At 69.2% G+C, this 57,671-nt stretch carries 44 protein-coding genes and 1 pseudogene (1 of these 45 running past the window's edge); 28 read left to right on the forward strand and 17 right to left on the reverse strand.

All coding sequences use genetic code 11. The annotated features are described in order from the left end of the window. The coding region (locus D7V77_RS03560; RefSeq protein WP_304485863.1) for a TonB-dependent receptor at positions 1-2,259 on the forward strand (2,259 nt) is incomplete at its 5' end. Here the strand turns inward: D7V77_RS03560 and D7V77_RS03565 are convergent. Genes D7V77_RS03565 through D7V77_RS03575 form a run of 3 tightly spaced genes read right to left on the reverse strand, consistent with a single transcriptional unit; the run spans position 2,243 to position 7,823 of the window. Continuing rightward, on the reverse strand, positions 2,243-5,320 hold the full coding sequence (locus D7V77_RS03565) for an efflux RND transporter permease subunit (protein WP_120574857.1): 3,078 nt from the start codon (positions 5,318-5,320) through the stop codon (positions 2,243-2,245). The genes D7V77_RS03560 and D7V77_RS03565 overlap by 17 nt on opposite strands. An 18-nt stretch (positions 5,321-5,338) precedes the next feature. After that, a complete protein-coding gene (locus D7V77_RS03570) occupies positions 5,339-6,514 on the reverse strand; it encodes an efflux RND transporter periplasmic adaptor subunit (RefSeq protein WP_158624292.1) in 1,176 nt (391 codons plus the stop codon). Further along, positions 6,507-7,823 (reverse strand): TolC family protein, encoded by a 1,317-nt coding sequence (locus D7V77_RS03575; protein ID WP_158624294.1) that lies wholly within the window; start codon positions 7,821-7,823, stop codon positions 6,507-6,509. Before D7V77_RS03575 ends, D7V77_RS03570 begins: the two co-directional genes overlap by 8 nt. A gap of 145 nt (positions 7,824-7,968) precedes the next feature. On the opposite strand from D7V77_RS03575, the gene D7V77_RS03580 reads away from it, so the two are divergent. Genes D7V77_RS03580 through D7V77_RS03595 form a run of 4 tightly spaced genes read left to right on the forward strand, consistent with a single transcriptional unit; the run spans position 7,969 to position 11,770 of the window. Beyond that, positions 7,969-8,625 (forward strand): response regulator transcription factor, encoded by a 657-nt coding sequence (locus tag D7V77_RS03580; RefSeq protein WP_120574860.1) that lies wholly within the window; start codon positions 7,969-7,971, stop codon positions 8,623-8,625. After that, the gene (locus tag D7V77_RS03585) at positions 8,612-9,955 is read left to right on the forward strand and encodes a HAMP domain-containing sensor histidine kinase (protein WP_147451967.1); all 1,344 of its coding nucleotides are present in this window, start codon (positions 8,612-8,614) and stop codon (positions 9,953-9,955) included. Before D7V77_RS03580 ends, D7V77_RS03585 begins: the two co-directional genes overlap by 14 nt. A gap of 10 nt (positions 9,956-9,965) precedes the next feature. Continuing rightward, the gene (locus D7V77_RS03590; RefSeq protein WP_120574862.1) at positions 9,966-10,640 is read left to right on the forward strand and encodes a response regulator transcription factor; all 675 of its coding nucleotides are present in this window, start codon (positions 9,966-9,968) and stop codon (positions 10,638-10,640) included. Further along, positions 10,637-11,770, forward strand: a complete 1,134-nt coding sequence (locus D7V77_RS03595) for a sensor histidine kinase KdpD (protein ID WP_120574863.1) — start codon at positions 10,637-10,639, stop codon at positions 11,768-11,770. The genes D7V77_RS03590 and D7V77_RS03595 overlap by 4 nt, the downstream gene beginning before the upstream one ends. Here the strand turns inward: D7V77_RS03595 and D7V77_RS03600 are convergent. After that, positions 11,685-13,169 carry a glycosyltransferase family 39 protein gene (locus tag D7V77_RS03600; RefSeq protein WP_158624296.1) on the reverse strand — a complete coding sequence of 495 codons (1,485 nt, stop codon included), beginning with the start codon at positions 13,167-13,169 and terminating at the stop codon, positions 11,685-11,687. The two genes, D7V77_RS03595 and D7V77_RS03600, sit on opposite strands and share 86 nt — an antisense overlap. Positions 13,170-13,465: 296 nt before the next feature. Between D7V77_RS03600 and D7V77_RS03605 the strand changes: the two genes are divergently transcribed. Both D7V77_RS03605 and D7V77_RS43565 read left to right on the forward strand, forming a co-directional pair. Beyond that, entirely contained in the window at positions 13,466-14,083 is a 618-nt protein-coding gene (locus tag D7V77_RS03605) for a hypothetical protein (RefSeq protein WP_147451968.1), read from the forward strand. A 742-nt stretch (positions 14,084-14,825) separates the two neighbouring features. Beyond that, positions 14,826-14,966 (forward strand): hypothetical protein, encoded by a 141-nt coding sequence (locus tag D7V77_RS43565; RefSeq protein ID WP_158624298.1) that lies wholly within the window; start codon positions 14,826-14,828, stop codon positions 14,964-14,966. Between the two features lie 95 nt (positions 14,967-15,061). On the opposite strand, the gene D7V77_RS03610 is transcribed toward D7V77_RS43565, so the two are convergent. Genes D7V77_RS03610 through D7V77_RS03620 form a run of 3 tightly spaced genes read right to left on the reverse strand, consistent with a single transcriptional unit; the run spans position 15,062 to position 17,822 of the window. Further along, complete coding sequence (locus tag D7V77_RS03610) at positions 15,062-16,657, reverse strand: caspase family protein (protein ID WP_120574866.1); 1,596 nt, start codon at positions 16,655-16,657, stop codon at positions 15,062-15,064. Then, on the reverse strand, positions 16,654-17,346 hold the full coding sequence (locus tag D7V77_RS03615; RefSeq protein WP_120574867.1) for a hypothetical protein: 693 nt from the start codon (positions 17,344-17,346) through the stop codon (positions 16,654-16,656). Before D7V77_RS03615 ends, D7V77_RS03610 begins: the two co-directional genes overlap by 4 nt. Beyond that, positions 17,343-17,822, reverse strand: a complete 480-nt coding sequence (locus tag D7V77_RS03620) for an RNA polymerase sigma factor (RefSeq protein ID WP_158624299.1) — start codon at positions 17,820-17,822, stop codon at positions 17,343-17,345. The genes D7V77_RS03615 and D7V77_RS03620 overlap by 4 nt, the downstream gene beginning before the upstream one ends. A gap of 145 nt (positions 17,823-17,967) precedes the next feature. On the opposite strand from D7V77_RS03620, the gene D7V77_RS03625 reads away from it, so the two are divergent. From D7V77_RS03625 to D7V77_RS03635, 3 genes are all read left to right on the forward strand, one after another. Continuing rightward, positions 17,968-20,364: a TonB-dependent receptor gene (locus tag D7V77_RS03625; protein ID WP_158624301.1), complete on the forward strand. Its 2,397-nt coding sequence runs from the start codon at positions 17,968-17,970 to the stop codon at positions 20,362-20,364. Position 20,365: 1 nt separating this feature from the next. Next, the gene (locus tag D7V77_RS03630) at positions 20,366-21,652 is read left to right on the forward strand and encodes a hypothetical protein (RefSeq protein WP_120574870.1); all 1,287 of its coding nucleotides are present in this window, start codon (positions 20,366-20,368) and stop codon (positions 21,650-21,652) included. A 294-nt stretch (positions 21,653-21,946) separates the two neighbouring features. Next, complete coding sequence (locus D7V77_RS03635; RefSeq protein WP_120574871.1) at positions 21,947-23,104, forward strand: IS4 family transposase; 1,158 nt, start codon at positions 21,947-21,949, stop codon at positions 23,102-23,104. A gap of 35 nt (positions 23,105-23,139) precedes the next feature. Here D7V77_RS03635 and D7V77_RS03640 read toward each other — a convergent pair. Further along, positions 23,140-24,246, reverse strand: a pseudogene (locus D7V77_RS03640) (IS4 family transposase); the annotation flags it as partial. Between the two features lie 412 nt (positions 24,247-24,658). Between D7V77_RS03640 and D7V77_RS43170 the strand changes: the two are divergent. From D7V77_RS43170 to D7V77_RS44555, 3 genes are all read left to right on the forward strand, one after another. Next, positions 24,659-25,537 (forward strand): hypothetical protein, encoded by an 879-nt coding sequence (locus D7V77_RS43170; protein ID WP_147451969.1) that lies wholly within the window; start codon positions 24,659-24,661, stop codon positions 25,535-25,537. A gap of 180 nt (positions 25,538-25,717) precedes the next feature. Then, positions 25,718-26,095 (forward strand): transposase, encoded by a 378-nt coding sequence (locus D7V77_RS45895; protein WP_120574873.1) that lies wholly within the window; start codon positions 25,718-25,720, stop codon positions 26,093-26,095. Next, positions 25,992-26,441, forward strand: coding sequence for an IS5 family transposase (locus D7V77_RS44555; protein ID WP_368666169.1), 450 nt, complete (start codon positions 25,992-25,994; stop codon positions 26,439-26,441). Before D7V77_RS45895 ends, D7V77_RS44555 begins: the two co-directional genes overlap by 104 nt. A gap of 662 nt (positions 26,442-27,103) precedes the next feature. Here the strand turns inward: D7V77_RS44555 and D7V77_RS44560 are convergent. Next, positions 27,104-28,906 (reverse strand): hypothetical protein, encoded by a 1,803-nt coding sequence (locus tag D7V77_RS44560; protein ID WP_233596663.1) that lies wholly within the window; start codon positions 28,904-28,906, stop codon positions 27,104-27,106. Between the two features lie 722 nt (positions 28,907-29,628). Between D7V77_RS44560 and D7V77_RS45900 the strand changes: the two genes are divergently transcribed. Beyond that, positions 29,629-30,027, forward strand: coding sequence for a transposase (locus D7V77_RS45900; RefSeq protein ID WP_158624305.1), 399 nt, complete (start codon positions 29,629-29,631; stop codon positions 30,025-30,027). 143 nt (positions 30,028-30,170) lie between these two features. Next, entirely contained in the window at positions 30,171-30,371 is a 201-nt protein-coding gene (locus D7V77_RS03670) for a transposase (RefSeq protein ID WP_158624307.1), read from the forward strand. On the opposite strand, the gene D7V77_RS03675 is transcribed toward D7V77_RS03670, so the two are convergent. Continuing rightward, positions 30,372-30,611, reverse strand: a complete 240-nt coding sequence (locus tag D7V77_RS03675) for a hypothetical protein (protein WP_120574877.1) — start codon at positions 30,609-30,611, stop codon at positions 30,372-30,374. A gap of 345 nt (positions 30,612-30,956) precedes the next feature. On the opposite strand from D7V77_RS03675, the gene D7V77_RS03680 reads away from it, so the two are divergent. From D7V77_RS03680 to D7V77_RS03700, 5 genes are all read left to right on the forward strand, one after another. Further along, complete coding sequence (locus D7V77_RS03680; RefSeq protein ID WP_120574878.1) at positions 30,957-34,061, forward strand: tetratricopeptide repeat protein; 3,105 nt, start codon at positions 30,957-30,959, stop codon at positions 34,059-34,061. Beyond that, positions 34,058-34,957, forward strand: a complete 900-nt coding sequence (locus D7V77_RS03685) for an RNA polymerase subunit sigma-70 (RefSeq protein WP_120574879.1) — start codon at positions 34,058-34,060, stop codon at positions 34,955-34,957. Before D7V77_RS03680 ends, D7V77_RS03685 begins: the two co-directional genes overlap by 4 nt. A gap of 126 nt (positions 34,958-35,083) precedes the next feature. After that, positions 35,084-35,902 carry a hypothetical protein gene (locus D7V77_RS03690; RefSeq protein ID WP_120574880.1) on the forward strand — a complete coding sequence of 273 codons (819 nt, stop codon included), beginning with the start codon at positions 35,084-35,086 and terminating at the stop codon, positions 35,900-35,902. A 110-nt stretch (positions 35,903-36,012) separates the two neighbouring features. Then, positions 36,013-36,879: a hypothetical protein gene (locus D7V77_RS03695; protein WP_233596664.1), complete on the forward strand. Its 867-nt coding sequence runs from the start codon at positions 36,013-36,015 to the stop codon at positions 36,877-36,879. Next, complete coding sequence (locus tag D7V77_RS03700) at positions 36,876-38,189, forward strand: kelch repeat-containing protein (protein ID WP_120574882.1); 1,314 nt, start codon at positions 36,876-36,878, stop codon at positions 38,187-38,189. Before D7V77_RS03695 ends, D7V77_RS03700 begins: the two co-directional genes overlap by 4 nt. A 34-nt stretch (positions 38,190-38,223) precedes the next feature. Here the strand turns inward: D7V77_RS03700 and D7V77_RS03705 are convergent, their stop codons facing one another. Both D7V77_RS03705 and D7V77_RS03710 read right to left on the reverse strand, forming a co-directional pair. After that, positions 38,224-39,138, reverse strand: a complete 915-nt coding sequence (locus D7V77_RS03705) for a DUF2381 family protein (RefSeq protein ID WP_120574883.1) — start codon at positions 39,136-39,138, stop codon at positions 38,224-38,226. Positions 39,139-39,164: 26 nt separating this feature from the next. After that, positions 39,165-40,997 carry a serine/threonine-protein kinase gene (locus D7V77_RS03710; RefSeq protein ID WP_120574884.1) on the reverse strand — a complete coding sequence of 611 codons (1,833 nt, stop codon included), beginning with the start codon at positions 40,995-40,997 and terminating at the stop codon, positions 39,165-39,167. A gap of 301 nt (positions 40,998-41,298) precedes the next feature. Here D7V77_RS03710 and D7V77_RS03715 point away from each other — a divergent pair, with 301 nt between their 5' ends. Together D7V77_RS03715 and D7V77_RS03720 are read left to right on the forward strand one after the other, a co-directional pair. Beyond that, on the forward strand, positions 41,299-41,658 hold the full coding sequence (locus D7V77_RS03715; RefSeq protein ID WP_120574885.1) for a helix-turn-helix domain-containing protein: 360 nt from the start codon (positions 41,299-41,301) through the stop codon (positions 41,656-41,658). Between the two features lie 185 nt (positions 41,659-41,843). Further along, the gene (locus tag D7V77_RS03720) at positions 41,844-42,221 is read left to right on the forward strand and encodes a hypothetical protein (protein ID WP_120574886.1); all 378 of its coding nucleotides are present in this window, start codon (positions 41,844-41,846) and stop codon (positions 42,219-42,221) included. Here the strand turns inward: D7V77_RS03720 and D7V77_RS03725 are convergent. Then, positions 42,211-43,296, reverse strand: a complete 1,086-nt coding sequence (locus D7V77_RS03725; RefSeq protein ID WP_233596665.1) for a ferritin-like domain-containing protein — start codon at positions 43,294-43,296, stop codon at positions 42,211-42,213. The two genes, D7V77_RS03720 and D7V77_RS03725, sit on opposite strands and share 11 nt — an antisense overlap. Before the next feature lie 592 nt (positions 43,297-43,888). Here D7V77_RS03725 and D7V77_RS03730 point away from each other — a divergent pair. After that, positions 43,889-45,400, forward strand: a complete 1,512-nt coding sequence (locus tag D7V77_RS03730) for an ABC transporter substrate-binding protein (protein WP_120574887.1) — start codon at positions 43,889-43,891, stop codon at positions 45,398-45,400. Positions 45,401-45,880: 480 nt separating this feature from the next. Beyond that, entirely contained in the window at positions 45,881-48,022 is a 2,142-nt protein-coding gene (locus D7V77_RS03735; RefSeq protein WP_120574888.1) for a M28 family peptidase, read from the forward strand. Here D7V77_RS03735 and D7V77_RS03740 read toward each other — a convergent pair. From D7V77_RS03740 to D7V77_RS03750, 3 genes are read right to left on the reverse strand one after another with little or no spacing between them, the layout of a single operon-like run. Next, entirely contained in the window at positions 48,019-50,217 is a 2,199-nt protein-coding gene (locus tag D7V77_RS03740) for a peptidase domain-containing ABC transporter (RefSeq protein WP_120574889.1), read from the reverse strand. The genes D7V77_RS03735 and D7V77_RS03740 overlap by 4 nt on opposite strands. Next, complete coding sequence (locus tag D7V77_RS03745; RefSeq protein ID WP_120574890.1) at positions 50,207-51,154, reverse strand: HlyD family efflux transporter periplasmic adaptor subunit; 948 nt, start codon at positions 51,152-51,154, stop codon at positions 50,207-50,209. The genes D7V77_RS03740 and D7V77_RS03745 overlap by 11 nt, the downstream gene beginning before the upstream one ends. Next, on the reverse strand, positions 51,151-52,092 hold the full coding sequence (locus tag D7V77_RS03750; RefSeq protein ID WP_120574891.1) for an efflux RND transporter periplasmic adaptor subunit: 942 nt from the start codon (positions 52,090-52,092) through the stop codon (positions 51,151-51,153). Before D7V77_RS03750 ends, D7V77_RS03745 begins: the two co-directional genes overlap by 4 nt. A gap of 401 nt (positions 52,093-52,493) precedes the next feature. On the opposite strand from D7V77_RS03750, the gene D7V77_RS03755 reads away from it, so the two are divergent. Next, a complete protein-coding gene (locus D7V77_RS03755; RefSeq protein ID WP_233596666.1) occupies positions 52,494-53,225 on the forward strand; it encodes a hypothetical protein in 732 nt (243 codons plus the stop codon). 19 nt (positions 53,226-53,244) lie between these two features. Here the strand turns inward: D7V77_RS03755 and D7V77_RS03760 are convergent, their stop codons facing one another. Continuing rightward, positions 53,245-54,171, reverse strand: a complete 927-nt coding sequence (locus D7V77_RS03760) for an RluA family pseudouridine synthase (protein ID WP_120574892.1) — start codon at positions 54,169-54,171, stop codon at positions 53,245-53,247. 104 nt (positions 54,172-54,275) lie between these two features. Here D7V77_RS03760 and D7V77_RS03765 point away from each other — a divergent pair, with 104 nt between their 5' ends. The 3 genes from D7V77_RS03765 to D7V77_RS03775 form a co-directional block, all read left to right on the forward strand. Further along, complete coding sequence (locus tag D7V77_RS03765; protein WP_147451970.1) at positions 54,276-54,839, forward strand: hypothetical protein; 564 nt, start codon at positions 54,276-54,278, stop codon at positions 54,837-54,839. A 186-nt stretch (positions 54,840-55,025) separates the two neighbouring features. After that, positions 55,026-55,253, forward strand: a complete 228-nt coding sequence (locus tag D7V77_RS03770; RefSeq protein WP_199733727.1) for a mersacidin/lichenicidin family type 2 lantibiotic — start codon at positions 55,026-55,028, stop codon at positions 55,251-55,253. Positions 55,254-55,369: 116 nt separating this feature from the next. Next, on the forward strand, positions 55,370-57,671 hold the 5' portion of the coding sequence (locus D7V77_RS03775) for a type 2 lanthipeptide synthetase LanM family protein (RefSeq protein WP_120574894.1). It continues 914 nt past the right edge of the window; 2,302 of the gene's 3,216 nt are visible here — the first part of the coding sequence; it begins with the start codon at positions 55,370-55,372; its stop codon lies beyond the right edge, outside the window.

Here is a 57,671-nt window from a genome sequence, read left to right on the forward strand (position 1 = left end):
ACCGAAGAGCCCGCTCCGGCCGCCGCCGGTGAGCCGTCCGTCTCCGCCCCCGTCACCGAGCCCGCGCCGTCAGAGCCCGTGCAGTCGGAGCCCGCGCCGCCGGAGCCCGCCGTGGCGGGAGCTGTTCCGGCCGATGCGCCCCTCGACGGGACGCCGCCCGTGGACAATCGCCGCTTCGAGAGCGTCGTGGTGGGCACGTCCGAGGCGAAGACGAGCGGCTCCATCCACATCCTCAATCCGGAGAAGCTCCAGCGCTACGAGCTGGACGACCCCCAGGCCATCCTCCAGTCCGTGCCGGGCGTGTACGGCCGTGGCGAGGACGGCTTCGGCCTGCGGCCCAACCTGGGCCTGCGCGGCGTCAACCCGGACCGCAGCAAGAAGGTCACCCTGCTGGAGGACGGCATCCTCTTCGGACCGGCGCCGTACTCCGCGCCCGCCGCGTACTACTTCCCCCTGATGACCCGCATGCAGTCGGTGCGCGTGCTCAAGGGCCCGTCCTCCGTGCAGCAGGGCCCGCAGACGGTGGGCGGCTCCGTGGACCTCATCACCCGGGACATCCCCGCGCAGGAGTCGTTCGGCCTGGACGTCGCGGGCGGCCAGTACCTGTACGGCAAGGCGCACGGCTTCTTCGGCGCCAGCACCGAGCGCGCGGGCTTCCTCATCGAAGGCGTCCACCTGCGCAGCAGCGGGTTCAAGGACCTGGACAACAGCGACGCCACCACCGGCTTCCACCGCAACGAGTGGATGGCCAAGGCGCGCTACCGACTGGTGCCGGACGGCGACCTGCGCCAGACGCTCCAGCTCAAGCTGGGCTACTCCGACGAGGGCTCCAACGAGACGTACCTGGGCCTGTCGGACGCGGACTTCGCGGCGAACCCGCTGCGCCGCTACAAGGCCAGCCAGTTCGACCACATGCGGTGGCACCGCACCCAGGCGGTGCTCAGCCACGTGCTGGAGGGGCGCGACATCACGGTGACGACGTCGCTGTACCGCCAGGACCTGGACCGCAGCTGGCGCAAGGTGAACGGCTTCCGCGGCATCAGCATCTCCGACGTGCTCGCGGACCCCACCAGCGCGCGCAACGCCATCTACTACAGCGTGCTCACCGGCGAGCAGGACTCGTCCACGCCGGGAGAGACCATCCTCATCGGGCCCAACTACCGCGTCTTCGTGAACCAGGGCCTCCAGAGCGTCGCCCGCTGGTCGGCGCGGACGGGCGCGCTGTCGCACAACGTCGAGTTCGGCGTGCGCTACCACTTCGACAGCATCGACCGGCGCCACACCCAGGACGGCTTCCGCATGGTGTCCGGCGAGCTGGTCGCCGAGGGCGGCACCACGGAGGTCACCGCCGACAACAAGGACTCCACGCACGCGCTCGCGCTGCACGCGACGGACGCCATCGCCTGGGGGCCCCTGGTGGTGACGCCGGGCGTGCGGCTGGAGGTCATCCGTTCCAAGTCCGTGGACAGGCTGGCGGTCACCACCCAGAACGGGTCACTGGAGGCGCTGATGCCGGGCGTGGGCGTGTACGGCGCGCTCAACCCCGCGCTGGGCCTGTTCGCCGGCGCCTACCGGGGCTTCTCCCCGCCCGCGCCGGGCCAGCCCCAGGTCGTGGGCCCGGAGAAGAGCATCAACTACGAGGCCGGGGCGCGCTGGTCGCGGCGCAGTGAGCGCTTCGAGGTGGTGGGCTTCTTCAACGACTACTCCAACCTCACCGACGTCTGCACCTTCTCCAACGGCTGCTTCAACGACAACCTGGACCGCCAGGTGGACGCGGGCGAGGCGAACATCTACGGCCTGGAGGCCTACGCGGAGAAGACCTTCCGTCCGGGCGGCGGCATCACCTTCCCGCTGACGGTGGCCTACACGTTCACGCACACCAAGCTGCTCAACGACTTCCGTTCGGCGGATCCGCAGTTCGGCAACGTGGTGGCGGGAGACGAGCTGCCTTACGTGCCCAACCACCAGCTCTTCGCCTCCATTGGCGTGGAGGGCGCGCGCTGGGGCGCCTTCATCAGTTCCACCTTCCTGAGCAGCATGCGCGAGCAGGCGGGCCAGGGCGAAATCCCCGAGGGCCTGAAGACGGGAGCCCTGCTGACGTTCGACGTGAACGCCAACTGGAACATCACCCGCTGGGGGCAGCTCTACGTGAGCGGCCGCAACCTCTTGGACGAGGCGGTCATCGTCGGCCGTCGTCCGTACGGCGCGCGCCCCAACGCGCCCCGCATGCTCATTGGCGGCTTCAAGGTTCAGCTCTAACGCGGGTGGCGGCTCCCCTCCCGAAGCGCAGATACAGGGAGGGGACGAGCAGCACGTTGAGCACGGCGGAGGAGAACAGCCCTCCGAGGATGACGACGGCCATGGGGTGTTCAATCTCCTGCCCGGGCTTCAGGCCTCCCACCACCAGCGGGACGAGCGCCAGGGCCGTCGTCAGCGTCGTCATCGCCATGGGCTGGAGCCGCTCCAGCGTCCCGCGCAGGACGAGCTCGCGGCCGAACGGGACGCCCTCGCTGGCCTCCAGGTGGCGGTAGTGGCTCACCAGGAGGATGCCGTTGCGCGCGGCGACGCCCAGCACGGTGACGAACCCCACGAGTGAGCCCAGCGAGACGACCCCGCCGGTGAGCAGCACGCCCACCACTCCGCCCACCAGCGCGAAGGGCAGCGTCCCCAGGGTGAAGGCCACGAGCCGGCCCGACTGGAAGTCCAGGTAGAGCACCAGGGCGATGCCCAGCACCGCGAGCATGGAGAAGCCCAACAGCCGCGTGCGCGCACCCTCGCGCTCCGCGTACTCGCCCAGGACCTCCGCGTGGTGGCCAGTGGGCCAGTCCAGGCCGGAGAGCGCGGCCCGGATGTCGGTGACCACCGCGCCCAGCGCCCGCCCCTGGGCGTCGCAGGTGATGTCCAGCCGGCGTGAAGCGCCCTCGTGCTGGATGATGTTGGGAACGGACACGAGCTCCACCCGCGCCACGTCGCCCAGCCGGTAGGGCATGCCCGAGGGAGCCCGCAGGCGCAGCGCCTGCACCGCGGCCACGTCCTGGCGCACGGAGTCCTCGCCCCACACGACGACGTCCAGGGTGCGCTCGTCGCGGTAGACCTCTCCCACCTTGGTGCCTTGCAGCAGCGTGGACACCGCGCGCTGCACGTCTCCCGGAGTGAGTCCCAGCCGGCGCCCCGCCTCCGGATCCAACCGCAGCTGGACCTGGGGCACCAGCACCTGCGGCTCCACCTTGAGGTTCACCACGCCGGGGATGCCTCGCAGCTTCGCCTCGATGTCGTGCGCCTTCGAGCGCAGCACGTCCAGGTCGGGCCCCGAGGCGCGCACCACGATGGAGCCGCTGGCGCCGCTGAGCACCTCCTTGATGCGCTCCTGGAGATACGTCTGCACGTCGCGGTAGAGGCCGGGGTAGCCCTCCACCACGTCGTGGATGCGCTGCACGGTGGCCGGGTAGTCGTCGACGGCGTCCAGGCTGATCCACAGCTCCGCGAAGTTGGGGCCCACCACCTCGTCGGCCACTTCGGCTCGGCCGATGTGCGCGCCGAAGTGGCGGACGCCCGGGATGGCCCGCAGCTCCTCGCTGGCCCGCAGCGCCGTGCGGAGGACCGCGTCTCCGGACGTCCCCGGCTTGGCCACCCAGTGCATGAGGAAGTCGGACTCCTGGAAGTGCGGCAGGAAGCCCTCGCCCAGCATCGCCGCGAGGATGCCGCCTCCCAGCAGCACGGCGATGACGCTTCGTACCGCCACCCGGGGCCGGTCCATCATCCAGGCGACGAGCGGGCGGATGCGCTCACGCAGCCATCCGCCCAGCCGCGGCGTGTGCTCCTCGCCCTTCCCCGTCAGGAACAGCAGGCACAGCACCGGGGTCAGCGTGAGCGCGACCGCCATGGAGGCGCCCACCGCCAGCACGTACGCCACCGCGAGCGGACGGAAGAAGGCGCCGCTCACGCCCTCCAGCAGGAACACCGGCAGGAAGACGAGGACGACGATGATGGTCGCGTAGACGACGGCGCTGCGGACCTCCAGCGACGCGTCGAGCACCACCTGGAAGGCGGAGCGCGGATGGCCCAGCGCCCGGTTCTCCGCCAGGCGCCGCTGCACGTTCTCCACGTCGATGATGGCGTCGTCCACCACCTCGCCCAGCGCCAGCACCAGGCCCGCGAGCACCATGGTGTCCAGGGTGGCGCCCACCAGCCGCAGCGCGACGATGGCGCCCACCAGGGACAGCGGAATCGCCACCAGGCTGATGGCCGCCGTGCGCACGTCCTGGAGGAAGGCGAAGAGGACGATGATGACCATCACGCAGCCCACCAGCACGGCGTGCCGGAGGTTGCCCAACGCGGTCTCGATGAAGGTCGCCGGACGGAAGATGCCCGGCACCACGGTGACGCCCTGGAGCGCCGGACGCATCTGTTCGAGCGCGGCCTCCACCTGCTCGGTGACCTCCAGCGTGTTGCCCCAGGGCTGCTTCTCGATGATGAGGAGGATGCCGGCCGTGTCGTCGACGATGCCCTCGCCGATGGGCGGTGGATGTCCCTCCTGCACCGTGGCCACGTCCGCAAGCCGGATGGAGGCTCCGTTGCGGAAGGCCACGGGCACGTCCTCCAGCGCGGCCAGCGTGGTGGAGCCCGGCAGGCTGACCGCCAGCCGCTGGTTGGGTGTGTCGATGAAGCCTCCCGAGGACGGAAGGCTCGCATCGCGCGCGACGCGCAGGACGTCATCCAGGGTGACGTTCGCGGCGCGCAGCCGTTCCGGATCCACCTTCACCTGGAACTGGCGATCCCGCTGTCCCCAGATGGCGACGTTCGCCACGCCGGGGATGCCCATCAGCCGGGGGCGGATTGTCCACCGCGCCACGTCCGACAGCGCCATCCGGTCCAACGTGTCGGAGCGCAGGCCGACCTTGAGGACGCGGCTCGTCGCCGACACGGGGGAGAGCATCACCGGAGGGCGCGCCACCGAGGGCAGCGTGGGTGCGATGCGAGCCAGCCGCTCCTGCACCAACTGCCGCGCCCGGAACAGGTCCGAGCCCCGCTCGAAGATGAGCACCACGGAGGACAGGCCCAGCACGGACTTGGAGCGCAGCGTCTTCAGCGCGGGGACGCCCGCGAGGCCGTTCTCCAGGGGCGTGGTGATCAGCTTCTCCACCTCCAGGCTGGAGAGGCCGGGGACCTCTGTCTGGATTTCCACCAGCGGTGGAGCGAACTCGGGGAAGACATCCAGCGGCATGCCGCGAAGGCTCGCGTAGCCGAGGATGAGCAGCAGGACCGCCGCGGCGATGGGGATGATCCGGAAGTGGAGGCAGGCGGAGATGAGCTTGTGCATGTTGGAATCAGGTCTTCCTCAGTGGCCCGCCCCGAACTCCGTGCCGAACAGTTCCGCCGCGCCCACCGTCACCACGGGGGTGCCCTCGCGGGGGCCCCGTCCGAGCAGCAGGTCCGTGCCCTCCTGGCGCACGACGTCCACGCGGCCGCGGGCGTAGACGTGCTCCGCCTCCCGCACGTAGACCCAGGCTCCGCCCAGCGCGTCGTAGACGACGGCGGACGCAGGCACGGAGAGGAGCGCTTCTCCCGCGTCGAAGCGCAGCGACACCCCGACGCGCTGGCCCGGCGCGAAGCGCGCGGACGCGGGCAGTTCATAGAAGCGGTCCACCGTGGCGGAGACCGGATCCGCGCTGGGCGGCCCCATCACCGGCAGCGCCTCCACGCCCTCGTCCTGGCCGGACAGCAGCGCGTGCACGCGCACGGGCGCGTCCGGCTTCACGCGGTGGACCTCGTCGACGAAGAGGGGCACGCGCACCCAGTTCGCGGTGACGCCCACGACCTCGAAGAGAGGCGCTCCCGCCGTGACGGTCTGCCCGGGCGCGACCGACACCTGGCGCAGGACGCCGTCGCGCGGCGCGAGGATGCGCATGCTGACGTCCGACTCCAGCGGTGAGCGGCTCACCAGCTCCAGCCGCGTGCGCGCGGCCACCAACTCCGACCCGGCGACGGCGCGCTCGGCCCGGGCCTCCTCCACGGCGCGCGCCGTGCCCGCGCCATCCGCGAGCACCCGCTCCGCGCGGGCGAGCCGTTCCGCCGAGACCTCGTCGCGGGCACGGGCCACGTCCGCCGCCCTGCGCGCCTGGGCAAGCAGGTCCCGGTCCACGGTGGCGAGCGGCACCAGCCGCAACAGCACGTCGCCCCGCTTCACCGTGGCCCCGGGACGCAGCGCGGTGCCGCCCTCCGCCACGACGCCGCCCGCCACGGGCGCGGTCACCACCAGCGCATTGCCAGACGGGACGACGACCTCGCCGCCCAGCATCCGCCGCCGCTCCGCGCTGCGCTTCTCCACCGGCTGGACGCGCAGGTCCAGCCGCGCCTCCGCCTGGGGCTGGAGCGTCACCGTCGCGAGCGAAGCCTCCGTCACGTGGGAGTTCACCACCGCGGCGGGCGGTGGCGCCGCGGGCTTCTTCTCCTGGCAGGCGAACGACGGGGCGACGAAACCGGCGACGGCCATCAGCCGGACAAGCCTATTCATGAGCCACTCCCTGTTTGCCCAGACCCCGGTCCAGCTGAGCGAGCGCGCGGCGCAGGTCCGCTTCGAGTTCAAGGGTGCGGAGCCTCGCGTCGGCCAACCGGCGCAGGGCATCCAGCACCAACACGTACGGCGCATCCCCGGCGTCGAAGGACTTCCGCGCGCCGTCGCTCGCGGCCGTCAGCGCCGGGAGGATGTCCGCCTGGAATGCCGCGAGTGAGCTGGACGCCTGGAGCACGCGCTCACGGGCCACGAGGACCTCGTTCGCGACCTGCTGCCGCAAGAGCACATAGCGGGCGGAAGCGCGCATCAGCTCCGCCTCCGCGCGTCCAATGCCCCCGGGGTTCCAGTTGAAGATGGGAACGTCCAGCTGCGCGCCCGGCACCCACAGCGCCTGCGGCGAGCCGTTCGCGGACGTCGACGGCTTCACGTCCAGCCGCGCGAGCAGGTTGACGATGCGCGCCTTCTCCCAGCCCAGCCGGCTCCCCGCCATCTGGATGCCCAGCTCCGTGGCGAGCACGTCCGGCCGGGCGGCCTGCGCCAGCTCCATGAGTTCAGGCAGCGGACGCAGGGTGCGGGACTCGCGGGGGGATTCCTTCGGAAGGGCCTGCGCGAACAGCGGGCTCTGCACCACGCCCATCAGGAGCCGCAGCCGCTCCCGGACCAGCAGCACCTCCGTGCGCGCGCGCCGGGAGGCGTCCTCCGCCAGCAGCTTCTCCGCGCGCAGAGCATCCACCTCCACGCGGCTGGCGTCCCCCGCGGCCAGGCGCGCCTCTGCCAGCTCCAGCGTCCGCGACCACAGGCCCGCGAGCTCCTCCAATGCTCCGCGCCGCCCTTCCGCGAGCACCCAGTCCGCGTGCGCGACACGGACATCCCGGGCGACATCCAGGCCGTTCTGCACGAGCCCGCGAGCGACCTGCTCCACCTGCGCCTTCGCGGCGGCGACACGGGCCGGTCGCTGCCAGAGGGCGAAGAGCGGGAGGAGCAGCGAGGACTCGATCGTCCGGGGGCCCACGGGCAGCAGCAGGGAGAACGTGGGATTGGGCAGCGCTCCCGCCTCGGCCAGGTCGGCCCTCGAGATGCCGAGCTGGGCCATGTCCGCCTGGAGCGCGGCGCTGTTCCAGAGGGCGACGGCGACGGCCGTGCCTTCCTCAAGGGTCGCCGCGTCCGTGAGCCCTGGCGGGAGGGAGGGGTTCCCGTCCGCGCCGGGGCCCAGGGGGGCGGCACGCGCCGCGAGCTCCGAGGACACCCACGCCCGGTCGTAGGGCGAGGTGGCACAGGCCGTGGCCAACAGCAGCCACGCGAGCAGCATCAGGCGAGCGTCGGGTCTTCGGGGCCTGCACCGGGAAGGCATGCGGCGACCCTGCCAGCACCGGTTGAACGGCGGCTGAACGGCGCCGGGAGCCCCCGGCCGGAGCCTTCCCGCCAGTGGTATAGCTCCGACTCGAAAGCCCGCCATGCGAGTCCTCGTCGTCGATGATCATCAGGAGCTGCGCGCCCTTGTCACCCAGGCTCTGGAGCGCGACGGCCATGTCGTCCGGCAGGCCGGCGACGTGGAGCAGGCGCGGCAGGCGCTCATGGACGCGGTGGACGTCATCGTGCTCGACATCGGGCTTCCGGACGGATCCGGGCTCTCGCTCTGCCGGGAGCTGCGCGAGGACGGCGTCCAGACACCCATCCTCATCCTCACCGCCCACAACCGCGTGGCCGAGCGGGTGGAGGGGCTGGACGCGGGCGCGGACGACTTCCTGGGCAAGCCCTTCGCCATCGCGGAGCTGCGGGCGCGGGTGCGCGCACTGGGACGGCGACGGGAGCGGGCCAGCACCGTCCGCGTCCAGTTGGGTGACGTGGTGCTCGACTTCGGCCGGAGGGAGGCGCTCCGCGCTGGCAGCACCGTGTCCGTCACCGCGCGGGAGTGGGCCATCCTGGAGATGCTGGCCGCACACGGAGACCGCGTCGTGGGCCGGGACGCGCTGCTGGAGTCCGTCTGGGGCGAGGTCACCAGCGGGGCCGCGAGCAGCCTGGAAGTCCTGGTCGGGCGAATCCGCCGCAAGCTGGGCGAGGACGTGGTGCGCACGCTGCGCGGCGAGGGGTATGGCCTTGGAAGCGGCTGACACCGGGCACCCCAGGGATTCGATGGTGCGCAGGCTGACGCGCGCCATGCTGGTGGTCACCCTGGCCAGCAGCGCGCTCACGGCTGGAGCCACCGGGCTGATTGCCTATCGTCTGCTGCTCGCGGGCGAGGACCGGCGCCTGCGGGACGCAGCGGTGGACCTGGTGGAGGAGTCCGCCGGAATGGGAGCCGCGGAAGCAGCGGCCGCGGCCCATGACGAGCAGAAGGAACTGGCTGCCTTTGGCATCCACATCGCCCTGTTCTCCGAAAACGAATGGCTGGGCGGCGCAACCGGCATTCCCATCCATGACGGCTGTGATTGGTCCCCACTCCCGGGCAACTCGGGTGTGCGGCTTTGCGGTGTGAGGGGCCACGGGCATCTGGCAGTGGCCATGGAGCGGCTGGAAAGCATCCCCCTCTTGCGGCTCTCCCTCCCGCTGGCCGCGTTGATCGCCGCGGGCTGCGCGGCCCTGCTGAGCCTGGGGGTGAGCCGGCGCGTGGCGCGCTGGGCGGCCCGGCCCCTCACGGAGCTGAGCGAGGCGCTCTCACGCATCGAGCCCGGCGGTCCCATCCCCGCCCCCCTCCATGCCCCGGCCCGCTACGGAGAAGTGAACGCCGTGCGCACCGCGCTGGTGGACCTGCTCACGCGCCTCCATGAAGCCCTGGACCAGTCGCGCCGCTTCGCCGCCAACGCCGCGCATGAGCTGCGCACGCCCCTGACCACGCTGCGGGCGGAGCTGGAGCTCCAGGCGGAGACCCCACAGCCCCAGGACACCGCGCTGGCGCTGGAGCGAATGCTCCGGACGGTGACGTCGCTGGGGGTGCTGGTGGAGCGGCTGATGGTGCTGGCGGAGGGAACCCAGGGCGAGCTCGCGCTCTCCGAGCCGGTGAGCCTGTCGGACCTCGTGGAGGACGTCGTGCGCGCCCTGCCCGAAGGCGAGCAGCGCCGCATCGACGTCGACGCCGAGACCCGGGGCATCATCCCGGGAGATAGCCACCTGCTGCGACAGCTCGTCGACAACGCGGTGGAGAACGCGCTCAAGTTCTCCAACGGCGGGCGCGTCCGCGTGTCCCTCCAGCAGACGGGGGACGCCATTCTCCTCGACGTGCTCGACGAGGGACCGGGCATCGCGCCCGAGGACTCGATGCGCGTCTTCGAACCCTTCTACCGCACGCCGAGCGCCCGCGCCGGGAAGCAGGGCCATGGCATTGGCCTGTCCCTGGTAGCGCTCGTCGCCCGAGCCCACCGGGCCCACGCGGAGTTCCTCCCCTCACCGCGGGGAGCCCACCTGCGGTTGTCATTCCCCCGTGCCACCGGGCCGGGCTGCTAGGAATCCCATCGTGTCCATCCTCATCGTCGAAGACGAACTGCGGGTCCGCGCCTTCATCTCCCGGGGCCTCACGGAAGAGGGCTTCCGCGTGCGCGAGTGCGTGGACGGCGTGCACGCCCAGGAGCTGATGCGCCACGAGCGCTTCGCGCTCATCATCCTGGACTGGATGCTGCCCGGCATGTCCGGACTGGACGTGCTGCGGGCGCTGCGCGCGAAGCAGGACATGACGCCCATCCTCATGCTCACCGCGAAGGACGCGGTCGCGGACCGCATCAGCGCGCTCAATGCCGGCGCGGACGACTACCTCATCAAGCCCTTCGCCTTCGATGAGCTGCTGGCGCGCCTCCGCGCCATCCTCCGCCGCGTCGACAACCGCGCCACGCCCCTGCTGAGCCACGCGGACCTGACCATGGACCCCACCACGCGGAAGGTGGTCCGGGCCGGCGTGGAGATTCCGCTGACCGCGCGGGAGTACGCGCTGCTGCAATTCCTGCTCGAGCACGCGGGCGAGGTCCTGTCCCGGACCCGCATCGTGCAGGCTGTGTGGGAGCACGACTTCGAGACCTTCTCCAACGTCGTGGAGGTCTACATCCGCTACCTCCGGGCCAAGGTGGACACGCCCTTCCCCACCAAGCTCATCCACACCGTGCGCGGCGTGGGCTACGTGCTCCGGAGCCGCGCATGAGGCGCCCGCGTTCGCTCCGCGCCCAGCTGACCTACTTCTTCGCCGGCTCCGTCCTGGGGACCACGCTCCTCTACGGCGTGCTGGTGACGGTGGTGCTGGCCACCAGCGAGTACTTCCAGCACGCCGAGAACCCCAGCCTGTGGTTGCACGAGGGAATCTTCGACGAAGCGCTGCAGGCACTGGGCGCCATCGTCTTCAGCATGCCCATCGCGGTGGTGGGGTCCATCGTGATGGGCGGCGCGCTGGCTCGCAAGGCGCTGGCGCCGCTGCGTGAAGCCCGTGACCGGGTCCGTGCCGCGCGGGCCTCGGAGCTGGACCTGTGCCTGCCCGACCGGGGAACCGGTGACGAGTGGGACACGTTGGCGGGGACCCTGAACGAGCTCCTCTCGGACGCCCGCGCGTCGCTCGTGCGCATCCGCTCCTTCACCTCCGACGCGGCGCACGAGCTGCGCACGCCGCTCACCATCATCATGGGCGAGACAGAGGTCAGCCTGCGCAGGGAGAGGACGCCGGAGGAGTATCGCCGCACGCTGGCCATCGTGCTCGATGAAACCCGCCAGCTCAGCCTCCTGGTGGACGCGCTGCTCCAGTTGGCGCGCGCGGATGCCGGCACCCAGGTCATCACCCTGGAGCCCGTGGAGCTGCACGCCCTGGCACGGCAGTCCCTTCAGCGCACGGAGCAGCTGCTGGCGGCGCAGTCCCGGAGCTTGACGCTGGAGCTGACGGGCGACCCCACGCAGGTCCGGGGCAATCCGGTCCTGTTGAGCCACGTGCTGGACAACCTGCTCTCCAATGCGTGCCGCTACGCTCGCGAGCGCATCCGCCTGGAGCTGGAAGCGACGGACACCGGCGTCCGCGTCACCGTGGGGGATGACGGCAAGGGGGTGGACGCCGGCTTCGAGGCCCGGCTCTTCCAGCGCTTCGCCCGGGCGGACGCATCGCGGCAGGGCGAGGGCACCGGCCTGGGGCTCGCGGTGTCGCGGACCATCGCCGAGGCGCATGGCGGCACGCTCGACTACTCGAGGGTCGACGGCGAAAGCCGTTTCATCTTGCGCCTCCCGAAGCCGGAAGTGTCTGACGGGCCGCCACTTCCGGCCGAGCATGCCAGCGCTGACATGTCCACAGCCTGAAGGTCGTCACCGGCCGCTCGCCGCGGTGCACCGTCACGGAGGGCAGCTCACGCACCGCCGCGCAATGCGCGTCCAGCCTCGCCGCCGCGTCGCGCAGCGGCTGGCGCAGGTCCGCGACGATGAGGGCGTCCGCGCCGGGTCGCACCCGGTCCAGCCAGAAGCCATACGCCAGCCCGTCGCCGCCCAGCGCGGAGTCGGACTGGGTCTCCGGGTGGTCGGGCAGGTAGTACGCCAGCTCGCTCGCCGTCTTGTAGCCCCAGCCCACCACCATCGGCGCGGGGGGGCCGGCCGCCTCGCGGTGCCGTTGCACGGCTTCGGCCAGCTCATGCCAGCCGCTCACCAGGTTGTCGCGCTCACGAAAGGGAATCCACGGGCAGAGCGGCATCAGATACATGCCGGTCATCAGCACCGCGCCCACGCCCACGCTCAGCGCCGCGTAGCCACGCACGGCCCGGTGCTCGCGCAACGCCCAAGCACCCGCGGCGGCGGCCACCATCAGGCCCAGGTACGCGGGGGCCACCCAGTTCATCTTCACCCAGTGCAGGGGGCTCACCAGGGTGAACAGGGCGAGTCCCGGCACGCTGGCGAAGGCCAGCAGCCGCGCGCGGTCATCTCCCCTCCACGCCTGGCGCACGAGGACGCCCGCGGTCAGCAGCAGCGCCAGGTAGAGCAGCGGTCCCACGGCCACCGCCTGAAGTCCCAGATAGCGGCCCACGAGGTATCCATGGAAGCCATCCACCGTCCGGGCGCGGCCGGTGGTCTGGAACGCGAAGGAGGCCCAGGCATGCGCGTGGTTCCAGAGCAGCACCGGTGAGAACACCGCGAACATGAGGAGACACGCGGCGTAGGGATGCAGGGTGCGCAGGGCCTCTCGGCCCCGCCGTGTCACCAGCGCCGTGCCCAGCACCTGGAGCGGCAGCAGCGCGGCGGTGTACTTCGACAGCAGCGCGCCCCCGCAGAACACGCCCAGCAGATACCAGCGCCAGCCCAGGCGCCCGGGGCCCTGTCCATCCGGCAGCACCAATTCACAGAGCACGCGCAGCGCTGCGGCCCAGAACAGCACGAGCGGGACGTCCGGCGTCATCACCACCGCCCCCAGGCCGAAGAGGACCGTGGCGTTCGCGGCGACCGCCGTCAGCACCCCGACCGCGGGCGAGTACAACCGCTTGCCGAGTGAATACAGGACACCGCCAAGCAATGCCGAGGACAGGATGGCGGGCAGGCGCAGCGCGAGCTGCGAGTCCCCCAGGAGCCGGACGGACAATGCCATCCACCAGGCGCACATCGGAGGGTGGTCCAGATAGGACAGGTCCAGGTGTCGCGCGTATTGCCAGTAATAGGCTTCCTGCGGCGCCAGCTCCACCTGCCCCGCGTAGAGCAGCCGCACGAGCACGAGCATCAGGGTCGCCCCCAGGCCCCATGGCCACCCACGGGGATGGGCGGCTCCTCCGGGCGTGCTCGGCATCTGGCGTCCTTTCGCCCCGATGGCACCCGGACAACCATGCTCCGAGGCACGGGGACGTATTGACTCATGCCTGACACGGCGGGCTGTGTCCGCGAGCCAATGCATCCCTGAGAGACTTTTCATCGCCACCTCATCTTCGGCGTGGAATCCACGCGCGGTTGTCAGCGAATGAGAACGCCCTCATCCCCAACCCCATGCGGATCTCATCGGTGTTCACCAAGATGCGACCCATGCATGAAGTGGAGTTCAAGAGCGTCGTGGACGACCTGGCGCTGCGCCGCCGGCACGTCGAGGGCGCGGGCGGACGACTGCGCTTCGCGGGGACGATGATGGATCGGTACTACACGCTCGACACACGTCCAGACAGCGGAGCCGGACGGCTGCGGGTCCGCACCTACCAGGCACCGGCGGGCGGCTGGACGGAGTTGACGTGGAAGGGCAGCGCCCGTCTGGAGCGTGGCTACAAGGTGCGCGAGGAGTTGAACACCCGGGTGGAGGATGAAACGACGCTGCGGGAGATCCTCGAGCGCACGGGTTTCGCGATGAGCGAGTACATCACTCGGGAGATCGCCTGGTACGTGTTCGGCGGCGCCAGCGTGCGCCTCGAGCAGTTCCCACGAATGGACCTGCTCGTCGAAGTGGAAGGCGCCCCCGAGGCCATTGAGCACGCCATCCAGGCCACGCGGATTTCCCGCGAGCAGTTCACCACCGAGCCGTTGAAGGAATTCCTCCGCCGCTTCGAGACGCGGACCGGCACGAAGGCCTTGCTGGAGCAAGCCGCGCCTGACGTCAGCGATTCCGCCGCCACCCGGTTCCCCAGAGCGTGTCCGCTTGACGGAGTGGACTGACTGCTCCTCGGCAGGCGGGCGCTGGTCCTCGACGTCCGCCTTGTGCCACGGCTGATGGTTGAGCCGCGGGTCTCGGTTCGGGTCGTTCGACGTCGCGGAGTCGCCGTAGCCCTTCTGCGCGCCCTCTCCCAGCGCGTGCCAGCGGGGCGTCCACCGGTTTCCGTGAGCGCCGCGAGGCGGTCAGCCAACCCAAGCGCATGGGACCGGTGAATTACGAGGGGAAGGAGTGGCCGCGTGGCGAGCACGGGGGATTGCAGCAGCGTCGTACGGAGCACAGCTTTGGCTTGGCACTTGAAGTCTCGCGGCGTTTCGAAAGGGGTTTGCCATGGCAGAAGAGTTGAAGTTGTCCGCAAGAGCAGTCGCTAGACTGCTTGCCCAAATCCTTGGTCCTTCCTACTCGGACGGTCCTCGCTACGGGACAGGCGTTCTTGCTCGTCAGTTCGAGCGTGTTCGCGGGCCCCTTCCCGACCCTTGGCGCGAAATGGTTGGAGAAGTGGAATTGAACCCACAGCCACTTCCCCCAAAGTGGCGCTATGCGATCACGCTCTCGGATGCCCACATCCAGGAGATTCTAAGTCTTTCGCGTCTCGGATCTCTGCTTGGCGGAGAAGCTGCCAGCAGGACGCTGAAGCAGTCCCTGCGAATCGTTCAGGACATCGAGGATCTGTGTCCCCCTCTGTGGCCGAAGCTGCCCAAGGTTTGGGGTTGGCCGCCACCCCCACCCCCAGACTGGAGCGACAAGATGGGCCAGGTCGAACTGTTCATCTTTGGCACGCGAATCGTTGCAGCGGCAGAGTTGGCTGAGCAGCCGGAGTTGCGCACGGCGATGGCTGCTTGTGGAGGGAAGGCAATGGATAAGAGTCTGACGAGTCTGCGCGAGTAGTTCAGCCCGCGTTCCCGGACCCCCGCGGGAATGAAGGCGCATCCTCCGCGCTGCATCCCTTTCGTCCCTGCCAGGCGTTGGGCGCGGCGACCGGTTCAGAACGCGACGCCGGCCGCGACCCGGTAACTCGAGGAGAATCCCAGCTGCGGCCGGCGCGAGCCGAGCGCGGTCTTGACGGGGTTCGGCTCGAAGCTGGAATCCAGGTCCCCGCCCGTCGAGACGACGTAGCCCACGCCCACGCCCAGGGACAGCACGAGCCGGTTCCAGAACAGAAGCGTGTAGCCCACGTCGAGCCCCTGGTGCAGCGTGAAGATCGTACTGCCCCCGTCGGAGCCCACGTCGAACCCCACGGCACTCGCGCCCACCTTCCAACCGACGAAGAGCCCCGCCGGGGCATTCCCGAAGAGGTGGTAGTGGGCGCCCACGTCGAGCCCCGCCATCCTGAGTTTCCGGTCGCCCGTCTCCTGCCAGTACATGGGCTCGAGCGTGAACGACCAGGAAGGGGACAGTGCCTGCGCGTACTCCAGGTGGAACATCACCTCGAACGCGAGCGACAACGGATGGAGCATCAGCAGCCGGTGCGGCGTGCCCGTGTCCCAGGTCGTGGCGGAGCCGTCGAGCCCCTTGGACACGATGGAGGAGAAGCTCGCCGGAACCATCTGCTCTTCGTCCAGGAGGAGCGACTGCGCTGCCTGGACGCTGAACTCGCGCACGGCCGGGCGGTCCGGATCCTTGCGCACCAACAGGTAGCGTCCCGGACGCAGGGACATCCTCACCTGCCGCTTGCCCTCGGGCAGCTCGACGACGCTCTTCCCCGTCGAGCCGAGCACCACCTCCAGCGGCCCCCAGCGCTGGAGCAGCATGACGATGCTTCCGCCCGTGTCCACGTGCGTGAGGGCCAGATCCTCGCGCCCCCGGAGGTTCATGTCGAAGCTGGGGTGCTGCAAGCGCTCCGCGAACACCGCCGTGTCGCGGATGGTGAGCTGCTTCGCGTAGGTGAAGGCCTCGACGAGCGACACCTCGCCATCCCCGGCGACATCGGCGGCGCCGCGCAGCCCCGCCACCAGATGGTGGGTGAAGAACGAGCCCTCCAGGGCCTCCGTCTCGTGGGCATTCTCCAGGCCGGAGCTGGAAGCGATGAGCACCGAGCCCGTGCTCTGCACGCGCAGGGGCACCTCCAGCGCGAAGGGGGCCTCCGCGTGAAGCCCCTTGGCCTGGGTCCACCCGCCGCCACGGCACGCATCGATGATGCCCACCCGCACCGTGGCGTCCGGGCTCTCGATGCGCTGCTTCAGCGCGGTGAACAGGAGCGGAGCGCCCTGGGGATACAGGGCCTGCTGGTCCGCATGGCCCGAGTAGTAGAACAGCAGCAGCGTGTCCCCGGGCGCCGAGCGCAGGGTCGCGAGCTGCTGGTCGAGCGCCGCGAGAATCGCCTCGGGAGCGGGATCCAGCAACAGCACGACGTCCTCCGCGCGGAACTCCCCCACCTGGGAGAGGACGTCCGCCACCCGCCGTGCGTCGTCGTGCGCATAACGCAGGGCGGCCCGGCCGAGCACGGCCGCGTTGGAGCCCACGATGACGGCCATCCTCCTCGACGCGGGCGGAGCGGCACGCTCCTCCCCGGCCCGGGCCGTGGCGGCCATCAGCCACGAGACCATGACGAGGAGGCACGCACGGGTGAATCCACTCATGGCGGAGGGCTCTTGGGGAGGCGCAACTCGGTGGTCCAGAGCTTCGCGGTCCGGGGCGCTTCGGAGAAGAGCGCCTCGGCCTGGGACGCGGACAGCGGCTCCCCACTGAACAGGATGCGCAGGGTCTCCTCGCCGCCGGCCCCGTCCACCCGCCAGCTCGTGGGCAGCGCCGTGTCCCGCTCCGAGGAGAGCGGGCCCTCGAAGAGCACCGTCCACCCCGCCGGCCCCTCCGGCGCGCGCGCGGCCACCGTCACGTACCGGTGCGCCCCGGAAGAGACCTGCAGCCGGATGCGGTCCTCCGGCGCGAGCGGCGTCCGCCCATCCCAGAGGAAGACCCGGTCGCCGCGCTTGATGTGGACGGCGACGGAGGGTGCGCCCTTGGGGCCCTGGTACTCCGTCTCCTCCGCTCCCCGGGTCCTCGGGACGAACAGGAGGACCAGACACCCCAGCGCGGCGGTGGCCAGCAGGGGCAAGCCCCAGCGCATCCATTCCAGCCGCCTCGTCGCACGGAGCGGCTCGGTCCCGAGCGCCCGCGCCCACGCGGGCACGGGTTCCGGCCGCGTCACGCGCTCGAGGTAGGCACCACACTCGGCGCAGGTCTCGAGGTGTTGCGCGAGCGACGGGCTGGGGGAGCCGAGCGCCGCGCGGTCCAGCTCGATGAAGGAAGGATGCCGCGGGGTCGTCGTCATGGTCCCAGCGTCCTTCTCAGGTGCTCCACCTGCGCATCGAGCCGCTGGAGGAGCCTGCGCACCGTGCGCTCGGACACCTGGAGCACCTCGGCGATCTCCTGCTGCGTCAGTCCATCCAGCCGGTTCATCAAGGCGGCCTCCAGTGCATCCGCGGGCAGGTGCCGCGCATAGGCTTCCAGTTCCTGGCGCCGCCGCAGCGTGGCCTCCGCGGAGCGTTCATCCATCAGCTCCCCCGAGGAACGCGGCGGCGTGCTCCGGCGCTGACGGAGCCGGTCCACGGCCAGGTTCGTGCTGGTCCGGTAGATCCACGCGGTCGCATGGCGGGCGTCCTTCGCCCGGAGCCCCGTCCTCCACATCCGGATGAAGGTCTCCTGCGCGACGTCCTCCGCTTCGTCGGAGTCCCCCAGCATCCGGCGGCACTTCTCCCGGATGAGCGGAAAGTAGCGGAGGTAGGCGCTCTGGAGGTCGGTGTCCAAGGCTCTTGGGAAGCGCAGGAAAGGGTTTCTGGAGGAAACGAACCGGGGCCCGGAAAGCGGACAGGGAAATCACATGCGGATTTCCAGGCTGAAGCCTGGCCGGTGGAGAGCACCTGCAACGTTATCCTGGCAGAGGGAGGGATTCATGTCTCGATTGTCATTCCGCCTGAGCGGGTGGGCCTTCACGGTGGGGCTGCTGCTCGCGTCCCCTGCCACGCTGGCCGAGGAGCCTGCGAAGGCCGCTGCCGAGGCACCGCGGAAGGGACAGGTCCGGGGCACGGTGCGCGCCCGGGGCACCCGCCGTCCCCTGGCCGATGCCGCCGTCCAGGTATGGGGGATGCCGGACGTGGTGCTGCCGGACGCGGAGGGACACTTCGAGCTCCAGCTCCCAGCGGGCACCCACGCCGTCGAGGTGCGTGCCCCGGGCCACAAGCCCGCCTCGTTCCTGGAGACCGTCACCGCGGGCCAGCAGGTCCAGGTCATCTACCGGCTCGACCCCTTGGAGGTGAGCCCGTTCGAGACGGTGGTGCGGGAGGAGCGGCCGCGCACCGAGGTGACACGCATCAGCCTGCAGGGGCCGGAGCTCCGCGAGGTGCCCGGGACACAGGGGGATCCGTTCCGCGTCATCATGGTGATGCCGGGCGTGGCGAGCCTCGCCTCCGGCCTCGGCTATCCCGTGGTGCGGGGCGGCCAGCCGGCGTCCACGGGCTTCTTCGTCGACGGGGTCCGCCTCCCGATGCTCTACCACCTGATGGTCGGGCCGGCCGTGGTGCAGCCCGAGTTCATCGACTCCCTCGACTTCTTTCCCGGGCCGCCGCCCGTCCAGTACGGGCGGCAGCTCGGCGGCACCATCGAGGCCCGCCTCTCCCGCCCGCGAGAGGACCGGCTCCATGCCTCAGCCACCCTGGACTTCATCAACAGCGCCGCGTTCCTGGAGGTGCCCCTCGCGTCCACGGGCACCAGCATCAGCGTGGGCGGCCGGATGAGCTACTCGGGACTGCTGAGCACCCTGCTGGTGAACACGCTCTCCGCGCCGGGCACCAAGTCCCTCAGCGCCAGGTTCTGGGACTACCAGGCCCGCGTCGAGCAGCAGGTGGGGCGCGGACGGGTGCGCCTGCTGGCCCTCGGGAGCTCCGATGTCCTGGCCTCGTACGCGCCGGAGGTGGCGGAACCGCTCCCGGAGGTCACGAATGGCGGTGGAGGCCTCACCCGCTTCCACCGGGTGGACCTCCGCGGCCTCCACCCCCTGGCTGGCGGAGAGCTGGAGGTGGGCCTCGCGGTGGGCGCGGACGCGGTGGGCATCTTCTCCGAACGGGGCCCGCCCCGCGTCAGGCTGGGTGAGCTCACCCTGCGTCAGGAAAGCCTCGCGGGACGCCTCCGGTGGACGCGAGCGCTGGGCTCGACGCTGCGGCTCACCGCGGGCGCGGACGTGGAGCAGCGGCGGGGGACCATCGTCGCCACCGGAAGCGAGGCCCCCGCCGGCTCCGAGTACCTCTCCGAGGATGATCCGCTCACCCGCCCCACGTCGGATGCGCGCATGAGCGGCGCCTACGCGGAGCTGCAATGGCACCCGACCGCGCGCTGGACGGTCGTCCCCGGAGTGCGCGCGGATGTCTATCAATTGCTTGGGGAAGCCACCCACACGGCGTTCGAGCCCCGGCTGACGGTGCGCCATGCCCTCACGGAGGCCCTGGTCCTCAAGGGGGGCGCGGGCCTGTTCCACCAGGCCCCCACCGTGCTGCTCCCGCTTCCGGTGATGGACCTGTCCGGCCTCAGGTACGGCCTGCAGGAAGCAATGCAGTTCGACGTGGGAGCCGAGTGGCGGCCCCACACCGCGTGGGAGCTGAGCACCGACATCTTCTACAATCCCATGCGTCGCACGGTGGAGTTCAGCCTTCAGCAACTCATCGACCTCCGGCGCCGGGGCGGAGTCGCGGCGGCGGACCCGGCCGGGAGCGGCGAGGCCTTTGGACTCGAGCTGATGGCGCGCCATGCGCCTGCCGGTGACTGGTTTGGCTGGGCGTCCTACAGCTTCCTCCAGAGCCGGCGCCGGGTGCGCATTGAACGCTACGACGACCAGAACAGGATGACGGGCACCTCGTGGGCCACCGTGCCCTTCGCCTTCGAGCAGGCGCACGTCTTCAACGCGGCCATCAGCCGCAAGGTGGGCAGCGGCTACACCCTGGGGGCCGTGGTGCACTTCAACACCGGCCGCCCCGAAACGGGGGAGCTCACGCCCCAGCCCATGCGTCAATCCACGGACAGCGAGGGCAACCCCCGGTGGGTGCGGCGCGAGCGGAGCCAGGCCGGGCGCCTGCCCTCCTTCTGGCGCGTGGATCTGCGCGCCGCCAGGACGTGGACCCTGGACGACCTCATGCTCGAGCTGTCCTTCGACCTGCTCAACGCCTCCTTCCAGAAGGAGGTCTTCTTCTACGAATACACCTCCGAGCAGCCTTCCCCGGACGCACCCTCCACCCTCGTGCGCAAGGCACGGGGCTTCCCCGTCTTCTTCCCCATGCTCGGGCTGAAAGGAAGCTACTGACATGCGCCCCACCCTTCTGTGCGGACTCCTCGTCGTGGGCCTGGGTAGCGGGGGCTGCGAAGCCCAACCTGACTCCCCCCTCTTCTTCTACGGCCTGGCCCGGCGGGTGGACGGCTCGCCCTTTGGACAGACAGCGCTGTCATTGGAGGGGGCACGCCGCGGCACGGTCGCCGACGAGCTGCCCGTCTTCACGCCGTATGGCACGGCGACCACGCGCGACAATGGGGCCTTCGTGTTGGAGATCCTCGCGGGGGACATCGCCCCCATCGTGGCGGGAGAGCTGACCTGGCCCCGGTCGACCTTCCGCGACCGCTTCCGGGTGGCGACGCCCCTGGAGGAAGGACGGGCCGCCTTCGTCTCGTTCACCCTGTACGGGACAGGGGACTCCGAGTTGCCGGAGCTGCGTGTCTGGGGCGCCGACCTCGCCTGGAGTGAGACAGCCACCGGACGGGCGCTGACCTTCGCACCGCCCCCGCCCGCGCCCGCGCCGCCCCAGGGCGTGGTGGTCTCAGCGGATGACACCACGCCGTACCCTGGAGCCCCCAGTGGTGACCTGGTGGACGTCTCGATTCCCAAGCCAGAGCTTCAGCTCCACGGGAAGGAGGGCCTCGTCTGGCACGAGGATGCCGTCACGTCGCCGAGGCACCTCTCCCCCTGGCTGCTCGAGGACTTCGTCACACCGGAAGTCCAGGTGCGCGCGGTGAGCGCGAACGCCTGGCACCGCGATGCGCTCACGAGTGATGAGGCCTGGCTTCAATTCCGTATCGAATGGCGCAGCGAGCGGCTGCCACTGCCGGAGGGCACGCTGCGCCCACTGAGCCGGGGGGCCAGGTGCCTTCCGGCGCTCGACGCCCCCTGCCCGTTCACGGATGGGCTGCTCACCGAGAAGCGCACCTCCGAGCTGTGGCCACTGGAGACCTCTTCCTACCCGCGTCGCGTGGGCGTCCGCCTGGAGGCGCCAGCCCGCATCTCGCGCGTGGTCATCCGCAACATGGTGACGTCCGGGAAGGAGGTGCTCGTCGAGGGCAGTGAGGACGGAGCGCAGTGGACCGAGCTCGCCCGGCGGAAGCTTGCTGAGTCCTTCACGTCGGGAGTCAGCCGGGGCTTCCGAGAGGCGAGCGACGCGGACAGTCCGTGGGATCCGCCTCTTCCGCGGTACGACCACACGTTCCTCGACATCCCGCTGCCTGAAAGTCCCCAGGTCCAGTACGTCCGCCTGGTTTGTCTGTCGTTCCCTCCCTACGAGGCGGAGGTGACCTCCCTGGCGGAGCTGTCCCTCTTCGAATGAGACGGATTGGACTGCGTGTCCCCTGCCTCCTCCAATTCGGCCTGGGAGTCGGCGACGTCCTCCGTTCGCTCCACTCCTGGTAAGAGCAACACAACACCATGGCCCAGCTTCGACGCACGGACCTGGACGCTTCCTGTGAATGCCCCGGAAGCTGCGGACTGCGGGGGCGCCAGCGTTCGTGCGCACCCTGCCCTCCTCACCCTGAGTGATCCCCGCATTTAAGCGAGCGGATCGCCAGACGCCTACCTGACAGCTGCGTGCGAGGCGGAGTGGTGGGGAGCAGTAAGAGAGGCCATGCGGGGACGCAAAGTGGCCATCAACGAAGAGCAGGTGCTGAGGTTCCTGGAGAGCCTGTTCGAGGAAGACCTGCACGCCAAGAGGGTGCTGTCGCTGGCGCACGCGACGTTGGGCGTGGTGCACGCCGCGTCGCTGTCGGTGCACGCCATTGGCCAGGCGCTGGCGTGGGCGCGAGGCGGAGTGCAGAAGCACGGCATCAAGCAGGTGGACCGGCTGCTGTCCAACGATGCGGTGGACGTGTGGAAGCTGGCGGCCTCGTGGGTGCCATACGTGCTGGCCGAGCGCACCGAGGCGCTGGTGGCGTTGGACTGGACGGACTTCGAGGCCGATGACCACACCACCCTGGTGGCCAGCCTCGTCACCTCGCATGGACGCACCACGCCCCTGCTGTGGATGACGCTGCAGAAGAGCGCGCTGGCGGGCAACCGCGCCCAGGCGGAGGATGAGCTGCTGCTGCGGCTCAAGGAGTGCGTGCCCGAAGGGGTGAAGGTGACGGTGCTGGCGGACCGGGGCTTCGCGGACCAGCGGTTGTATGCCCTTTTGGCCCAGGCGGGCTTCGAGTACGTGGTGCGCTTTCGCAAGGACGTGCGGGTGGAGGTGGCCGGCGGCACCGGGTGTCCCGCGGCCGAGTGGATTCCCACCAGCGGGCACGCCAAGAAGCTGATGGACGTGCATGTGACGGCGGACCGCACGCCGGTGCCAGCGGTGGTGCTGGTGCACCAGAAGGGAATGAAGGAGCCGTGGTGTCTGGCCACCAGCCTGGGAGCCTCCAGCGCGCGCCAGGTGGTGGACCTCTACGCCCGGCGCTTCTCGTGCGAGGAGACGTTCCGGGACGTCAAGGACTTGAGATTCGGGATGGGACTGTCCACGGTGCGCGTGAAGAGTCCCGAGCGCAGAGACAGGCTGCTGCTGGTGAGCGCCTTGTCCCAGGTGCTGCTGACGCTGCTGGGCGCCGCGGGGGAGAGTCTCGGGATGGAGAAGGGTTTGAAGGCCAACACAGCCAAGACGCGCACCTACTCGCTCTTCCGACAGGGCTGCATGTATTACCAAGCCATTCCCATGATGAAGGAGGAGCGACTGCTTCCGCTTGTCGAGCGCTTCGCCGAACTCCTCCATCAGCACCCTGTCTTCAAAGAAGCGCTCGGTTTCATATGAGGGGATGGCTCAGCTCCTCACCCTGAGGCATCCCCTCACATGACACCGAAGGCTTCGCGGAAAACGGGTTGCTCGCGAACGAGTTGCTCGAGGAGTTCCATCAGCGGTTGCAACTGGGCCTCGGACATCATGGGCAAGGCTTGATAGGAGAAGCTGCCCTGGCGGAACAAAGAGTAGGTGCGGCTCTTGACCGTGTTGGCCTTGAGGTAGCCGCGCCATTCCCAGCCGCTCCCCGGCAGTTCCCAGCAACGTCAGCGGCGAGAGCGCCAGCGTATATACCAGCAGCAATCGACCGCGTCGCTCCGGCGCGGTGAGGCTCACGGCCGGCCGACAAGCCCATGCCGAAGCGCAAGTCCTTGATGTCCCGGAAACTCTCCTCGGTGCGGAAACGGCGGCTGTAGAGATCCACCACCTGGGAGGAACTCGCCTCGCTCTGACTGGTGGCCAGACACCACGCATCCTTCATCCCCTTCTTCTCCACGAGCACCACCTCCCCCACGGGCGCCTCGTCGTCTCTGACGCGGGCCGCCTTCAGACGCAAGGCTCGGCCCGAGGCGGGCCCCCACTCGGCGGCCGCGCGCGTTCGCCGCGGGCCGTGGTGACGGTGATGCACTGGCGGAAGCGAATGACGTACTCGAAGCTCAACTGCCCCAGCAGGGCGTAGAGCTTCTGGTCGGCCAAGCCCCGGTCCGCCAGCACCGTCACCTTCACCTCGGGGGCGATGAGTTCGCGCAGGCTCAAGAGGACGGCGTCCTCCACTTCGTTGCGAAACCCCTGGAGGGTGGACTTGCGCACCGTCAGCCACAACACCAGGGGCGTCAAGCGGCCATGTCGCGTCTTGAGCGCGGCTACCAGCGTCATCTGGTCGTCGGCCTCGAAGTCCGTCCAGTCCAGCGACACCACGGCCTCGGTGCGTTGGCCCAGCACGCACGACCCCCACAGGGCGAAGAGATGCCAGACGTCGATGCCCGTATTGGACAGCAGCCGATCGACCTGCTTCACCCAATGCTTGCCCTTGGTGCCACTGGCAATGGCCAGTGCCTGGCCGATGGCATACACCGACAGGCTGGCCGCATGACCACGCCCAACGTCGCCAGCGACCGCGATAAGACTCTCTTGGCATGCAGGTCGTCCCCGAAGAGTCCGGGCGAGGAAGGGGTGCACCTTCTTTTCGTTGAGGGGAGAGGTTCTCACCCAGTACGCAGTGTCGAGAGTGACATACTCCTCACACGGGCCAGCCGACCCTCCGCCTCCTTGTCAGCCTGCTAAATAAGGGGATGCCTCCGGAACCGCCTCCGACGCCACGAGCGCCCTCTCATTTCGCCCTGGTCCGTGATGCCCCCCATCCATCATAGACTCGCTTCAAAATAGATTAGATTCTGAGGCGCCGACGCAGAAAAACGCCTTCCAAACAACGAGTCAGACTTGCCTCTGCAAGAGAACAAACAACTCACACGACACCACCATTGAATCACAGCGCCTCTGACCACAACCTACCCCCCGTCCCTATCTGGTGGAGCCGCGACGAGTCTCGTCCGGAACAAGGAAGGATCCATGAGCATCACAATCAGGCTTCAAAGCATCAAGTGCCTCAGGGAAGTCAACGAGTCCTCCCCGACGGAGGAGCCTTACGTTCTCGTAACGTCAGCTGATCTGGGCTCCACCATCCCAGGCGTGCCCGCGCCTCCGAATCTCGAAGTATTTCGGTACGGGGTTTGGAACGAAGTCGATGCGGGTGAAGTGCGCGCAAGTGATGGTCCTGCCTTCTGGGGAGTTGACTCGGCACAGCACGACATCCGCAATCCGGATGATGTGGCCCTAATCGTCTCCTTAATGGAGAGCGACAACGCAGATCCCAGACAATATCAGACACTCGTGAAGACAGTAGCCACCATGTCTCTAACATCGTCACTAGGACAAACAAACAACCCCACAAGAGTGACAAAACTGCTTTCGGACATCCGAAACGCTCTCAATGGGGTCGACCTCCCTATACCATTCGCATTGGATGACGACCATATCGCCACAGAACAGCTGAAGCTTGACGGCGCCGACCTAATTCCATTCGGAATCCGGGAAAGAACAATCACCATCACAAACACCGAGGGCGCGTATGAGCTGACGTTTATAATCAAGCGGCATGGCTGGCGCGAATCTGAACTCGCAGGCCCGGGGAGCGCTTCGGGTAGCAGTCGTGTCGCAGCGGTTTCGCGCATCCCGGGCAGCATGGAGCTCTGGTGGGTCGGCGGAAACGGATCCGTCGAAGGCGCCTACTGGTACGATGGTCAGCCCTGGGCGCGGTACGAACTCGCGAATCCCGGTAAAGCGTCTGCGAGTGGTGGTATCGCAGCGGTTTCGCGCATCCCGGGCAGCATGGAGCTCTGGTACGTCGGCGGCAACGGCTCCATCAACGACGCGTTCTGGTACGGATGATTCGCCAAGAGCTGCACCTGGACCGGCGTGAGGCGGCTAGAGGCTGTCCCTGATCTCCGGCCCGAAAATCAACCTGGTGGCTCAAACACCGGCGTTGGACCCGGCCTTGAGGGGCATAGGAGGTTGCCAGCCAGCGTCAGGCATGATCAACGCTGACTGTGCGCCGACATGAACTGAGCGATGCCGAGTGGAGCCGCATCCAGCCCCTTGCTGGGCTCGCGGAGCGGCCCACCCTCGAAGCGAGGGGACCGCGACTTCATCAACGCCGTCATCTGGCGCGTGAAGACTGGGGTGCTATGGCGGGACCCTCCGGAGCGATTCGGCCACTGGAAGACCGTCTACAACCGCTTCCACCGCTGGGCGCAAGCCGGGCGCTGGGAAGCCATCTTCAAGGCCCTGCGACTTCCGGTGGATGAGTTCGGCTCGCTGGCAGACGCTTCCGTCGTCCGGGCGCATCAGGACGCCTCGGGCGGAAAAGGGGGTCCGAAGAAATGCTCTGGGGCGTTCTCGAGGAGGTTTTTCAACGAAGGTTCACGCCGTCACAACGACGGGCGGTAAGCCGCTCCACCTCGCGCTGACGGCCGGACAGCAGCATGAGTCCACGATGGCCGAGGAACTGCTGGTGCACGCAGAGGGCGACGCCTTCATCGCGGACACCGGCTATGACGCCGAGCGCATTCGCGCCAACGCCCAGAAGGTGGGGATGAAGCCCGTCATCCATCCCCATCCCAGCCGGAAGCAGCCTCCACCTCTGGACCGCCCCCTCTATCGGCTTCGCTACCGGGTGGAGTGCTTCTTCCACGACCTCAAGCGCTTTCGGGCTGCTGCTACCCGCTACGAAAAGACGGCGACCTGTTACCTCGCCGTCCTCCACGTCGCCTCCATGCTTCTCTGGCTGCGTTAATCAGGGACAGCCCCTAAGGCCCCGCGATGCTCATCGCGAGGCCCGTGGAAAAGCAAAAAGGCCCTGCCGGGTTAGGGCAGGGCCTTCTTTTTTGCTCCCCGAACGAAAGCCTGCGCGAACTCGTTCTCGGCACTCTCTCCAGAGACTGCGACGGAAAACACGAGAGAGGTCATGGGGTTACGTGAAGTCGGGAAAATTCAGGGTCCGATTGAGTCTCCGCAAACTTCGCCGCCTTTGTTCCCGAACATCGCGAATTGAGGAGGGCGCCCATCATTCTCCAGGAGGAGACGATGTGGGACGCCACGTGGGACGATGGAGCGGACGGGACCTCGTGCCCCCATGGTCGGAGGCCACGAACTCTCGTATCCAGACCCTCCCGTGAGCCCTGGCCGAGAGCACCGCGGCGCTGGTCGCCTGGGCACGCGGTTGTCCTCGATGGGCTGGCGGTCGGCAGGGCCGGCCTGGCGCTCCCTTCATCACGAGTGCTCAGCCTTTGATTGCGCGAGACGGCATGGGCGGTGTCACGATGATTCCGACCCCACTTTCACTGCTACAGGAACTCGCCGGCCCGCGCGCACCTCGCTTGCGCACCTCAACGCGCTCATGACGCAGCGAGCGGATTTGGGGCAGGCACAATGGGTTGACGTTGCGGGGACGGATGCTCAGGCGTGGAGTTGCTGCTGGAGCCAGGCGCGGATGCTGCTGAACTGCGCGGCAAACTCGTCGCCCTTCAGGTCCCGCTTCTCCTTGAGGAACACGTCGCTCAGGGAGCCCTCGATGGAGACACCGCCGCTGGCGCGCCCCGCGTCCAGCGACAGCTTCCCGGTGAAGCCGGCCGTCGCCGCGAGCTCGCCCTCCACGGTGACGGGCACCTTCCCCAGGTTCTTCGCCAGCGGCCCGAAGTCACCGTTGGCCAGGGCCTCGCGCGCCTTGGGGTCCGCCAGCGCGGCGGCGACGTCCACCGTCTTCCCCGTGAGCTTCAGCTTGCCGGACACGCCGGTGTCGCCCTTGAGGCTGGCCTCCGTCTGCGTGCCTCCCGGCGTGGCCAGGCCCACGCCGCTCTTGCCGGAGACGCCCACCTCGGCGGAGAGCGTGGAGGCCACGAGGTTGACCTGGGGCCCGGAGGAGCGGCCCTGCAGCGCCGCCGCCAGGTCCAGCTTCCCGTCGACCTCGAACTTGCTCTGCAGGGCGAGCTTGATGGAGCCCTTGCCCTCGACTTCCTTCGTGAAGGCGGTGTCGCTGCCGACGGAGCCCTTGCCCTCGATCTGCCCGGACTGCTCCACGGTGATGGTGGGCTTCTGGCCGTTCTTGCCGAACTCGATGTCGACCTTCGTCTCGAGCTGTCCCTTCAGCTCGCCCGCGAGCGGGACGTTGGGCAGCGGCAGGTCCGTCGCGAGCTTCCCGGCCAGGGTGCCCTTCACCGAGAAGCCCTTCAGGTGGTCGCCGAGGAACTTCTGCGCGTCCGTGCCGACGTACGAGTCCAGCTTCCGGTTGGTGTCACCCGCCTTGTCGAAGAACTTGCCGAGGCCGTCGGCGCCCACCGCCTTGGCGGCGCTTGCCAGGAAGCCGGAGACCTTGTCACCGACCTTGGCGCCGGCATCCACGGCGTAGCTCGCCGCGACGCCCAGCGCGGACTCGTTGCCGGCGGCCGCGATGATGCCCAGGCCGCGCAGGGCGTCCTCCTTGGACTTGAATTCGAACTTCGGGGAGACGCCGGCCCCGAGCTCCGCGGAGCCATTCACGGGGCCCTTCGTGCTCGGCTCGGCGGTGAGCTTCCCCTCGTTGAGGGCGGTGACTTCGTAGGTGCCGTTGGGCCCCCGCTTCACCTCGACCTCACTGCCAATCTCGCCACCGGCCTTGACCGGCGCGGCGCCCGCCTGGACCTCGCCGTTGGCGCTCAGCTTGAGCTTCACGCTGTCGCCCTCGGAGTTGAGGGCCACGTCCAGGGCCTCGCCGAGCCGGCCCTGCTTCGCCAAGTCCTGGGCCTGCTTCTGCTTCGACTGGGCGCCACCGAGGGTGGACGGGGCTCCGCTGCCCTGCACGGTGCCGCTGGCCGTGGCGGTGTTCCTGGCGCCCGGGTTGAGCTCGACCGGCGACTTCTTCGGTGCGCCCGCGTCGGCGTCCCGGGGCTCCGCGGGCCGGGTGGCGTGCGGTATCGCTTCGGGGTTGGCTTCCTGGGAAGGGGACGCGAATGGTTGACCGAGGGGCACTGGAGGGCCGCCCTGCATGCCATTCACGCCCATCGCGGTGAATGGGACCCCAGGCGCTTCGCCGCTCCCGGCCGTTTGGATGGCTTCCTGGGGCGGGGGCGTCAAACCCAGCAACTTCTCCAGTTCCGACTTCCGACTCGTGCCCTCGAAGGCGGAGGCGAGTTCATTCTTCGTGGGCTTGACCTTGTTGATGTCCTCCTGACTGTAGGGGGGCTTCTTGGATTCCTCGATGGCCAACGCATTCGCTTTGCGCATGGCCTCCTCGGCACTCTTTGCGGTGAGGGCTGCCGTTTCCTCCGCCGCCTGGAGCTTCTGGGCAGCCTTCCTGGAGGCCTCAGTTGCTTCCTTGAACTTCGTCTCTGCGGCCGCAAGGTCCTCCTTCGACTTCTTCGCCTCCGCGGGTGGCTGTCCGGACCTCTCCGCTGCCTTGCGCGTGTCGGCGACAGCCTTCTCCGCTGATTTCTGCTGTCTCCGCGCGGAATCCGCGTCGCGCTTGGCCTGCGCCAAGTTGTCCCGAGCCGCCTCCGCCGCCTTGCGCTTGGCCTCGGCCGCGAGCCGCGCCGCTTCCGCCTTCTGCCGGGCCTCCTCTGCGCGGCGCTGCGCTTCGGCAGGGTCTACTTTTCCGCCAGAACCGACCGCTGTCACTGAACCCATGGAGTATCTCCTCTCGACGGGGAATGCCTTGTGTCAGGCAAGGCGGATGCGATGCCTGTGATTGGAGACGCGGACACGAAACGGGCCCGAGGCGTGGTACGTCCTGCTCGGGTCGATGCGTGTCTGCCCCTGCAGTCGAGGAGAAAGAGGGAGGAAGGCAACCGGCGTCCCAAAAAAACTTGGGAGGGGCGCTGAGGGACCTAGGGGCTGTCCCTGATCTCCGGCCCGAAAATCAACTTGGTGGCTCAAACACCGGCGTTGGACCCGGCCTTGAGGGGCACCAGGAGGTTGCCAGCCAGCGTCAGGCATGATCAACGCTGGCTGTGCGCCGACATGAACTGAGCGATGCCGAGTGGAGCCGCATCAAGCCCTTGCTGGGCTCGCGGAGCGGCCCACCCTCGAAGCGAGGGGACCGCGACTTCATCAACGCCGTCATCTGGCGCGTGAAGACTGGGGTTCTATGGCGGGACCTTCCGGAGCGATTCGGCCACTGGAAGATCGTCTACAACCGCTTCCACCGCGGGGCGCAAGTCGGGCGCTGGGAAGCCATCTTCAAGGCCCTGCGACTTCCGGTGGATGAGCTCGGCTCGCTGGCAGACGCTTCCGTCGTCCGGGCGCATCAGGACGCCTCGGGCGGAAAAGGGGGTCCGAAGAAATGCTCTGGGGCGTTCTCGAGGAGGTTTTTCAACGAAGGTTCACGCCGTCACAACGGCGGGCGGTAAGCCGCTCCACCTCGAAATAACGCCCGGCCAGCAACATGAGTCCACGATGGCCGAGGAGTTGTTGGTGCACGCCGAGGCAAGGCCTTCATCGCGGACACCGGTTACGACGCAGAGCGCATTCGCGCCAACGCCCTGAAGGGGGAATGACGCCTGTCATTCATCCCCATCCCAGCAGGAAGCAACCGCCTGCGCTGGACCGCACCCTCTATCGGTTGCGCTACCGGGTGGAGTGCTTCTTCCACGACCTCAAGCGCTTTCGGGCTGCGGCCACCCGCTACGACAAGACGGCGAAGAGCTACCTCGCCGTCCTGCACGTTGCTTCCATGCTTCTTTGGCTGCGGTAATCAGGGACAGCCCCTAGCGTCCTTGGCGACCGTGGCCGCGGCGGCCTTCTCCTGTCGCGCGGTAGTCGCGGCGCGCCGGACCGGCGGCAAGGCTTTCCGGGCATCCGCCGCCGCATTGATCTTGGCGTCGGCGGCGACCTTCGCCGCCGCCGCCTTCTGCTGCTCCGCCAGCTCTTTTTTCTGCTGCTCGGCAATGTCTACCTTTGCTCCCGGACCACTCGCGGGTGCGACGGCGCCCATGGGACACTCCCCTCTTGATGAAGGATTCACAGCCCATCATCGGGATAGACAGACACCACCCGGATGAAAGGAAGACACCGACACGCAGGACTTACGAAACGCCGAGCGCTCTTCCTAGAAGTCAAGAATCCAGTGATGCGCTCATGGGGAATGAGGGAATGGCCCCGCCTGCATCTCAAGATTTCTTCCGTGCGCGAGTCAACGCACGACTGCCCATGCACTCGTGAAGAGCGCGGGAATGGTCTAAGCTGCATCCCAGGACTTCAAAGGGGGAATGCCCACGCGCTTGACTCAACTCTCCGACGGCTCTGTCTGGCAAACCGGAACGCATCGCGGAGTGAGCACATGCATTCATGTCCAGAGGAAGTGACGCTGACGGACTTTCTCGCGGGGCTGCTCTCAGAAGAGCACCGGACCTCTGTCCTGGCGCACCTGGAAGGCTGTACGGACTGCCGTTGGGTCCTGGCGGCAGGGAATGACACCCAGGTCCTGGCCGGTGCTCCGAAGGCCTCCGCACAGGCGCCGTCCCAGCTACTGCTGCCGGGCGACAAGCTCTCCCGGTACGTGGTGCGAGAGCGCATCGGCTCTGGCGCGATGGGCGTCGTGTACGCGGCGGACGACCCCGAACTGGGACGCCGGGTGGCCATCAAGATGCTGCGTCCCGAGGGACGCCAACGCGAGGAGTTGCGGCAGCGGCTGCTGCGCGAGGCCCAGGCGCTCGCCCGGCTCCGCCATCCCAATGTCGTCACCCTCTACGACGTGGGCACCCATGCAGACGGCGTCTTCCTCGCCATGGAGCTGGTGGAGGGCACCACTCTGGCGGAGTGGATGCGGCAGCCGCGTCCCTGGAAGGAGGTGCTCCGCGTCTTCCGCGAAGCAGGCAAGGGCCTCGCCGCCGCGCACGCCGCGGGCCTGGTGCACCGCGACTTCAAGCCCGCCAACACCCTCCTGAGCAAGGAGGGCCGCGTCTTCGTGACGGACTTCGGCATCGCCGGCCCGCTCCAGCAGGACGAGGGCGCTCCGCTCCAGGAGCCCGACACGGCCCCGGTCGCCTCCATGAGGCACCTCACCCGCACGGGCCAGCTCCTGGGCACGCCCGCCTACATGGCTCCGGAGATCCTGGAGGGCCAGCACGCGGACGCCCACTCCGACGAGTTCAGCTTCTGCGTGGCCCTCCACGAGGCCCTCTTTGGCGTGCGCCCCTTCCAGGGTGCGACACTCCAGGAGCTGGCCCAGGCCGCGCGGCAAGGCACCCTCAGCCCCCCGAAGCGGGAGGTGAAGGTTCCAGCCCGCGTCCGGCGCGCGGTCCTCCGGGGGCTCAGCGCCAACCCCGAGGAGCGCTTCCCCTCCATGGAGTCCCTCCTGGCGGCCCTCACGCCACGGCCCATCCGGTGGCTTGCGCGGATGACGGCCGTGGCGGCCGTGGCGGGCGTCCTGGGCACCCTCGCGGCCTACGGGGTGACGCATCGCGAGGGGAGCCACTGCGAGCAGGAAGTGGAGAAGCTCACGGTGGCCTGGAGCCCCGCGCGACGCGAACGGATCCGCACGGCCTTCCTGTCCACGGGCGCGTCCTACGCCGCGCCAGCATGGGAGCAGCTCGCGTCGGCGATGGACGCCTACGCCGCCCAGTGGCGGACGCTTCGCACCGAGGCCTGCATGGCCACGGACAGCGACACGGCGGACGTCGCCTGGCAGACGGCCGCGTGCCTGGACGCGCGGCTCTGGCAGTTCGCCGCCGTGACCGAGGTGCTGGAGAAGGCGGACGTGCTGACGGTGCAGAACGCGCACCCGCTGACAACCTCCCTCGAGGGGCTCGCCGGCTGCCGGGACGCGCCCGGCCTCTCCGCCCGGCCGCAGCCGCCCGAGAACCTCCGGGCCCCGGTGGAGGCGGCACGGCACAAGCTGGCGCAGGCCCGCGCCCACCTCGTGTCACACCGGTTCACCGAGGGCCTCGCGGTGACGACAGCCCTCCTCGAGGAGCTGAAGGTGCTCGACTACAAGCCGCTGCGGGCGGAGGTGCTCCTGGCCCACGGCGTGTTCCTCGGGGGCCTCAACAAACCGAAGGAAGCGGAGGCGGTCCTCTACCAGGCGATGTGGGAGGGAGAGGCCGCGCGTGACGACGAGACGGTGGCACGGGCCTGGCTGGAGCTCATCTGGGTGGTGGGGGAGGAGCAGTCCCACGCCGACGAAGCGGAGAAGCTCATCCTGCACGCCCGGGCCGCCGTCGAGCGGCTGGGACGGGAGCGCTTCCCCGACATCACGACGGACCTGCACGCGCGCCTGTCGTCGCTGCGAGAGGCGCACGGCCAGCTCGCCGAGGCGGAGCAGGAGGCACTCCAGGGCCTGGAGTTCTCCCGCAGGAGGAATGGCCCGGACAGCCTGCGCACGCCCAACCTCCTCCACCAGCTGGGACGCATCCGCTACGGCCAGGGCCGCTACGAGGAAGCGCTGAAGCTCCACCGCGAGGCCCTGGCGCTGCGCGAGCGATTGCTGGGCCCCGACAACCCGGCCCTCGCGACCTCCTACAACCGGGTCGCCACGGCCTCGCTGGAGGTGGGCCGGCACGCCGAGGCCATCAGCGCCTGGCGCAGGGCCCTGGCCCTCCAGGAGGCGTCCTCCAGCCCGGAGACGACTCCGATGGGGACGGTGCTGCTGAACCTGGCCGGGGTCTCGCGCCTCGAAGGCCGGCTGGAGGAGGCGCGCTCACAGGTCGAGCGGGCACGCGCCATCTTCGAGCGGGCCCGGGGCCCCAATCACATCACCGTCATCTTCGCGCTCACGGAGCAGGCGGTCCTCGCCCGCGAGGCGGGCCAGGACGCCGAGGCGCTGGCCTTCGCCACGGAGGCCCTGGAGCGCGTCCAGCGGTCCCTGGGCCCGGACTCGCCGCGCGCCGCCCTGCCGCTGACCGTCCGGGGGCAGGTGCACCTGAAGGCGGGCCGCCATCCCGAGGCGCGGCGCGACCTGGTGGACGCGCTGAAGCGGCTGGAGGGGGACTCCGGACTGGCGGCGGGGAAGACGGTGTCCGTGCTGCAGTTGCTGGCCGAGCTGGCCCTGGCGACACGGGCCCCGAAGGAGGCGCTCGCGTACTGCGACCGGGCGAGGACCCTCACCGAGAAGACCGATGGCGCGGAGTCCCAGGACGGTGCCAACGCGCTGACCTGCGCCGGCAAGGCGCATCTGGCACTGGGCGCGGCGGCGCAGGCCACACCGCTGCTCGAGCGCGCCCGTCGCATCCAGACCCGCTGGGGCAAGCCCGGTGACGCGGAGGCGGCCGGGAGGACCTCCTTCCTGTTGGCCCGGGCGCTCATGGAAACGCACCCCGCCCCGGACCGGACGCGAGCGTTCGAACTGGCCGAAGAGGCCCGGACGCGGCTGGAGTCCGTGGGAGTCCGAGGCCAGCCGGAGCTCCAGCGAGTGCTGGCCTGGCAACAGCGGGAGGCGAAGCGATGAGCGAGCAACAGAAGACAGGCTCCCTGGCGGCGCTGCTGCGGGAGCACCTGCCCTGGGAGCAGCGCGCGGAGCTGGACGCAGTGGAGGGGTTGGAGGCACTGCTGAACCAATTCGTCGAGGCGGCCCGGAGCGGGTGGGCCTGGGCCACGACGCCGCTCCCGGCGGAGTCCTTCGCGCGGCACCTGGCCCGGCACCTGCCCGCGGGAAGGACATTGGAGGTGATGCGCGTCCTCCATGGCGCCGACCTGTACCTCGCGTGCGCCTGCGCCACCGGGGAGCCCTCGGCCCTCCGGGCCTTCGAGCAGAACATCCTCCGGTACATCCCCGCCCGGCTCGGGAGGGTGTCGCCGAGCATGGTGGACGAAGTGCTGCAGGTGCTGCGCGAGCGGCTGCTGGTGGGCAGCGGCGACACGCCCCCGAGGATCGCGAGCTATGGGGGACGAGGGCCCCTGCTGACCTGGGTGGGCATCGTCGCCGCGCGCATCGCCGGGGAGCTCGTGGGCCGGGACGCGCGCCATGAGCTCGTCGCGGAGCCTCCCGAGGAGCTCGCACGGCTCCTGGCCCCGGGCGACCCCGAGTACGCGCTGCTGCGCGAAGACGCGCGCAGGCTCCTCGTCGAGTCGCTCCGCAAGGCGGTGGCGGTGCTCCCGGAACAGGAGCGGACCCTGCTGCGCCTGCACCATTTCCATGGGTTCACGATGGACCGGCTGACGCTCATGTATGGCGGCTCGCGCTCCGGCATCGCGCGCAGGATCGCGGAGGCCCGCGAGCAGTTGCTCGAGCGCGTTCGCATGGAGCTCGCGCCCCGGCTGAAGCAGGACCGGCTTGCCCTGGAGAGCCTGTTGGGACTGGTCAGCAGCCGACTGGATCTCAGCCTCCAGGGCTTGCTGGACTGATGCCCTGCCTGGGGCCCGGCTCCCCAGGGATTTCTTGGGATGCCCTTGGGCCCACTCCCTCTTCCCAATTGATTGCAGGGGCGGCCATTCATTGACCCGCCAGCCCCAATCAAGAGGAGCGGACCCATGGCTGGAGTGAAAGCAGTCGGTGGCTCGAATGCATCAAAAGTCGATCCCGCCGAGGCACAGCGCCTCGCGGAGGCGGCCCGACAGAAGGCGGAGGCGGCGCGGCTCGCCGCCGAAGCCAAGCGCAAGGCGGCGACGGAGGCCCGGGACACCCTGGCGCAGGCCCGGCTCGAAGCGGATGCCGCGCGACGGCAGAAGGCCACCGCGGAAAAGGCCACCGCCGCCGCACGCCAAGCCGCGCAGAAGCCGGGGCAGACGCCCGAGGAGGCGAAGAAGTCGAAGGATGCCCTCGCCGCCGCGGAGAAGAAGCTCAAGGAGGCCACCGAGGCGTCCAGGACCGCGGCCCAGAACCTCCAGAAGGCGGAGGAGCAGGCGGCCCTGGCCGCCAGGAGCGCGGAGCAGGCCATGCACAAGGCGAACGCGTTGGCCCTCGCGGAATGCAAGCCCGCCCCGTACAGCCAGAAGGACATCGACAAGGTGAAGCCGACGAAGAACGAGCTCGACTCGGCCTTCGAGGGCACGAGTCGCAAGGCGGAGCTGGAGAAGGTGTTGGGTTTGACGCCCCCGCCGCAGCAGGAAGTCATCCAGACGTCCGGGGAGGGCGGAGCGCCTGGAACTCCGCTCGACGCGGTGGACGCCTTCAAAGGCCCCTTCGGGCAGACGTACACGGGCCCGTCCGCCGACACCTGGTTCCAGCAGCGGCAGGGAGCCCCCCTGGGCGACGCGGCGCAGTCCCAGCCGGCCAGTGGCACCGCCGTCCCCTCCACGCCGGATGGCAGCGACGACTCACCAGCGGGAGTCGCGCAATCGCAGGAATGAGCAGCACCCGGCGACAGGGCAACCCTTCATCTCCGCGAGCACCGGGAACATGGACCCGTGCAATGAAAGACAATTCGATGCGTCCTTCCACCCACGGCAAGGCAAGAGCCGTGTTTTCGAGCATCCCGTGGCGACGCGGCAGCTGTGTCTGGGGATTGCTCCTCTGGCTCTCCCTCATCCCAGGGGTTGCCCGAGGCGACGTCTCCCCCGACGTACGCATCTGCGCGAAGTCCACCTACCTGTTGTTCGAGGACCTCGATTACGAGCGTGCCCTGGAACAGATGGCCCGCTGCAAGGAGGTATCGCGCGGGCCCGAGGATGAGGTGGTGCTGTCGCTCTACCAGGGCGTCATCCTGGTGGAGCTGAGCGGAAGGTTGAGCGACGCCGAAGCCGCCTTCAAGGCCGCCCTCAGCTTGAACCCCGATGCGAAGTTGCCGCTGACTGTCTCGCCCAAGGTGAAGCGGCACTTCGAAGCGGTGCGCAAGAGAGTCCTGAAGGAGTTGGCCGCGCGAGGGGCGGCCAGTGAGCCCCTGAACCAGGAGCCCCCCTCGGAAGCGCAGGAGGTTCAGGCGCCGCGAGAGCCGCTCCCCGTCGTCACCACGGGAGTCCCGGAGTCTTCATCCGCTCCCCTGCGGGATTTGTCCGGCTCGCACTCACTCCTGCGAGACCGGGCGCTCATTCCCGCCGTGGCGGGAGGGGCCTTCGTCGTCGCGGCGGGCGTCTTCTGGGGAGTGGCGGAGGGGCGGAAGTCGAAGCTGGATGGCGTGGCAAAGGACATCCACTCAGAGGCCGATGCCAGGAACGCGGCCCACGGCGCGCGAAGGCTGCAGACGGCCTCCGTGGGGCTGCTGGTCACGGGGCTGGTGGGGCTGGGCGCCTCCACGGGGATGTACCTGCTGGGGTCGCCGAAGAAGCCGGTGCCCGTGCAGTTCGGGCTGGATGGGACGTCCGTGTTCGTGTCTGGGAGGTTGCCATGAAGCCCCTGCTCCGCTCGACAGCCCTTGGCTTGCTGCTGCTCGGCGTCCAGGCCACTGCGTGTCTCGACGTCGACGACCTGGTGGACCAGTTCTGCCTCGACAATCCTCGCATCTGCAAGGATGGCGGGTCGGATGCGGGGCCTGACGGCAATGACATCCTGGATGCAGGTGGACCGGACGGCGGGGACGCGGGGCAGGACGGAGGGGACGCGGGGCAGGACGCAGGACCTGACGGGGGCCTTCCCGATGACGAGCGCGAACCGCCGGGGTGGAAGTCCGTGGTCTCCATGAGAATGCGGCGCACAGGCCATACGGCCACCGCGCTGGGAGACGGCCGGGTGCTTGTTGTTGGCGGAAGCAGCACGGGCGACCTCTCGGCGGTCAACCCGACGAACACGACGGAGATCTACACCGTCGCCTCCAACAGCTGGAGTGCCGGCGGGAACCTGGGGACGGCTCGCATGGACCACACCGCCACCCGGCTGCGGAATGGCAACGTATTGGTGGTCGGTGGCAGGGGACCCACGGGTGGCGCGCTGGGCAGTGCTGAAATCTATGACGTGGGTGCGAATGAATGGACCGCGGTCAGTCCCATGCCCGGCGGAGCACGTGCCTCCCATGCCGCCGTCTTGCTGCCCTCGGGGAAGGTGCTGGTGGCGGGTGGCGGCAGCTCGGATGCCGATGGGCTGAACACCTCCGAACTCTATGCTCCGGACAACGACTCCTGGACGAAGACAGGGGACCTGAACGTCAGACGCAACATGCTGACGCTCACCCTGCTGGACGGTGGCGTGGCATTGGCCATTGGTGGCTACCATCGCAACGGAGCGGAGGCGACCGCCGAGGTCTACGACTCGAACCCACCGGATGGAGGATGGCGACTCCTTTCGCAGCGGATGGGCCATGGGCGCAACGGGCACGCCGCCACGCTGCTGCCCTCTGGACAGGTCCTGGTCACCGGCTCCCTCGAGGGTTCACCTGGAACGGTCCTCCCGTCAGTGGAACTCTTCGAGCCAGGCAGCGCTTCGTGGACGCCCCAGGCAGACATGAGGGAAGCCCGCTTCCTCCACACGGCCACCGCCCTGCCTTCGGGCGAGGTGCTGGTGACGGGCGGGTATTCCACCTCCTACGCGAAGCCGCGTGCCTCCGCGGAGATACTCCGGCGGGATGGCGGCTGGGAACCCATCGCCCCCATGTCATCGGCGCGCACCTCTCACACCGCCACGTGGCTGGAATCTGGGAGTGTGCTCATTATCGGAGGCACCGACGGCGGCGTGGCGCTGGACACCGCCGAGCGGTACGTCCCCTGAGCGTCGTCCGAGCCCCGCGAGGCGTTCCTCCAGGTCAGGGGAACGTCACGTTGGTGAGCGTGAGGGTCCGAGGCCCGTCTTCTTCCCACAGCTTGAGCGAGAAGGGCCCTTGAACAAGAGCCGCTGAAGCCTCGGCCTCAACCACGACGCGGCCGATCTCTCCTGTCGAAATGGGGTGCTCCTGCCACAGGCGAAGCACCTTCAACTCCACGCCGGCCTTGGTTCGAAGCATTGCCCCTTTTCCAATCCAGGTCTGGGCCCCCGAGTTCACCGCCAGATGGATTTCCACGGCCACCCTGGTCGAGGATCGGTAGCTTCGGACGATGGCTGCCCGAAGCACATTCCCAGCCGATTGGGCTACGTCCTTGGTCACGACCCATCCGGCCACACCGTGCTCATCCAATGCCTTGGTGGAGATGAGGCCTGCAAGACCGGCCGGAGCCTCATGCTCCGCCATCAGGTGGGCGCGCTCTTGCTGGCACCGCACCAGCGCGTCACGAACCTCCCTGGCTTCCTGCTGGTACGTCTCAACCGTCCGCCGCCCACGATAGACCTCGACAAGCGGCTCCGCGTTCGCGGGATGCGCCCGCAGAAGGAAGGTGGCACTCCTCGGTGCGGCTCCATCCTGGAAACGCACGACCAGTCGAAACTGCTCGCCAGCCGTCACGCGCGGAGAGGGCACCAACCGGAGGGTGGTCTGCCCCACATCCACGAGGGAGAAGCGGTCCCGTCCTTCGAGCTCGATGCCATCGCGCAGCAGGTCAGAGTCAAAGAACAGGCCTGTCGAGACGTTCGCACTGATGACGATCTCGGACGCGGGTCGAGCGTCGTCAGGGGCCAACTCGATGCGCCGCGCGCCCGGCAGGGTGGCCAGAACCGTGGATTGAGCGTCTGCCACTCCGCCCACGAACAAGAGGCCCAGGAGAACGATGAAGGAAGATGAAGGCACTCGGCGGCGGCTCCCAGAGGGTTCTGCTACTCGAACTCGCCCACTGCCTTCACGCGAGCTGTCGTGTAGATGCGGGCACTGGAGACCGAGTCGTCTCCGGGTTCTCGAGCCATTCCTCGCTCGCCCTCCTCCGCGTAGACCTCGATGCACACGGGGAAGCTGTCGCCCTTCCGCGTCGTCGCCCAGGTCAGACGCCCATAGACGCGGTCCCTCACGATGAGCCGGCCTGACAGCACTGTCATGCGCGGCATGTCCCCCCAATCGCTGATCAGGATCAACTGAGTGGGTCCCTCCCGCACCGGAATCACCTTGGGCACGTCGACGACGAAGAGCGCGTCTTCCTTTGTCCCGATATTGATACCCAACTTCTCCATGACCTTGGCGGCTCCCACCGGGCACGGCTCGGGAGGAGGCGCAGGGCGCACCTGGGTGCCAGGGCATGCGAGTGCCGTGCAGGCCGCCGCCGCGCTCACCGCACGGGCCATGATCCCCAGGCCCTTCTTCGCGGGCTTAGAGGGGAGCTGAAGGGGCAGGGTGTCTTTCGGCTGCGTAGTCACGGTGGCTGAAACCTCCTGGAGCGTCGCGGGGAGTGCGACGGCCGCGGCGGTGGCCTCCGGCCCGATGGGAGCCGCGGCGCGGTCAGCTTGAGGCGACTTGCCAGAGGGCGCTACTTCCTGACGGGGAGGCGTCACCGGAGCCATTCGTGACGGCCAGAGCATCAGCGAGGCCCCCGCCGCGAGCAGCCCCAGGACCCGCGCGACCCTCGTCCAGGCCCGCGAGTGTCCTCGCGGCTTCGGCGCGGCCTTCACGGGGGTCCCGCTCGCCGTCGTCGCCGCGTCGGCGGACGGAGGGAGTCCTGGCGGCGGTGGGCGTCTTCCACGACGAGGACGGTACATCGGTGCAAGCCTCCACCGCTCCTCGCTGTCCCTCCCCCCTTCCGTCGTCGCGGTGTCCTCACCGAAGGCGTCGCAGAGCGGCACGTCCCACGCCGCGTCCGCGTGCACCAGCACTCGCTCAAGCTCCGTCACAGCGGCCAGGGCACTCAACGTGCGCGTCTCTGGCGTCTTCTCCAGGAGGCGCAAGCACACGTCGCCCAGCGCTCGAGGCACCCGTGCATTCTCCTCGTGCGGCGGCACCGGTTCACGGGTCATGACGGCCTCGATGAAGCTGGCGTCGTCGACTCCATCGAAAGGCTTTCGCGCCGTCAGCAACGCGTAGAGGACAAGACCCAGGGCCCACAAATCATCCGAAGGACCAGCGCTGTACTGGGCTCCGGCCAGGCGTGCGTGCTGCCGGAAATACCGCCACGCCTCCGGGGAGCGATACTCCGGCGTCGCCGGCGGCAGGATGTCCACCGTCAGCCTCCGCGCGCCCTCGTAGTCGCCAATGCCGAAGTCCAACAGCTTGGCCAGGCCGTCCGAAGCCCGAACCATGACGTTGGCCTCCTTCACGTCCCGGTGCAGCACGCCCGCCACGTGAGAAGCCGCCAGTGCCCGCGCTACATCGAGTACTACGCGAGCCACCTGCCGCGCCGTGGGGTTCTCCTCGTCCGCCCACACGTCCAGCCGGCGCCCATCCACATACTCCATGACGATGATGACGAACTGCGGCGCCCCTGGTGGCCACAGGCCGTGGCCCTGGATGCCCACCACGTTGGGGTGGCGCAGCTTCAAGAGGATGGAGATTTCGCGCTCCGCCCGCTCGCCCACGCGCGGCAGGTGCAGCAGCTTCATGGCGAAGGGCTGCCCCGCGTTGCGAGCGAGGTACACCGTGCCGCAGCCCCCCTGCCCCAGTTGGCGCTCCACCGTGTAGCCCAAGACCTTGGCCCCGGGCGGCAGGATGGAGGGAGGCGGCTTCATATCGTCCTTCCTTGGGAACTCAGGGCCACTCGCATGCGACGTCCTCGAAGCGGGGCTGGGGACGCTACCAGAAACACGAGAAGCCCGGGCATTCCTCTGGATGCCCCTCCTCTCACAGTAGTTCTTTCAGGTTTACTCTTCTGTTTCTTTCAAGTCCACGCACCCAATGCCTGTCTGCCCCACCCCCTGGCCTCCCTGACCGGATGGTGCATCCTCCGGCCGACGTCGTCTGCTACACCTCGTGCGGCGCATGGGGAGCCTCAGGCGCGCATTCACCTCCACCTGCTTCCGAGCCGATCCCATGAATGAAGAACTGGCCATCACGATCGGTAGAGTCGCCCGCGCCGCCCGCGAGGAGCAGGGCCTGACCCAAACCGAGGTGGGCCCTCGCGTGGGCCTCCTCTCCACCGTCTACAGCCGCCTGGAGCGCGGGAAGATGCTCCCCAGCGTTCCGACGCTCTACCGTCTCTGCACGGAACTGAAGGTGTCTCCGGAGGACATGCTCGGCCTCACCGCCCTGGTGCGAGGCCGCAAGGGCCAGCGTCCGCGAGCGCGCGAGGACGAAGTGCCCGCCCTGCGCCGCCTGCTCTACCTTGCGCGCAAGCTGGACGCGGAGAAGCTCGAAGCACTCCTCCACGTCGCTACCGTCCTGACCCGCTAGAGGCCTCTACTTCCGCCGCGTCATCACGTCGGGTTCGTCCGCCTCCCGCCCTTCCGGTCCCGGTCACCAGCGCACCGCGACTCACCGCGCATTCTCGACGGCTGGAGGCGGAAAACGGACCGTTCATGGGACCCGGACTCCCGCGGGAGAGGCCTCCGTGCAACCTCCGGGTTCCAGGAGGCTGCATGCAGATGCTGAAGGGAATGCTCAAAGGCGGGGTCCTCGGAATCCCCTACGCGGTCGCCGCGACGACCCTCGTCTTGATGATGTTCTTTGGCTTTCAGGGATGGATGCCTTTCTTCGAGCTGGCCCTGTTCGTCGCGGCGCACTCGGCGCCCGCGGGAGCCGCGGTGGGAGCGGCCATCGTCCTCACCGGGGCATATCAGCGGGGATGCACCTGGCGAGCTCAACTGGTGATGGTTGTCATCTACGTGTTGGTGGGCTTCGTGGGCCTCAGGACCACGGACATCTGGACCTTGGAATGGATCGTGCGAGTGGCGCCGGCCTTTCTCCCGCCAGGCTTCCTCGCCACCTGGGCAGCGGCGCGCTGGATCAAGCAGTAACCGGCGTCGGGGCGTACTCCGACCCCATGGCTCTCGCCCGCGTCCGTTGGATGCATTCCTCCATCAGCCGTCCCAGCTCCGCCTGGGGCAACACACCGTTGCGCGCCAGGAAGGACTCATCGACTCCCGGGATGCTGGGGAGCGAGGGCGTCCTTTGCGTCTCCAGCGCATCCAATGCCTGACGCAGTGCCTGCTTCGCCTTGCCGCCGCCCCGCTCCAGGGCGAACACAATGACATCCCAGGCCAGCTCCGCGTGCCGTCCCTCATCCTCCGCGATGACCGCCAGGGTCTCCCGCACGACCGGGTCGCTGGCCCGCCTTGACGCTTCAGCGGCGACGCTGGCTGCGAGTCCTTCACCCAGGCACCCATCCAGCAACGACCCGCGCACCAGCCGCGACCACTCGTCGCCTTCGCCTGGATTGGGACGCTGGGGGCGGTCCTGGCCCAGCTCCGGAATCATTCCCGCGCTCCAGGGCACCCCCGAGTAGGCCCGGGCGAGCGCGAAACACCGCCTGGCATGACGGACCTCGTCCAGGGCCGCCAGGTGACACGCCTCCAGCAGCTCCGAAGGTGCGCCCAGGGCGGAGAGCTTGAGCGACAGCTTCGCGAAGGCAGGAACCGACGCGTGCTCCATGCCCGCGGAGTGCAGCCACGCCTCCCCCAGCACGGTCCGCTGCCAGGGCGTGAGCCCTTCGAGTTCTGGAGCGGCGTCGTCCGCCCAGCCGTCTCCCAGGGCGCGGCGGGCCACGCGAGCGCGCCCCTTGAGACGCAGCACGCGTCCCTTCGAGAAGTTCATGTGACTGATTGCACTGTAGGCCCAGTACACGAGCCCCATCGTCGTGGCGCCCAGGATCGTCAGGACGCCCCCACGGGTCCCGGCGCCCTTCATCATGACGACGATTCCCGAAACGAAGAGCATGGGTCCCAGAAGGACGATGAAACACACGAACACCGCGATGAGCTCGACCATGCCCTCCCTGGAGCAACGCATGTGCCAGCGCGTGCAACCGCCCCCCAGGGGAAGGACGAGCGCCCCGGTGTGCAGGAGGGCGCCCACCTGTGCATCGCGATGCACGCGGGGCTTCCGCCGCGGCGGTGGCCTTGCGCGGACTGGAGCGGCTCTTGACCGCCATGCTCGATGTCAGACAGCGGCGGATTCGGACCAGGCGTCGGCGAGCATGGTGAAGAGGTGACGCTCGAGGATGACGTCCTGATGGACGTGGTGGGCTTCCACAACGACCGCGTGATGCCCTTCTCTCCCCGTGCGGATGGGACTGAGCCGGCAGGACGTGAAACAGGCGGCCCAGGCGGACCCCTCGCTGGACCGCAGGCTGCATGACCGGGCCCGGCGTCAGGCCACCGTCGAGCACGTGATGAAGCGGGCGTTGCCCGGACTCGACCTTCGCCATTCTGACGGGGCGCAAGGCAGCGAGGCGCGGGGATGAGCGGACAGGGCCAAAGAAAAGTCCGCCAAGACTTTTTTCTCCTGCTCACGCAGAAACACCACCGATGGCCCGTTGCCGGAATCACCTGCCGACAAGCGCGTTTGTTTTCACGGCCCCGAGGGAAAATTGGAATCGAAGCGCGCCCGGAAATGTCAGACCGGCGCGGTATCTATCTCCCTGCGCGGCGCCATTCTGGGCGCCGCCGAAAGGGCTCCCTCCACAATGAATATGTCATTGGTTTCCCTCGGGCTTCTGGTCGGCATGACCGGCGTTGGATGCGCGGGTCTCGACGAGGCCGAGGCGGTGGACTCCGCCGTGTCCGCGGACACGACCTCCCAGCTCACCCAGGGATTGATCACCCAGGTCACCGGGACCAGCCCGGTCACCTTCGTCGCCACGTCGGGCAACGAGACGAAGCCGTACGACCAGTCCGCCACGTCGGTGGTGGCATACACGCGGGACTCCACCACCGGGGCGTTCACGGCCTACCCGGGCACGGGCTCCGCGGACGGCACCCTCTCCGTGCCGAACGTCCCTTCCGGCCGCATCTACCTGAAGCTGGGCTCGCGCTACCTGGTGAGCACCGGCCGCACGTTCGACCTGGGCTCCACGGAGTGGGGCCGTGATGGCACCTTCGTCTCGCTGCCCACTCCCGTGACGGTGTCCGCCACCGGCCTGTCTCCCTGGCAGCCGGGGGACTACCTGGAGGTGTATTCGTTGAACGCGGGCGCGTTCGGCTACGTCAACGGCGGCGTCACGGGGTTCCCCCTGGCGGGCGCCACGTCGCTCTCCGGGCTGAGCTTCGATTACTCCGACATGCTCAACCCGGTGCTGCTCGACAGCGGCCTCGGGGATGTGTTTTCGCTGGTACAGATGCGGTGGCAGACGAGCGCGAATGGAGTGCCCTACCGCGCGATGCACAAGGTGCTCGACGCGAGCATCACGCAGGTGGAGGGCCAGCCCGCCTCCGTCAGCGGAACCTTCACCCAGCCCACCGCGACAGGCACCTTCGCGGTGGACTGGAGACGCTCGGCCTTCGAAGCCATGCGCACCCAGGTGAACCCGGGCGCGGTCAGCACGTACAACGAGATCTGGATGTCCGCCCGGCCGGCCGCGCTGGGCACGGCGCTCGCGTCCATCAGCGGGCAGCCACTGCTCGTGAAGCTCAATCCTGATACGCAGCGGACCGACATCGTCACGGGGAGCATGACGTACAACAACGCGCTCCCGGCGACGTGGCAGAAGGTGGCGCTCGCCGCCGCGGGCTTCACGAAGAGCTACGCGCTGGGAACCGCGACGCCCTACACCATGGGCGTGGACATCCGCGTGGATCAGGAGGCAAGCGCATTCACCGCCGCGCCCGTGCAGCCCCTCGTCGGACCGGTGCAGGCGCCCCTGGTGAATACGCGAGGTGCGTTCCAGAACCTCACGGGCGTGGGGACTGACGCCTCGCTGCGCTGGTCGAAGCCGCTGGTAGGCACGGCCACGAACTACGTGGTGAACGTCTTCCGGCTGGGCACGAGCAACGGTTACACCACCGCGACGCGCGTGGCGGCGCTGCACACGGATCTCCAGAGCGTGTACCTGCCCCCGGGCGTGCTGCAGTCGGGCCAGACGTACTTCGCTGAAATCCAGAGCTGGTACCAGCCCGGCTCGGACCTCGCGACGAGCCCGTTCAAGCGCGCCCTGCCTCGAGGCCGCGCCAGCGTGCTGACTGGCATGTTCAGCCCGTAGCCACTGAAGTCGTGGGAAGGAGGGAGCCCGCTCCCTCCTTCCTCGCGAGCCAATGAGTAGTGGGCCCCGTGTCACCTTTCGGCCCCGCCGCGCCTCCCGTTCCAATGCTCACGTTGAAGCGGTCGTAACCCGACGCGGCAGGGTCCATGGCGGACACCGTCAGCAGATACGTGCCAGGCATGACCGCGACCGGTGCAGGCAGGACGGCCACGACCGTCGGCGTGTCGACACTGACGCTCTTGATGACAAGCGGTGGCGTCTGGGCGTTCCCAATGTCTGGGAATGCGGTCAGGGCGGTCAGCAGACAGAACACCGCCAATCGTGCGCGCGCATGGAATATCCGTGTGGATGGAACACACGGATTGTCGCGCTTGACAATGGAAAGTTGCCCTACCCCTAGAACGATTCGCACGCCAGGGTTGAGGCTGAATCCGGGGACGTGACTCCGTGGAGCGGGTGCTAGTTTTCCCGAGACACCCCATGACATTCCGCTCCTTGCCCTTCGCCCTCCTCGCGCTGTCTGTCTCACTCAGCGCCTCCGCCCAGACTCCCGCGTCCCCGTTGGGGCCCATCTCTCCCACCACCGGACTGGTGCTTCGGGACGACGTGGTGCGCGCCCTCATCCAGGAGAGTTCGGGCGACCGGATCCATGACGGCGTGCAGCGGCTGTCCCTCCTCGCGAGGGACAGCCTCGATGGCTACTCGGAGGCAGCCGCCTGGACGAAGGCCGCCGCCGAGGCCGCGGGGCTCCAGGACGTCCGTTTGGAGGCCATGAAGGACGGGCCCCAGTGGCGGGCCACGCGCGGCGAGCTGTGGGTGGCCGGTCGCCACCGGTACCGCGTGACGTCCTACGCCGACCTGCCCATGGCCCTGGCGACCGGCAGCGGCAGCTTCGAGGGCACGGACCTGGAGCTGGTCGACGTGGGCACGGGCACCCAGGACGCGGAGTACGCGGGCAAGGACCTGAAGGGCAAGGTGGTGCTCACCCGGGGGCACCCCACGTCCGCGCTGCGTAACGCCGTGGTGAAGCTGGGCGCAGTGGGCGTGGTCTCGTCCTACTCGACGCCGCCGTGGAACGCGCCCCACCGCATGGACGGTGACTTCCCGGATCAGGTGGGCTGGGCCGCTGTCCCCCGGAGCCTGATGCCGCAGGGCGCGCGGACGCCCTTCCTGTTCATGGTGTCCGACCGGCAGGGGCGTGAGCTGCGCGCCCAGCTGCGGGAGGGGCCGGTGAAGGTGGACGTGAGCGTCGCCACGCAAGCGCCCATGGGACACCTCAGCATCGTCAGCGGCGTCATTCCCGGGACGCTCGCGGGAGAGGAGGTCGTCCTCACCGCCCACCTGGACCACTACAAGCCCGGGGCCGACGACAACGCCTCCGGCTCCGCCACGGTGCTGGAGCTGGTGCGCACGTACACCACGCTCATCCGCAAGGGCGTGCTGCCCCAGCCGGTGCGAACCCTGCGCGTGCTGTGGCTGCCGGAGTTCGAGGGCACCCGCGACTGGTTCTCACACCACGGCGCGGATCCGGTGCGGCGGGTGGCGCAGTTCAACTTCGACATGCTCGGCGCCAGCATGACCCGCGTCCACTCGCGCTTCCAGGTCTCCTATACGCCGGACTGGAATGGCAGCTTCGTGAACGCGGTGTCTGAGTCCACGGTCGCCTTCATGAACCGCTTCAACGGGGTGGCCTACCCGCCGAGGAAGGACTTCCGCATCGGTTCGGTGACCGGCTCGCAGGACCCGATGGATGCGCACATGGAGCGCTACGGCCGGGGTTCGGATCACCAGCTCTTCAACGACCACGGCATCCCGGGCGTCGCCTACTCCACGTGGCCCGATGACGCCTACCACACCAGCGGCGACCGGCCGGAGAACGTGGACCCTACCCAGCTGCACCGCGCGGCGTTCGCGGGCCTGGCCGGCATCACCGTGGCCGCGTGGGCCGAAGGCATGGGCGCCCTGGAGCTCTCGCGCCTGGTGGCGGTGCACGGCGCGAAGCGCGTGGCGGAGGACGAGTTCCGGGCCCGCCGCGAGCTGGCCTCGACGCCCGCCGCGCAGGTGCCCGGCTTCGCCCGTCTGGCCCGAGCAGGGGTGCGCGCGGGCTACCAGCGCGAACGCGACGCCCTGCGCTCCTGCCTGGCCCTGGGCGCGCCCGCCGAACCGGTGAAGGCGATGGTCCAGGCGCTGGAGACCGCTGAATCCCAGGCCCTGAAGCGCCTGGATGCGGACGGGAAGGCGCGCGGCGTGTCCCTGAAGGAGCCCTCACCTGGCGAAGCCGAGCGCAAGGCACGGGCCTTCGTTCCGCGTCGCGTGAAGGGCCAGGAGCTCGCGTCGTTCGATGACCTGGAGCGCAGCGCGCCCCCCGAATCCAAGGCCCGGGTGGAAACTGTGAAGGCAGCCATGAACACCGCGTCCACGGCCCTGCGCGAACAGGGGGAGAGCGAGCTGCGCTTCTACCAACTGGCGGATGCGCTCGCGAGCTACGCCGACGGCAAGCGCTCCGTGGCGGACATCCGCGACGCGGCCCATGCCGAGTATGGCTATGTCTTTCCCGTGGAGTCCCTGCTGGAGTTGTTCGGGCTGCTGGAGCAGGGCGGCATCATGACGCGCGGACGCTAGAGCTGGGCTGACACCAGCCGGGCGTAGGCGCCATCCCCTTGCACGAGCGTCTCATGGCGCCCCTGCTCGACGATGCGCCCGTCCTCCATCACCAGGATGAGGTCCGCCTTGCGGATGGTGCTCAACCGGTGCGCGATGACGATGCGCGTGCAGTTCAGTGAAGCCAGCGCGTCCTGGACCCGGTGCTCCGTGACGGAGTCCAGGGCGCTGGTCGCTTCATCCAGGAGGAGGATTTTCGGGTCGCGCACCAGGGCGCGGGCCAGGGCCAGCCGCTGCCGCTGGCCTCCGGACAGGGACATTCCCCTGTCCGCCAGCGGCGTGTCGTACTGGAGCGGCATGGCCATGATTTCATCGTGGATCTGCGCCTGCTTCGCCGCGCCGACGATGCGCTCCGGGGGCGCTGAAGGGTCGCCGAGCGCGATGTTCGCGCGCAGCGTCGCTCCGAAGAAGGAGGGCTCCTGCAGGACGATTCCCACCTGCTCCCGCACCGCGCTCAAGGACAGCTGCTCCAGGTCGACTCCGTCGTAGAGCACCCGTCCTCCCGTGGGCAGGTAGAGCCCCAGCAGCAGGTTCGCGAGCGTGCTCTTCCCCGCGCCGGAGCGCCCGACAATCGCCACCAACTGCCCGGGCTCGATGCGCACGGACATGTCCTGGACGATCATCGGCGCCAGGGTGCCGAAGCGGAACGAGACGCGCTCCATTTCAATCCGTCCCTGCAGCTCCGCGCTCGCCTCCGGCCGCGCCGGATCGCGCTCCACCGGGGTGTCCAGCACGTCATCGATCCGCTCGATGTAGCTGCCCACCAGCTGCAGCTGCCCCATCGTGGCCACCAGGTTCGCCAGGGGCGTGAGCAGGGCCACGGCCAGCGCGTTGAGGCTCAACATCGTCCCCAGGCTCATCCGACCCTCCAGGACCTGGAGCGCGCCCATGCAGAGCAGCAGCAGCGGCGCGCTCAACTTCAGCGTGCCGGAGAGCGCGTCCACCCAGGCGGTCAGCCGGCCTCGGGCCAGGGAGACGTTGAGCACGTCCACGAAGAGGCTGGAGTAGTGCTGCACGGCGCGGTGCTCCGCGCCGAAGGCCTTCAGCGTCTGCATCCCCGTCAGCATTTCAATCTGGTAGCTCTGGTTGCGCGCCTCCAGCTCCAGGTTGCGCGCGAGCAGGCTGCGCTGCTGGCGCCGGGACACCTCGAACACCAGCACCTGCAACGCGCCCAGGGCGCCCACCAGCAGGGCCGTTCCGGGGCTCGCCACGGTCAGGATGACGAAGTAGAGCACCACCAGCAGGCCATCCAGCAGCGTGGACACGAGGCTGGAGGAGAGCACCTCGCGCACGGTGGCGGTGACGTTGAGGCGCGCCATCAGGTCGCCCGCGGCGCGCGCCTGGAAGAAGGGATACGCCAGCGACACCAGGTGCTCGAGGAACCCGAGCGTCATGTCCGAATCCACCCGCGTGCGCAGCTCCAGCAACAGGTGGCTGCGCACCAGCGAGGTCAGCAGGTGGAAGCACACCAGCGCGCCCAGCCCCACGCCCAGGACCAGCAGCAGGTGGTAGTCGCCCCGGGGAACGACGCGGTCCACCACCAGGCCGGTCAGCAGGGGGATGGAGAGCGTCAGGACCTGCAACATCAACGACAGGACGAACACCCGCGTGAGCGTCTGGGATTGGCGCGCGAACTTCTCCACGTAGCGCGACCTGCGCTTGGGTTTGCCCGGGGCTCGCACGAAGCCTTCGCCGGGTTCGAAGAGCAGCGCCACGCCGGTGAAGAACTGCCGGAACTGCTCTAGGGTCACGAAGCGCCGGCCCTGCGCCGGGTCGACGATGTGCACCCCGTCGGAGGCCCACCGCTCCAGGACGACATAGTGGGTGAACTTCCAGTGGAGGACCGACGCCTCGGGCAGGAAGGGCACTCCGTCCAGGTCGACGGAGACGCCCCGCCCCCTCAGGCCGAAGGCGCGTCCCGCCGTCAGCAGGTGCGCCGCCGCGAGCCCGTCCTGGGAGGTGCCCATCACGCGCCGCAGCTCGTCCAGTCCCACGCTCCGGCCATGGAAGCCCAGCACCATGGCCAGACAGGCGAGGCCGCACTCCGCCGGCGTCATCTGCCGCACTTCCGGGATGCGCTGCCCGCGCGCCGCCGCCTGGAGCCTCCGCAGCGCGGGGAAGCGCTCCACGAGCCCCCGTCCGGATTCATCCGCCATGGGGCAGCAACTCCTTCAGTCCGGGAACGAGCGTGAGCAGGATGCTCTCCGACTTCACCCGCGCCTCTGCCCGCGCCGGCATGCCGTCGTAGTAGTTGAAGGTCCGTCCCTCGCGGACGAACGTCCGCAGCGGCAACCGCGCGCGCACGAGCACCAGCGCTCCCTCCAAGGGAATGGCGTCCCCCAGCTCCGAGCCCAGGAAGCGCCGCGCCTCCGCGGGCCCGATGATCTGATCACCCACGGACTCGATGACGAGGTCGCGGTACTCGTAGGCGAAGCCCTGCAGCTCCAGGCGCAGGTCCATGCCCGGCACGAGCAGCGGACGGTATTGGCCCGGCAGGAAGCCCAGCACCACCACCGTCGCGTCGTCCCCCAGGAGCGACAGCGCGCGCATGCCAGAGGGGATGTACTGGCCGGGCTGCAACCGCAGATCCCCGACGACGCCCGCGTGGGGTGCTCGCAGCGTGCGCTCCTCCAGCCGGGCCTGGGCCAGTTCGCGCTCGGCCCTGAGGCCCGTGAGCGCCTGGCGTGCCCCTTCATCCGAGGGGTCGCGCAGGTAGCGGACGAGTTGCAGTTCGAACTCGCGGGAGATGCGCGCCAGGGTCCCCTGCTCCTGTTCGGACGCGAAGTGCACCAGCGGCTGGCCCGCGACGACGCGCTGGCCGGGCTGCACGTCCACCGTCAGCACCACGCCGGAGAACGCGACCGTCAGGTCCGTCTTGCCCTCCACGCGGATGAGCGCGGGGCCCGCCGCGTATTCGAAGAGCGTGCCCACGCAGAAGAAGAGCAGCGAACAGGCCAGCGCGCCCACCAGCACCCAGTAGGCCCACCGGGTCCACGCGGGGCTGATCCGCAAGAGGTCGCCCCCGGACTCCGCGTGGGCCCGCTGCCGGTACTCCAGCGCCTCCTTGCGATACGGGCTCGGCCTGGACGTCATGGCGTGACCGCCTGGGAAGCGGCGTCCTTCTGGACGAACACCCGCACCACGACACCCGAGGGCACCGGAGCATGGCCCTCGCGCGGCACGCTCGCGATGGCCAGGAGCATGCGCGAGGCCGCGTCTACTTCCGGTGCCAGGTTCTCCACCCTCCCCTCCAGGACCTGCCCCAGGGACGGCACCTCCACGGACAGCCGCGTGCCCACGGAAAGGCTCGCCGCCTGGTCCTCCGGAATGGCGAAGCGCACCTGCTGTGCTCCGGAGCGGATGAGGTGGAAGACGGCGCGGCCGGGAGCCACCATCGCCCCGGTGTCGAGGTAGCGGTTCGCGACCTGCCCGTCGAAAGGCGCGAGGACGGAGGCATCGGAGATCTTCTGGGCAATCTGCGCCACGCGCGCCTTGCGCTCCGCCACCATCGCCTCCGCGGCGCGCAGGCGGGCCACGGCGGTCTGCTCCTGGAAGCGTGCGGTGGCCAGCTCCTCCTCGGAGAGGGCCCCCAGGGCGCGCTGCTGCGGGTCGGAGCGGCGCTGGAGCCGCTCCTGCATCTCCGTGAGCGCGATGGAGGCGATGTGCTGCTCCGCCTCCCCTGCCTGGAGCGACGCCTGCGCCACCGCCAACTCGCGCTGGAGGGCCCGCGTGTCCAGCTGGGCGAGGACCGCGCCCTGGCGCACGGTGTCTCCGACCTGCGCGTTCACGCGTTCGAGGGAGCCTTCCAGCCTGGCGGCCACGTCCACGCTGCCGCTGGCGACGATGACGCCCAGGAAGCCCTCACGGCGGGACGCAGGCTCCATCACGCGGGGCACGAGTTCCTGTGAGACAGCCGCTCCCGGCCGGGCCACGGCCGAGGCTCCACGGCCGCCGTGCCACCGGATGAGCAGGAGCGCCCCCAGGAAGACCAGGGCGCCCAGGCCCATCATCCATGTCGTGCGTCGTGACATCACACAGAAGTCATGCGGGGGGCGGCTCGCACGGGCTCAAAGGGGCAGGATCGAAGGACGGGGAGGCGAGTCGTAACCAGTGCCGCATTGTACTTCGGCGGGGCGCGACGCCACTTTCCATCTCCAGGGGGCGGGCGGCCAGGAGCCGGGCCAGCGCTCCCCTCCCCAACAGCGCTGCCATTTCTTCTATGTTCAGCGCGCTCCCCCCACCGCGCATCCAGGTCCTCCCCATGCTCCGCCCGAGACTCGTAGCCCTTGCCCTGCTCCCGCTTGTCTCCGCCTGCTCCGACCCAGAGTGCACGGAAACAGCGGACTGTGCGTCCCGGGGCCCCGACATCGTCTGCGTTGAGGAACGCTGCGTTCAGGCGTCCTCGCCAGATGCAGGTGCGGGTGACTCGGGCGTGGACGCAGGCACGTCCGACGACGCGGGCTCCGGCGACGCGGGCTCCGGCGACGCGGGCGCTCCGGATGCCGGGGACTCGGATACGGGCACCCTGGATGGCGGTGAGCCTCCGCCGGAAGCCTCGCTTCGCATCACCGAGATCAACCCAGACGCCCCGCAGGACCTCATCGAACTGGTGGCCGTCACCGGCGGGACGCTGACCGGTATCTCCCTCCAGGAGCTCACCAACTCCGACTTCGCCTTCACCTTTCCCCAGGGCTACACGGTGGAGACGGGCGCAGTGCTGGTGCTTCACCTCGGCGGCGCCTGCACCGACGCTCCCAGCAACGCGGCATCCTGTGGACAGACCGCGCCCTTCAGCGCCAGTGCCTGGGACTTCAGCATGCCTGGCACGCTGAGCTACTCCGGCAAGGCTTTCGAGCTGCTGTCGTCGAAGGGCGTGCCTGTCGATGGCGTTCCCTTCGTTCGAGCCTCTGGAGAGATGCCCTTGACCATCGTCGCCGCCGTCCAGCGCCTTCAAGCGGACCGCGTCTGGGATGCCACCCCCTGCATCCACGACATGACCACCGGTTTCGCGAAAGACCGCTACTGCCGCAACATCGCCGCGGACTGGTCCAGCCTCAACGAGAGCTCCAGCATCATGCGCATCAGTGGCACCGCGCCGCTGACGACTCCGGGGCTCAAGACGCAATGGAGTGGCCCGCTTCCGTCACGGTGGGGCTCCTACTGAGGCCATTGCGTGTGGGGGCTCAGGCTTCCGACGCCATCCTCAACGCGGCCGGAGGTGGGGCGTACAGTCGCAGGCGCTCCGCCGTCATGGGGTGCGTGAACGCGAGCGTCTCCGCGTGGAGCAGGTAGCCTCCATCTCCGGGCAGGCCGGGCGCGTGCTCGCGGGGCAGACCTCCCGAGGCGAACATCGGATCTCCCGTGAGCGGATGACCGATGGCCGCCAGGTGGATGCGAATCTGCTCGGGGCGGCCCGTGTGGATGCGCACCTCGAAGAGGGTCTGTCCGTCACGCCGCTCCAGGACCTCCGCGCGGCTGTGTGACGGCTTGCCCTTCGCGGTCGCCCCGTGCACCGCCCCCAGCACGGGGTGCGGCACCAGCCCGATGGGCGTGTGGATGTCATAGGACTCCTGCGCCGCGACCCCGTCCGCGAGCGCCCGGTAGCGCTTCTCCACGTCGCCCTCGCGCCAGTTGCCTGAGAGCTTCGCGGCGGCTTCATGCGTGCGGGAGAAGAGCACCAGCCCCGAGGTCGCCCGCCCCAGCCGGTGCAGCGCGGACGCCTCCGGCCAGCGCAGCCGCACGAGCGAGAGCAGCGTGCGCTTGAGGAAGCCGCCGGAGGGCAGCGTCGGCAGCCCGCTCGGCTTGATGACCGCGAGCAGCGAAGCGTCCTCGTACACCAACTCGAAGCTTTCGGGCGCCTCCGGTTCCCGCCAGGGCGGCCGGTGCCAGCAGAGCTCCTGGTGGGCCCGCAACACCTCGTCGCCGGTCGCGATGAGGCCGTCCAGTCGCACCTCGCCGCGCACGAAGCGCGCACGCCACTCCTCCTCGGTGGAGTGCCGGTACTTGTCCGACAGGTGGGCGAGCGTGGTGCGCCCCACGGAGGCGGCGCCAATCCGCTCGCGGTACACGTAGCCGTCATTCAGGCCGGAGGAGTCGTCAGGCTGGGACATCACCCGTGCACTCTACGTCAGTGCTGCTGACACCAGGACCTCGTGGTCCTTCCATGGGACGCGATATCAAAATAGAGAGAAGGCACACGCCCCAAGGAGGACAGATGTCGCCGCGTCATCTCGCGCCGTGGTTGTTGCTGGTGGCCCTTGTTACTGCCTGCGCATCGTCCCCCCCGGTGGAGCAGAGAAGGCAGCCGCCCCCGAGGATCCTCTTCGAGTCACCCCTCGCGTTGCTGCTCGAGAACTATCAGGAGCTGGGGCTGAGCACCGACCAGTTGATCAAGATAGGCCAGCGGGACGAAGCGCTGACCGTGACCAACAGGCCCCTGCGTGAAGAGCTCCGGGCCATCTGGACGCCCCCCATGGGAGGCAATCCGCCGCCGGGAGCCATGCCTGTCAGGGTCGGCCCCGCGGGCCGCGGAGGCCGGCCTCCGTACAGGCCGCCAGCCCAACCTCCCGAACCCGTGAGCGAAGAAGCACTGAAGCGGCAACAGCTCCTGCTCCAGGCGATGGAGGCCAACGAGACAGCGGCGTACGGCGAGGTCGAAGCACTCCTGGAGGAACCGCAGAAGGAGAAGGCGCGAGCGCTGGTCGAGAAGCAGCGCGAGGAGCGGGTTCGCGCACGTGAGTCGATGCAGAAAGCCCCCGAAGCCCCACCCGAGACGTAGTCCTGGAGGGGTCTCGCGCATGGCTCTTCACCACGCGTGATTTCCCTCCCACGCGCCATGGGAAATGGGGCGCCCGCGACTCACACCGGCATCACCCGGTGATACATGAAAAGGCCGCGGACGTTTGAAGCAGCCGGAGTTCGCGGGCTAGCCTGGGTGGGCCGTCAAAAAAGGAGGCGGCTCAACATGATGACCCCCGACATGATCATCCGCGCCTGGAAGGACCCGTCGTTCCGCGAGAGCCTCACCGCCGAGCAGCGCACCCAGCTGCCCGCGAACCCCTCCGGCGCGACGCTGAACGAGCTGAGCGAGGCCGAGCTGATGGACGTGGTCGGCGGCAGGATCGACGTCGGTTTCACCGCCACCAACTCCTGTGAGTACATCTGCACCAACCTGACGTTCTCCCTGTGCTGATGGACGGTGTGTGACGGGCGGCTCCCACGAGGAGTCGACCCGTTTCACTCGAGGCGCGGGGGCTCCGGTCCTCGCGCCTGTCTTTTTCCAGGTCCAGACGGACGTGCAGGGCGCGCATGCGAGAGGGCTCGAAGATGGGTGCGTGGGAGCGGGCTGCCTTCCTCCATGAGCGGGAGGCCGCGGGAGAGGACCCTTCCGCCCCGTCGCTCCAGCAAGCCGAGTCGCGCCTCCAGGCGTGGCGGCGCAGCACGCTGGGGGATGAGGCGTCCTTCGACGAGCGGCTTCGCGGCGTTGGGCTGGACGCGGCGTCCTTCGTGCGCAGGCTCGCGGGAAGCACGACGCGGCCGGAAGCCCTGACGTGGCTGCCGCTCCTGGAAGAGGTGCTGTCGGACCGCGCGGCCGACGTCGCCCTCCCCTCCCCCGTGGATCCGGGCCCACGGATGCGCGTGCCCGCACTGACGCGCCGGTTCCTCCAACTGGGGCTGAGCCGGCTGCGGGCTGGCGTTGATGCGCTGGCCACCCGGAGCGGATTGGCCGCCGATGCATTGCTGGACGCGCGCGCCGAAGCCTGGCTCGTGGACGCGCTGGAGCAGCGGCTGATGCAGACCGCGACCCGGTCGCTGGTGCTGGAGCTCAACGTGGCCCGGCTGCGCGGCGAACTGCGGGGCGAAACACCCCAGGCGCGCTTCGAGCACTTCGCGCTGCACCACCTGGAGGCCCCGGGCCGGCTCGCCGCGTTCCTGGAGGAGTACCCGGTGCTGGCGCGGCTCCTGGTGACGTCCCTGGAGCGATGGATCCAGACGAGCCTGGAGCTGCTGACCCACCTGGCGGAGGACCGGAAGGCCCTGGTGGCCGTGCTCGGCGCGGACGTGGATCCAGGACCGCTCGTGGAGGCGCGCACTGGCGCGGGAGACCCGCACCGCGAGGGCCGTAGCGTGGCGCTGCTGACGTTCCGCTCCGGCCTGCGGGTTGTCTACAAGCCGCGGTCGCTGGAGGTCGAGGCCCGCTACCAGGACCTGCTGGAGCAGCTGGAGCGCTGGGGCCTGCGCCATCCGCACCGCAGGCTGAAGGTGCTGACGCGCGAGTCGCATGGCTGGGTGGAGCACGTCGAGACCGGAGGGTGCACCGACCGCGACGCCGTGGCGCGCTTCTATTGGCGGCAGGGCAGCCACCTGGCGCTGCTGTACCTGCTGCGCGGGGTGGACCTGCACTCCGGCAACCTCCTCGCCGCCGGAGAGTTCCCCGTCCTGGTGGACCTGGAGGGGCTCTTCCACCAGTTGCCCGCCCCACGCGCTGACGACACGGCGGTGTCCCGCGCCGCGCGCTTCCTTGAGCGGTCCGTGCTCAGCAGCGGCCTGCTGCCCACGCTCATGTTCGGCAGGGAGGGCCGGGCCGGCGTGGAGCTGAGCGGCCTGGGCGGCGAGGCCGGCCAGCTCTTCCCCCACGCCGCGCCCACGCTGGAGGACCGCGCGCGGGACACCCTGCACGTCGTCCGTCGGCAGCCGACCACGGCGGCGGCCCACAACCGCCCGCTGCTCGAGGGCCAGCCCGTGGACGTCACTGCGTTCGGGGCGTGCATCGAGGAGGGCTTCCAGGAGACCTACGCGTTGCTTCTCCAGCATCGCGAGGAGGTAGCGCGGACACTCGAGGGGTTCCGCGACGTGGAGGTGCGCCACATCGCGCGGGCGACGATGCGCTACGGCTTCCTTCTCCAGGAGGGCCTGCACCCGGACTTCCTGCGCGACGCGCTCGACCGGGATCAGCTGCTCGACAAGCTGTGGGCGGAGGTCCGCGTGCGCCCTTCGCTGGCGACGCTGACGCCCTCCGAGCACGAAGACCTCCGGCTGGGGGACGTGCCCGTCTTCACGGCGCGACCGGGGTCCCGCCACGTCTGGGACAGCCGGGGGCGCTGCATCCCGGATCACCTGCCGCGCGCCGGCCTGGAGGGCTCGCGCCAGTTGCTGGAAGACCTGGGCCCCGAGGACTGCGCCGGCCAGGTGGCGCTGATCCGCCAGTCGCTGGTGACGCTCGATCGGGAGCAGGAGACCGTGTCGCCTCGCGCGTCGGGCACTGCCGCCGGGGATGCCCTGCCCCCGCCCGCCACGGCCGAGGCGTGCCTGGCCGGCGCGGTGCAGTTGGGCGAGCTGCTGGCGGCCCGAGCCATCCAGGGCGCCCACGACGTCGGCTGGATTGGCGTGGGCATCCAGGACCTGGAGCGCCGTCGCTGGGGGCTCACTCCCCTGCGCACGGACCTCTTCGACGGCGTGGGGGGCGTGGCGCTCTTCTACGGCTACCTGGCGGCGGTGACAGGCCGGGAGGACTTCGCGGCGCTGGCGCGCAGGGCGTCCGTGCCGGTACGCGAGCAGTGGCGCGCGCCCGAGTCCCAGGACCCTTCCGGCGTGGGGGTGTTCACGGGGC

Source organism: Corallococcus sp. CA041A, from assembly GCF_003612075.1.
In the GTDB taxonomy this organism is placed as follows: Bacteria; Myxococcota; Myxococcia; order Myxococcales; family Myxococcaceae; genus Corallococcus; species Corallococcus exiguus.

Coding starts and splice junctions, on each gene's coding strand:
- D7V77_RS03565 (WP_120574857.1), bottom strand. CDS start 5,320: ATGCACAAGCTCATCTCCGCCTGCCTCCACTTCCGGATCATCCCCATC.
- D7V77_RS03570 (WP_158624292.1), bottom strand. CDS start 6,514: ATGAATAGGCTTGTCCGGCTGATGGCCGTCGCCGGTTTCGTCGCCCCG.
- D7V77_RS03575 (WP_158624294.1), bottom strand. CDS start 7,823: ATGCTGCTCGCGTGGCTGCTGTTGGCCACGGCCTGTGCCACCTCGCCC.
- D7V77_RS03580 (WP_120574860.1), top strand. CDS start 7,969: ATGCGAGTCCTCGTCGTCGATGATCATCAGGAGCTGCGCGCCCTTGTC.
- D7V77_RS03595 (WP_120574863.1), top strand. CDS start 10,637: ATGAGGCGCCCGCGTTCGCTCCGCGCCCAGCTGACCTACTTCTTCGCC.
- D7V77_RS03600 (WP_158624296.1), bottom strand. CDS start 13,169: ATGCTCGTGCTCGTGCGGCTGCTCTACGCGGGGCAGGTGGAGCTGGCG.
- D7V77_RS03605 (WP_147451968.1), top strand. CDS start 13,466: ATGCATGAAGTGGAGTTCAAGAGCGTCGTGGACGACCTGGCGCTGCGC.
- D7V77_RS43565 (WP_158624298.1), top strand. CDS start 14,826: ATGGGCCAGGTCGAACTGTTCATCTTTGGCACGCGAATCGTTGCAGCG.
- D7V77_RS03610 (WP_120574866.1), bottom strand. CDS start 16,657: ATGAGTGGATTCACCCGTGCGTGCCTCCTCGTCATGGTCTCGTGGCTG.
- D7V77_RS03615 (WP_120574867.1), bottom strand. CDS start 17,346: ATGACGACGACCCCGCGGCATCCTTCCTTCATCGAGCTGGACCGCGCG.
- D7V77_RS03625 (WP_158624301.1), top strand. CDS start 17,968: ATGTCTCGATTGTCATTCCGCCTGAGCGGGTGGGCCTTCACGGTGGGG.
- D7V77_RS03630 (WP_120574870.1), top strand. CDS start 20,366: ATGCGCCCCACCCTTCTGTGCGGACTCCTCGTCGTGGGCCTGGGTAGC.
- D7V77_RS03635 (WP_120574871.1), top strand. CDS start 21,947: ATGCGGGGACGCAAAGTGGCCATCAACGAAGAGCAGGTGCTGAGGTTC.
- D7V77_RS43170 (WP_147451969.1), top strand. CDS start 24,659: ATGAGCATCACAATCAGGCTTCAAAGCATCAAGTGCCTCAGGGAAGTC.
- D7V77_RS45895 (WP_120574873.1), top strand. CDS start 25,718: ATGCCGAGTGGAGCCGCATCCAGCCCCTTGCTGGGCTCGCGGAGCGGC.
- D7V77_RS44560 (WP_233596663.1), bottom strand. CDS start 28,906: ATGCGCAAAGCGAATGCGTTGGCCATCGAGGAATCCAAGAAGCCCCCC.
- D7V77_RS03670 (WP_158624307.1), top strand. CDS start 30,171: ATGACGCCTGTCATTCATCCCCATCCCAGCAGGAAGCAACCGCCTGCG.
- D7V77_RS03675 (WP_120574877.1), bottom strand. CDS start 30,611: ATGGGCGCCGTCGCACCCGCGAGTGGTCCGGGAGCAAAGGTAGACATT.
- D7V77_RS03680 (WP_120574878.1), top strand. CDS start 30,957: ATGCATTCATGTCCAGAGGAAGTGACGCTGACGGACTTTCTCGCGGGG.
- D7V77_RS03685 (WP_120574879.1), top strand. CDS start 34,058: ATGAGCGAGCAACAGAAGACAGGCTCCCTGGCGGCGCTGCTGCGGGAG.
- D7V77_RS03690 (WP_120574880.1), top strand. CDS start 35,084: ATGGCTGGAGTGAAAGCAGTCGGTGGCTCGAATGCATCAAAAGTCGAT.
- D7V77_RS03700 (WP_120574882.1), top strand. CDS start 36,876: ATGAAGCCCCTGCTCCGCTCGACAGCCCTTGGCTTGCTGCTGCTCGGC.
- D7V77_RS03710 (WP_120574884.1), bottom strand. CDS start 40,997: ATGAAGCCGCCTCCCTCCATCCTGCCGCCCGGGGCCAAGGTCTTGGGC.
- D7V77_RS03715 (WP_120574885.1), top strand. CDS start 41,299: ATGAATGAAGAACTGGCCATCACGATCGGTAGAGTCGCCCGCGCCGCC.
- D7V77_RS03720 (WP_120574886.1), top strand. CDS start 41,844: ATGCAGATGCTGAAGGGAATGCTCAAAGGCGGGGTCCTCGGAATCCCC.
- D7V77_RS03730 (WP_120574887.1), top strand. CDS start 43,889: ATGAATATGTCATTGGTTTCCCTCGGGCTTCTGGTCGGCATGACCGGC.
- D7V77_RS03735 (WP_120574888.1), top strand. CDS start 45,881: ATGACATTCCGCTCCTTGCCCTTCGCCCTCCTCGCGCTGTCTGTCTCA.
- D7V77_RS03740 (WP_120574889.1), bottom strand. CDS start 50,217: ATGGCGGATGAATCCGGACGGGGGCTCGTGGAGCGCTTCCCCGCGCTG.
- D7V77_RS03745 (WP_120574890.1), bottom strand. CDS start 51,154: ATGACGTCCAGGCCGAGCCCGTATCGCAAGGAGGCGCTGGAGTACCGG.
- D7V77_RS03750 (WP_120574891.1), bottom strand. CDS start 52,092: ATGTCACGACGCACGACATGGATGATGGGCCTGGGCGCCCTGGTCTTC.
- D7V77_RS03760 (WP_120574892.1), bottom strand. CDS start 54,171: ATGTCCCAGCCTGACGACTCCTCCGGCCTGAATGACGGCTACGTGTAC.
- D7V77_RS03765 (WP_147451970.1), top strand. CDS start 54,276: ATGTCGCCGCGTCATCTCGCGCCGTGGTTGTTGCTGGTGGCCCTTGTT.
- D7V77_RS03770 (WP_199733727.1), top strand. CDS start 55,026: ATGATGACCCCCGACATGATCATCCGCGCCTGGAAGGACCCGTCGTTC.